This is a genomic window from Mesorhizobium helmanticense (assembly GCF_003034915.1).
GTDB lineage: Bacteria > Pseudomonadota > Alphaproteobacteria > Rhizobiales > Rhizobiaceae > Mesorhizobium > Mesorhizobium helmanticense.
In genome coordinates this window covers 1-56143 of record NZ_PZJX01000061.1, presented here as the reverse complement: position 1 = coordinate 56143, position 56143 = coordinate 1, and the positions used below count along the sequence as shown (strand labels likewise).

Below are 56143 nucleotides of genomic sequence, written 5' to 3'. Positions count from 1 at the left end.
TGATGCTCTGCATGACCGTCTCCATCCGTTGGTTGACGGCAAAGACCGGAGATAGCCCAAACGAGCCCATGCACCCGTAGGGCCGCAACGGAGAGGAGGACCGCGCCAGCGGTTGCATGGGGGAGGGGCTATCGTAGCTTGTCCGTCAAATCACCCAACGGATGGAGGCGGCCTGGCCGCATCGAACCCGCCCTGCCGGTCAACTACGGTTGCCGAGCAGCTTGAAGCCGGCGAGCGACGTTATCGTTCATGGCCATCGCTATCGCGCTCGCGAGCCCGCTGCGCCGCGATATCCGTCTCGATGGCCTTCAGCTCAGCAGGAGGCGTGTCTTGCCGGGTCGCTTCGGCGCGTTCGGCCTGCACGGGCGCCTGGATGGCCTGTGGCTCACGGCCAAGGCGGGAAAAGTCGGATCGGGCGGTGAAGGTGATTTCCGCTTCATCATCGGGCAGTCGCTCCGGGAGGTCTGCGCGATCGACGGCGATGATCCGTTCGTCCGAGACGATGCTGGCGACACGGTCGTCGTGCCCGAGCACCTGGCCGGTCACTTCTTCGCTTGGGCGGGCTGTGCGAACGTTGTGTTCTAACGCTACCTCGACGCGCACCTCGAGGTCGGACAACGCGGCGCGAAGGGCTTCGCGGCGATTCGGGTCTACCGCGTCCTCGAGCACATGTTTCATGGCCGCACTTGACGGGTCGTTCGTGGTTTCGATCGAGGCCTCGATCATGCGCGGTTTGGAGATGACGGTGAAATCGACCTCATGGCCGTAGTGACGGCCAAGCTCGGCGATGAACACCTCCTGGGTGCGTCCGTTGCCCTCGCGAAAGGGATGTACATAATTGAGCTCGGCCATGACCTGGCCCGCCCGCTCGGCGAACTGCTCTGGCGTCGAGCCGCGCAAGACATCGGGATCACGGATAGGCTTCAACGCCTCGTCGAGCCCCATCTCGATGCGGGAGCCGTGCAGGAATGCGGTGCCGCCTTTGGAGAGGCCACCGATCGGCTCCACACGCTGCCCGTCCACGATCGGGCTTTCGTCGCGTGTGTGGCCGGCCCATTCGTAGACGTCCTGAAAGATATGGCCGTGAATAGCCTTAAGATGCGCCTTGTCGAATTGACCTTGCGGGCCGTCGCCTTCGGCAATTTCCGCCATGCGGAAAGCCGTGGCGCGGTATTCTTCGATGCGGAGTTCGGAATGAGTCTCGATGCCGAACTTATTACGCAGCACATCGGTACGATCGGGATCGTCCGACGTGTTCGGATAGAAATAAGAACCTTGGGCAGGGCTGTCGGACATGGCAAGGTCAACAAAAAAACCGCCTGCGTAGGGCAGGCGGCCTTCGCCTCTAGAGGTTGGGAGTCTCGATTACGCCCGTTTCGCCGGACGCACGACGCGCAGGCGATACTCTTCGCGGGTGATGTCGCCGGCGACATAGGCCGCTGTCGCTTCCTCCAGCACCGGATCGTGCGTGTAGCCCTGCCGGATATTGGCCGCGCGAGCCTGATCCGTCGCCTTGCGACGCCGGGCAACGGCCTCCGGCGAGCGGTCGGGACGGGTCGAATGAATGTTCATCAACAGATCTCCAATGGCAAAAAACTTTAGCAGAAAAACCGCCGAAAATCGAGCGGTTTGCGGCATTTATCGACCTGTGAAGGGAAGCGCCCGGCTCAGGGCCGGGCGCTTCACGTCAATCAATCGCGGGGATCCCATTCGATGATTGCCTGCAGGGTAGGATCGTCCTGGCCGGGGTAGCGGCCGAGATTGGCGTTGAAGCCGAGACGCTTGATCGACAGCGTGTAGTAGGGCTTCTTCGCCTCGCTGGTCTTCTTCCAGATGCCGCCGACCTCGATGTCATAGCCGCGCGGGGACTTGGCATAGACGCGGTGAGTCGGGGCTTTCTCGTTGCTCGAGTCGAACGGGACAACGTGAATGTCCAGGTCGCGATCGATGGTGGAGATAAGGCCGTTGCCCTTGGCGGCGTCCAGGTCGTCGGTGTCGAACTGGATGAAGTTGGTGGTGGTCATGTCAGTCACTCCTCTTTGGTGGTTGCGACGATTGTTCACGGGCACGGCGGAAAGCGGTGCGCACCGCAGGCCGAAGCGGTAGCGGAGGAAGCCGGGGCCCGGAAAAACTTGCTGCGCGAGGAAGCCACAGGCGGGGAAATTTTTGCGGAGTCCGGATTTGCGCAAACCGCGTCGACGTGCGAACGAGCGTCAAAAGCAACCGCCACGGAGGGGTGAGTTATGAACCACATTGGCTATCTGCCTCCGGATCGGTGACGGCCTGAAGCGGCAAGAAGTGACCTTATTCTATTCACAATCCGTACTGTTACAATGGCTTTCTGCCATTTCACGCAGGAATCGAGAAGCAAATTGCTTCACCGTTTCTTTCAACTCATAGCGCCGCTTTGGGTATGTCCGGTCAAGGCGCCCGAGACTTTTTAGCGCGCCGGTAGAGATGCGGACTTTCGATCTCGGCCGACCAGAGCCCAAGCCTTCTGTCTCGGGCGCTGTTCTCGGCCTCGCCATACTCGACCAGGTTGATCGGATGGGACGACGGCAGATATCGAAGCATCGACTCGGCAAGCCCGGCGCGGACCATCGCCAGCCCGACATCGGTTTCCCTGTAGAAGCAGTGCCCCACCAGGCGGCGATACTGATCGCGGTCGATGATCCGGCAACTGATGTGTTCCCCATCGATCATTCGCCGAAGAAAGGCCCGGCCTTCAATGCCACATTGCCAGACCTTGCCATTGCGAAAGCCTGTCTGGCCGAGCTCGCAAGCGTCGATCGCCGCGATCCGGATGCGCTGCTGGCGCACGCTGATCGTGTCTCCGTCGATCACCCGGGCAGTGCCGGACCAGGTAGCTGGATCGGCCGCGGATGCGCCGACACCGACGCCGATGCAAACTATCGCGACCGTAGCCGCCAATGCCGCTCGGAACCTCAATTCAACGCCTCCGTCATGTTGCGCGCCACGAGCCCGAACACTGACCGGGCAAGATGAAGCTCGCCAGCGGCCGCGCGCTCTGTCATTGCCCGCAAATAGCCGCCCGGCGAGGTAACTTCTTGCCGGTCGAATTTCTGCAACGTTACCGCAATTGCAACGGCCGCCTGCTGCTCGCCCATTTGGGCGACAGCGCAGCGCCGTGCATCGTCGGAAATGCCGGTAATACAACACATTTGGGGCACGAGCCGCGCCAAATCGGCCCAGGTCCGGGGCAGGGTAAACCCGTAAGTTCTCAACGCCGGTATCGCCCGCAAAACGTCCTGCAACGCCACAACAACATGCGGCAGGCGCTTCGGCTGGTTGATTTGGTACGAACCTCGCCCCAGGCTCGTTTCATAAGCCCATTGGCTGGCGGAGCCAGCCTCTAGCAAACTGAGTTGTTCGGCGGTAGCCGAACGCCGATTCTCATTACTGTTTACAATAGGATCAGGGCTTGTAATCTGTTTGTGCATGTCGTTTTCGGCATTCGCGCATGCCGAATTTTCTGTCACCAACGCGGATTCCGAACGACGGCAGAGCTGCAGGGCTCGTTCAATGAGCCACTCGAACAGCGCCGTAGCGCGGCGCAAAACTGCGCTCGACGCCTTTGCGGCAATACCGACAACCGCAACGACCCGCTCAAGTCGCGCCTCAAGCCGTGATCGGGCGCGCTCTGAGAGTCCGGCGGCGGTTGCCAAAGCGTACCGGAGATTGCGCAGCGCCCCACGATAACGGCGCAGCGCAGCGCTTGCGGCTGCTTTCTCGGCTTTCGCCTGCCGTACCAGGCCATCGAGCTCGCGGTAGCGGACGATAAGAATACGCAGGTCGATACCGCAACCGTCGACAATCGAGCCACTGGCACTGCGCACCGGATAGCGCTTGTAGTTGCCACTATCCTGCATGGTGACAAGGCCGGTGTCGAAGAGGCTCGACAGCAGGCGGCTCACCCGGCCGGCCGAACGATTGATTTCGAAGGCGAGCTGCTGGTTGGACTTGAAGATGATTGGCCGCCCGGCTTTCTCGAAGGCCTCGCCCGGCGCAGTGTTGACCAACGTGACCAGAAGATGGCTTTCGCTCGCGTTAATCAAGCCCGTGCAAGGCAGGTTGTGCGCGAGCACGGCAAGCTGCCCGCGTGTCACCGATCCCATCTCGGCTGACTCTGACAGTCGCCGGTATTCGGTGCGTTGTGGCGTCACTCTGCGACCGATCGGCCGCTTCAGTGGCACAGCTTCTCCCATTCTCGTCTCCTTTTTGGTGGAGACCAGGCAAAGCAATCCCGTTCACCGAAACGGTGTTTTTCAGGTTGACAGAGGAAGGGAGGTTTGCGACAAAGTCTTGGCTAAATTGATTTATTCGCAAACCGCTTCCGAGATTCGTTTCGGGGCGGTTTTTCTTTTTCTGGTCGGTCTATTTTCTCCGTCGTAAGCGCTAAATTGGGTGGCCCGGGAATCATTGATTCCGGGTCAGTTGCAGAACCATAGCTTGAATAGCCAAATTGGCGCAACAATTGTGCTACCATCGGTAGCAGTCTGACCAGACTCCCAGTGTTTTGGCGTGCTTCATAGCTCAGAGCTCTCCGGTGGGCTCTATCGGTTATACCTTCGTGGCTATATGAACGACAGCAAAGCACCGACCTGGGTATCCAAGCCGGTGCTTTATTTGTGGGCGGGAAGGGGAGTTTGAGGGGAGGGGAACGGGCCTCCCCTCAATGCGGATCGGGGCCGGTCGATCCGACCCCGATCGCATCAGCGGCCGTCGAGTTGTGCCTCTTGGTCCCCGAACATTAAAGGGGCACGAATAGACGGTTGCGGGATCAAAGGGTGAACTGGATCGGCCGGAAGCCTTGGGCATCTAGCGGCGAGAGACTGGCGAGGAGATGATCCGGGATGCCTTCGCCGGCGGCGCGCATGGCATCGACTACGCGCGCTATGTCGAGTGTGTTCCAATAGATGGCTGTGACGGGCGACAAAAAGGCCTGATCGGCCCGAAGCTGCGAAATAGGCCAAGTCGCCGAACGGATGGAGAAGTCGGCGCGGATACCCTAGGGTGCCAGCCTCGTTCATCTTGGTCCTTCCTGATTTTCTGCAGGAAAATGCGGGCAAGAACACCCAAAATGAACAGGTTTCGAGTAATGGCCGAAATCCCAGCTTCGGGCCGACCAGGCCAACTCGGCGAGAGGACATGCATTATGAGAAGAATCGATTCCTGCCTGACGACACGAGGTTGGACGACGTTGCCTTGGCTCGCTATGGCGCGGTGATCAAACGCCATCGTCGGCCACCATATCTTCCAGAAAAGACCTGATCGGCTTTCCGTGCTTCCGCTCGAAGAATTCTTCGATCGAATCACGAAGCATCATCGCGCTAATGGCGCGGGCCTTGTCATCATCCGCCTTAATGTTGGAACGGATCTCTTCGAACTGCTGGGCCAACTCCGCTTCCGCGATGTCATTTCCTGTATCCAGCTTGTGCATGCGCCGGATAAACCTCCGCAGCGCACTCGTGGAGTTCATGGTATCAAGCTCTGCCCGAAGGAATTGGCGGGCATCTTCGCGCACGGCAGGAAGATCGGCGATGGAGGACCGGGTCTTAAATTTGTACGCAGTGTAGTTCTGCATCGATCCAAGGAGCTGGACTTCGTCGGACCTGGAGGCCTCTCCTCTGATTAGAGCGACGACTTCATCGGGCAGTTTTCCTGGCAAGGCGGACTGGAAGAGCGCTGCAACGTGATAGACAACAAAGTCTCTCATCCATTCTCTGGATCCAGAGCTTGGGCTGACAGCACGGCTCCTCTTGTAGAAGTAGTATCCGCCCGCGGCGAGAATGATAACTAGTACGATTTCCATCATGCTCTCTCTCGTCAGTGATTCATGACTAGCGGAGCACGTGTAGATAGCAAGGCTTCCGCAAGCCGATCCGGCTTTGTGGCCCCCTTTTAATGTTCAAAGGCCCTCTTGGGCGCGCTCGATGAACGTTCCCGGAAGGCCAAAGGCGTCGAGCGCCACGGCAAGCGCGTCCTGAATGTCGGCCCAATCGACATGTTCGTGGTTCTCGGCATAGGCCGCGATAAGCTTGCGGCAAGCAAGGGTGTGACGGTTATCGGGCGAATGGTCGAGTGCTGATTCGGCAGATGTCATCGGAAATTGCCTTGCGTTTGGTAGTAAAAGGGTGCCGGCCGCGCGGAGGGGGGCGCGACCGGCAAGCTGCTGACGATTATTCAGCCGCTACGGGACGCGGTGCATCTTCATTGAAACCGGCGTCGTCGCGCTCTGTATTGGCGGTACGAACGGAAATCCTCACAGGCTCCGGAAGCCAACCGCTAGCAACGACCATCCGCTCTGCAATGCCGACGGCTTCCAACTTCTTGCCCGCCGCCTTAACGGCAAGCGCGGCCTGATCACCCTTCGCCTCCCGAATGACGGCCTCGATGCTTTGGCGGTTGATATGCGAGAAATAGCTGTCGCCGGTCGGCTCGAACCATTTCGTCATGTTCACCTCAAGAGCCTGTCCAAGCCGGTCTGCGTGCTCGAAAGCGCCTTTCCGGTCATAGCAATGAAGCTTCCGCACAGCGTTGACGGAATGAGCCGCCGCAAAAGCCAGAAGCGAGAGCAGTTCATCGCGGCTCTGGTGCAAGCACCATTCCCACAGATCGGCAGGGTTGCCGGGGATATGATCGCCCCATGTCTCGCGAAGCCTTTCAAGCTCCGCGACGGCTCGGCAATCATCGCTGCGCTTCATACTGCTTTCGATACGCTCATGTGTCAGCTTGATTTGCAGCGCGCTATCTACGTTTGGGCTGTAATCATAGATCACACTCAACAGCATCGCGTGAACCACAGCTGCCAAGGCTATATCGTGATTGTTCGCGAGTTCGACGCGCAGCGCCGCCGTCTTTTGAGCGGTCAGGTCCTCGACGAGCGCCGCCGAATGCGTCACCTTCGGCTGTCCCACTTCCTGTGGTTTTTCAACGTCGTTGCCGCCCTTGTCGTCGCCATCGGCCTCGTCATCCCGGCCATCCTCGGGCAGCACAAGACCACGCTCGATTCGCACATCGCCGTAGTTCGTCAGCGTGACGATCGCGCCGCTGATCTCGAAAGCTTCCGGCGCATAAATTTCCGTGCGGTCCTGCAACGCGGTGATCCGCTTGTCGATTTCCTCGATCTTCCCGTCAGCCCCTTCATCGCCGGCCTCGGCCTCGATCAATTCGGCCAGCTCGTCATATTCTGCGGTGAGCTGGTCAAGTTCGGCTTGTTCGGCCTCGGACAGCGGCACCTGTTCGGGATAGCGCCGCCCGTAAGCTTGGAAGGTGTCATAGGATACATCGGGCATTATCTCGACCCATTTCCAGCCTTCCGCCTTCACGGCCTTGGCCGCGCTTTCAAGTTTGGCTGCGACAAGGGCATCCAGCTTCACGACATCGACCGCGAAACCGCCTTCCTTGTCATCGAACAGGTCGCGCTTGACGGTTCCGCCTGCCGCCTCGTAGGCGTCCAGCCCGCCAAGGAATTTGACCCGCTTGTCGCTTGCCCGAACGCCCTCGCCAGCAAGTGCGGAACGAATGTTTGATGCGTAGCGGTTCCACGTTGGCAGTTCATTCCATACCCGTTCCTGCGCCTCGTGATCGTCGCTGATCGTGAAGGCCGAAAGCTGGTCAAAGGTCATGTCCTCGTTGCGGTAAGCCTCCAAGAGGCGCGGTGACACGCGACCAAGGGCAAGGCGGCGGCGCACAATCGTTTCGGTCGTGCCGAACCGTGCGGCAATATCGGGGACCGACTTGCCTTCGTCCGCCAGATCGCGGAACGCCTCGTACTGGTCGACCGGATGCATGTCCTCGCGCAAGATGTTTTCGGCAAGACTGGTCGCCTTCGCGTCCTCGCCCGCGCGCTCCTTGCATTCAACCGGGAAATCCTTCGCGATCTCTCCCTTTTCGGCCAGCAGATTGAGCGCCGCGCGGCGTCGCCCGCCAGCGGTCACGAAATAGCGGCCCTTCTTATCGCCCTTCCTGACAACAAGGTTTTGCAACAGCCTGTAGCCATCCGCCCTGATGCTCCCTGCCAGCGCTGCAATGCCCTCGGCGCTATAGGTTTTGCGGACGTTCTTGGGGTCCAAATCCAGCTTGTTTAGGGGGATGGTGATTGTCTCGGTCATGGGTTTTCTCTCCTGTTTTCCCTTTTCCCGCGAAGCGGAAATCCTGCCCGAAGGGGCAGGAGCCCCGCTCCTGCTCCCGAGCTCGTGCGGAACAGCAGGGGAGAGGGGGGCAAGGGGACAAATCGGAGGGGGATCACCCGCCCGAAGGCGAAGCCGAGGGTCGGCGCCGATCCGCGCATGCGGACCTGCGTCGATCCTGCACGAAGCGCGGCCCTGGCCGCGCGGAGGAAGGACGGGGAGACCGATTTTCGCCTTGCAGGGGAGAGGGGGCAGAGCCGCCTTTCCCCCTCTTTTCAGGAATAACCCTGGCTCGGCTGTGGGCCGCGCCATGTGGAAGCAGGCGCGGCACAGGGAGTTGTGGACCGCCTGACCGAGCTGATAAGCTTCATACCCGCGATGGGTGCGCTTCGGGGATTTCGTATTCCATCAGCGGCGCGGGCCATGGGTTGATGGCGACGCAGGCTGAGCGCTACGCCCAACCCACGTGATCCGATTTTGCGAGCTTTAGAAACAGGTCGAACCAAAACCGATACTCGGCTCCACCTTGATCGCCAAGCGTCTCGAACGCACAATACGCGACCGACGTCGTCGGGCCTTTCCCGTATTTGTCGATAGCAGCGTCAATTGCCTCGTCTTCGGCCAAGAACTCCCATCCTCTAATGACGCTGTCGTGAATTCCCAAGGTGACCTCTCAAACCTGTCCCCGGAAATCTAATGCTTGGGCGGTCCTGCGTCACCCCTGCATTTCGAGCGGTCACGCCAATCGTGATGAAGGCCGACCAGTACGAACATCAAGGTCGCGATCAAACTGATCAACGCCCAAGGGTCGACGGCTGAAGCTGCAAGGCAACTGAGTCTTGGCCGCCCCACTGTTTATGGAAAAGTGAGGCGACTGGGCATTAGTCGGCCGGCGTAGAGAGCATTTCCGACGGTCTTCAAACTATCGCTCCGGGGGAAACTTCAAATGGCAAATGCGCGACCCATTGCGGAAGCTCGTTCGGCCCCGACCGAATTCACGCCCATGGCCCAAAAACGATGTTCGCGGTTCCTGCTAGACGTCGGCTTCACGCCGCATGGCTGCCGTACAACGCTCATCTGGTGTCGCCTGAGGGCGGACGCGAGCGGATATTTAACTTTTTTCGGTCGTTGCTGGTTAGGTATCCAAATATCTGGGGGCGATAGCTAGACATGGGCTTGGTGAAAGGGTCGAAGAGCATCAAGATGCACGCCGAGCTTTTGTTCCGTATGTGAGCTGATCAAAGATCTGAAGGTTGCAGCTCTCAAACGAGAAATGCATGCCTATTGATAGTTGAGGTTACTCTTGCAGAGTGGCTGAAGAAAAATTCTTGAGCTTAGTGAGCGACTGACAACAAATGGGCCAGGGGACAATCAACTCAGCGTCGTTGGAGAGGGTCGAGTTCGACCTGCTCAGGAATCCATTCGTAATCTTGCGACTTCCTTTAACAGCGCCGAAAGAAAATATCGCGGAAGCCTTCGATGAGGCGCTGGCCGACGGTCGTTTTGGCGACGAGGTCCTTCGTGATGCACGTCGTCAATTACTGGCCCCCAAGCTGAGATTGGCAGCTGCCGTTGAACTTTTGGTTGACGCCAACGTGGAACAACGACATGCCGCTATATCCAAGCTTCAGGATACTACGCCGCTTTCGGATCTGATCGCCTTTTCCAAGGAACTGCCCATGGCGTCCCGGGCAAGCTTTCTATCGGACGTCGCGCGGTTGCGCCCCAGCTCCGGCATGTTGCGTGGCTTTGCGCTCATCTTGGCGGCTGTGGATCGAAATCAACTCAGGCAAAGCATTGGGCGGATATTCGAGGAAGCCAGCCTCCCGCGTCCGACCGATGAGAACATTGCGGAAGCCTTCGAAGCCAGCACAGCACGCAATATCAAGAGACTCTTCCTTGCGTACCGGGATGCGAAAATTGCAGCTGCCGACATGCAACGCTGCCTAGATGACGGGATGGGGTCGGCGTCGTCGGATCAATTGGCAGCCTATTCGCTGCTCGTGGCCGGATACCTTGAGTACGCATCGGCGCCGATGAGTGAGTTGCGCCATCGAATAGATGTGGGGATCAATAGATTCCGCGCGGACACTGCTGATCAGGCTGCTTTGGAGGAGATCGAGACTTCACTATTGAGGTGGGATGAACTGTCGCAGCCAGCACAACTGCTTGCCCAGCAAAAGGGCCGCGACGAGCCCCAGGCGCGAGAGTTATTCCAGCACTTGCGCGGATTCATGATCGAACTGGCGAACGAGAAGAACGCTCCGGCGGCCGCTCTGCGCATCAGCAAGATATGCACCAATGTCTTCGCTGAATTGCCACGTGCAGTTGCGCAATTGAAGGACGATCTGGGCGCCCTACAGAGTCTCGTCGATCAGGAAGGCGCTAAGGACCTGATCGAGTTCGTCGAGAAGATACGGAGCAACCTCGATCCGGTGGTCGCTGACCTAAACGGCGGGTTCGGTCCGACTGCAATCGGCGACGCCAAACGTCTCTATGTGCTTTTCGACCAGTCAGTGAAGGCCACCAAGGGAACCGGTGCAATGGAGATCCCATGGGGCCTGGTTCGGATTCTTGCGCTCGACATCAATAATGATTTGGGCGAAGGCGCTGCCAGTGAAGCGCTGATCGCCGGAATGATCTCACACAGCGGTTTTGCTCAAGCGCCCGAACAGATCAAGGCGTTGATCCAAACCGATCGGCAGATACTGCGAACAAACGCCGCTCAAGCCCGGTTAACACGCGCAATCAACAAGAATGACACGGCAGCGGTAAGGCAGGCGCTGGTGGATCTGGCAGCACTGGCCACGGACGAGAGCGAACGCAAGCAAATGCTGCAGGGTATCGCCAACCTTGATGCCGCGAAGCGCAAGCGCATCGTCGGGCGGATATTCTGGGCGATTGTGATCGTGGGCGTAATCATAGCCGTCGCCAGCCAGGATGGCGGCCGCAGCAAATCATCTTATTCAACACCCACGTATCGCCCCGCAGCCACCCCAACCGTGACCCAGCCTTCGGCGACGACGGCGGAGATCAAGCCGTTGCCATACAGCAGCGCCGCCTTCTCGCGAGAGAATTTGCGGTATTGCCAGTTCGAGAGCGCTCGGATCGCCGCGATCAACACGATGATGATCAACGAGAGCGACCGGGTCATCTCGCTCTTCAATCAGGTCGTGGATGACTATAACTCGCAGTGCTCGAACTACCGATACTATGAGAACGACCTGACTGTGGTGCAGCGGGAATTGACAGCTGGCAGGGCGCAGATTTCTGCGGATGCCAGAACGATCTTACAGCGCTGGAGGATGTCGAATTGACGGATCAGATCGACGAGCGAGCGATCGACATGGCAGAACTTGCTGCCGAATTCTGGAAGCTTCTGCGCAATTACGACCGTGTCGTCGAAGCGGCGCCTGACAATCTGAAGGCTGGCCTAATTGCCCAGGCAAAATACGGCAATCGCCGCCTGTTCACCATCCTGGACAGATATGGCATGCACATCGAGACATTCGATGGCCTGCCCTACAGTGCGAACCTGCCTGTCACTGCAGTGAACGCCGAGGACTTCGTGGATGGTGATGCAGTGATCGAACAGACGCTGGAACCCGCAATTATCGTTGGAACCACCGCGGTCAAGACCGGCCGCGTCTTTCTACGTGCCGAAAAGGTTTAGGAGCACATCATGTATCTTGGCATCGATCTCGGCACATCCAACTCCGCAATTGTCGGCACCGATGGCGAAACCCTGCGGCTGTTCAAGACCGTAGAAGGCATGGACGTCATGCCAAGCGCCATCATGATCGACCGGCGCGGTGGCCTCTTTGTGGGGCGCAAGGCCTACGACCAGTCTGCGTTCTCCCCACAGAGCGTTCAGCAGAAATTTAAGCGCTTGATGGGCACGGGCAGCACGGTCGATTTTCTTGGCACCGATCGCGTGCTTACGCCCGAGGAAGCCAGTGCTGAGGTCATCAAGAGCTTGGTCGGACAGGCCCGTCGCGATCTTCCGGAAATGGAGATCGAGGGTGCAGTGATTACCATCCCAGCGGCATTCAACCAGATGCAGTCGGAGGCCACCATGCGGGCCGCAAAGATAGCGGGGCTTGAAAAGATATCGCTATTGCAGGAGCCGATTGCGGCAGCGATGGCTGCCAATACTGGCATCGGTGGCGGGTCAGCGCAGTTCCTGGTCTATGATCTAGGTGGCGGCACGTTTGACGCCGCAATCGTGCAGAGCATTTCGGGCAACATCACCATTGTCGCGCATGCTGGTGTGAACATGCTGGGTGGCGCCGATTTCGACCGGGCCATCGTGAACAATCTGGTGCGCCCGTGGTTGCTGGAGACCTTCAACCTCCCCGAGAACTTCCAGACCGACGCACGATATTCCCGTCTGATCCGAATCGCGTCGTACCGTGCTGAGCTGTGCAAGATCGCGTTGTCCTCGCAGCAGGTAGATCACGTCTCCGCCGATGAGAACCAGATTGGTACCAAGGACGAGGACGGCACGGACATCTATCTTGACGTCGAGGTGACCCGTGGAGTGCTTGAGAACCTGATCGCGGAAAACGTGGAACGCTCCATCGCGGAATGCCGCACATTGTTGTCCAACAATGGCTATTCGCCCATCGATATGGATAGGGTCGTCCTGATCGGTGGGCCAAGCAGAATGCCCTACGTTCGGGAGCGCGTAGCGTTCGAGCTTGGGATCGCATTGGATACCAACGTCGACCCCATGACCGCTGTCGCCACCGGTGCTGCCATTTTCGCCTCTGGCAGAAATTGGGCCGCCGATGGAGCCACGACATCGCGGACCCGTCGCGCCGCCACGACATCATCATCTAGCCTGCAACTGCGCTTCGAATATATCGACAATACGGCCTCCCCCACCATCAACCTAAAGGTTCGTACGCCGATCGATCCGGTTCCGGCGAATGTGTACGTCCAAATCGATGCTGCGAATGGGTGGACATCAGGAAAACTGCCCCTGTCGTCGATGGTCGACGTCAAGGGCGTTCCGTTGCCACGTGTAGGCTCGAACGAGGTGAAGGTCTCGGTATTCGGCGCGAATGGCGCGCTGGACACCGACGCCAGTGCCGTCCTCAAGGTTACTCGCCTCGCCGCCACGGCAGATGGCATGCCGCTCATGCATAATCTGGCGATCAAGATTGTTAAGGGGGGCATCGGTGCCGAGCACAACAAACTGCACGTCATCGCCAAGAAAGGCGCTCCGACGCCTGCGCGTGGGATGGAATCCTTCCGCGCGTCCAGGGATTTGCGGGCAGGAGAGAAAGCATCGCTCGCGTTCGAACTGTTCGAGCAAGCTGATGATGTCGATGATCCGACTCTGAACCTGGCAGTCGGGTCCTTCGAACTGAAGGGGGATAGCCTGATCCCTGGTCAGATCATCCGTAAAGGTGATCGTGTGAACGTCCACTGGAGCATCGACGCGAACAGCCTGCTCCATTGCCACTTCGAGATCCCGGATGCCGGGCTCTATCACAGCCTTGAGAACATGTACGTTCCAACGAGTTCGGCATCGAATTTCGATGGCCAGGATGGGACACAACTGGCGCGCGGCGGGATCGACGATGCACGAAAGGATCTAGAGTATTTGGAGCGCGCGCTGGGCAGCCGCATCGGCGCTCAATCCCAGAAGCTCCGCAGCAAACTAGAGGCCCAGGAAACCGCAGTGGCCCTGTCGCACGACGCCGACACCAAACGAATGGTGACGCAAGAAGCTCGGTTCCTGCGTCAGGAAATCCATCGTCTCAAGCATGATCCTGTGAACGTCTCGGCTGTTCAGCAGATCGAGCTGGACGACTTCGAGAACCACTATGCCCGGTATTTCGCCAAGGAAGTCGAACCAGAGACAAACACCAACATCACCCGACAGTTGGCATCGGCACGCGACGCGTTGAGGCGCGGAGATCTGCAAGAGAGCCGGCATGCCCTGGAGGAGGCAAGCGCGCTGTTGAACGGATTCATGCTCAAACAGCCTGGGTTCTGGATAGCTCAGTTCGACGGCTTGGTAGATTCCCGGTTCAACGCCATCGACAAGAAACTGCACGATCGCTTAGCGGATCGAGGTCAGCAGGCTATCGCCACGAACAACGTAGACGAGCTTAGAAATGTTGTGATCGAAATGTACCAGAACACCGTTCGTGAAGCTGGTGGCGGTGACTCTGGAATACTTTCTGGGCTCATGCTGTAAGTAGACGAGTGGATGTTTGAGGGACCGCGGCCATCGCGCTCGCCGCACTGACCCGGTAGCGGAGTGCACAATGGGACGATTTTGAACCGACGCGCTAGCGCGCTTTTCCCGATTTGTCCAGCTTACACCGACCACCGGGGACGTTTCCCAGTAGTCCAGGTGCTCCGGTTCGCTCTCTTGTCTCCAAGGCGCCGCGCCGGGCGAGCCACAAAGATCCGAGCGGCGCTATACTTGGGTATTGCCCGGTTGACTGAAATAGCCCGTCATTGACAGCAACTTGCCCGCGGTTCCTTATAATAACATGATAGGCGATTCAGAAATCTTAACTGCAAGCCGCGACACTGCCGCGCCGTCGATGGACGGCGCAGCTGCGGATTTTGCCGAAATAGCGCCGCCGCCGCCGAGCCCGACGATGCTCTCACCAACGCAGGTGCAGAGCGGGCCGCCAATCGAGCCTCTGGTCCGCATCGTCACCTACGATCCGGCGCAATGGGAGACCTTCATCGACGAGTGGGTTTCGTCCCTCAAAACCAAGTATCACAAGGTCCTGCGTTATACCGGCGCGAACGATCGCGGCATCGATGTCGCCGGGTTTGAAGACAAGAATTATCTGCAAGGCATCTGGGACAACTACCAGTGCAAACACTACCGCGACGCCATCACGCCCGGCACGGCGTGGCCCGAAATCGGCAAGATGCTCTGGTACTCGTTTCGCGGCGATTTTGCGCCGCCGCGCGCGTATTACTTCGTCGCCCCGCGCGGAACCGGAACGACGCTCACCCAGTACCTCACGAATAGTCCCGCACTAAAAGCGGCCCTGATCGAGGCTTGGCCGAAGGCCGTCGCTGACAAGATCACCGCAACGCAGCACATAAATCTCGAAGGCAAATTCGCCGAATATGTCGACGCCTTCGACTTCTCGATCTTCCAGCCCGTGTCGCCCCGCGAAGTCATCGAGCAACATCGCGCCACGCCCTATTTCATCGCACGCTTCGGCGGCGGCCTGCCGCCGCGTCCGGTCGTTGGCGCCCCGCCGACCGATCTGGCGGATCACGAGAGCGTCTATGTGGCGCGCCTCCTGGCAGCCTATGCCGACCACACGAAGGCAGAAGTTCCCGGCCTTGCCGCGCTGAAAGCATGGAAGCCGCTCGAAGATCATTTCAAGCGGCAGCGCGAGTGTTTCTATCACGCAGAAGCTTTACGCGTTTTTGTTCGGGACAAAGTGGAGCCAGGCACATTCGAGGGCTTGCAGGATGAAATCTACCATGGTGTAGCGGACACCGCCGATGGCGACCATGCTGACGGGTTTGAGCGCGTCAAGGCTGTAACACAGGCAGCGCAGGACGTTTTGCTCGACGCCCACCCGCTGGGTGCGAGCGCACTCGTGAAAGATAAGCGCGGTATCTGCCATCAGCTTGCCAATGAAGACCGTCTAAAATGGACGAAGTAGCACGCGACCAGTTTTCGCTGACTTTCAACGGCCCCCTCGAGGCGGGCGTACGCGCGGTCGCGGTTCTTGGCTTTACATTTCCGCGCGCCTATGACATCCAGCGGCTGACGGCTTTCGACTATCTGCTGGTCCGAACACATCAACTGGGCGGACCCGACGACCTCCACCCGGCGACGCCGATCCAGACGCCGGCAACGGAAGTTCGCCGCCGTGTGGTTCAGGACGCGCTGCACTTGATGATGACCCGCGATCTGGTCGTGCGCGTTGTCGACGAATACGGAATCTCCTATCGCGCCGGTGAGTCGGCCGCGATGTTCCTCGATTCCTTGAGCACACCCTACCTGACTGCCTTGAAGAGCCGCGCAGACTGGCTCGTCTATCATCTCGCCGATTACACGGACGCCGCCCTCGATGCGTTGATGCGCGAGTTTTTCGATACCTGGGTCGTGGAGTTCCAGAACGTCGAACGAAGCCTCGGTGCGCGCGCATGACGAAAGGTCTGCGCCTGCGGCATCTCAGTTTTCATGGACCGGCGCGCAAGTTCGCGACCATCGCCTTCGGCCCCGGCCTGAATGTCGTCCATGGCGCTTCGAACACCGGAAAATCCTTCATTGTCGACGCCATCGATTTTATGCTCGGCGGCAAAGGGCCGCTACGCGATATTCCGGAGCGGGTCGGCTACGACCAGATCTTGCTCGCGATGGAAACGCTGGAAGGGCACCAGTTCACGCTGGTGAGAAGCACCGAGGGCGGTGCGTTTCGTCTCTTCGACGGTCTCTACTCTGATAAGCTTCCCGAGGGCGATGGCACAACGCTTGCCGATATCCATAGCGAGCGGAATGAGGGAAACCTCTCGGCCTACCTGCTTGCAATGCTCGACCTCGCCCACAAACGGGTAAGAAGGAACAAGCGTGGCGACACGAACAGCCTGAGCTTCCGCAATCTTGCCCGTTTGGTAATCATCAACGAGGAAGAGATCATCCAGCAGCGCTCGCCGCTGTCGGACGGCAACTATACGGCCGACACGACGAACACATCCGTCTTCAAGCTTCTGCTCACCGGAGTCGACGACTCCAAACTCGCGACCACGCAGCCGCGCACCCCGGAAGAACAAAGCCGCAGCGCCCAGCTCGACTTGCTGGACCAACTGATAGAAAGCCACCGCCGCCAGGTCAAAGAACTGGCCGGTCCGCCGGATGAACTGGAAACCCAGCGCGAGCGGCTTGGTGACTCCATGCGCTCGCAAGGCGAGCTTCTTGTCGTCTCCGAATCCGAGTTCAAGGATGCCGCCGGACGCCGTAGAGATATCGCACGCCGCGTCGAAGAAGGAAGAGACCGACTCACTGAGATAACCTCCCTTTTGGACCGCTTCACCTTGCTCGACGCGCACTATCGGTCCGATACGGACCGATTGCGCGGCATTGAAGAAGCAGGCAGTCTCTTTGGGGCTCTCGGTGCCGGCATCTGTCCGTTCTGCGGTTCGGCCCCGGAACATCATCGTAAGGCCGAATGCGATTTCGATGTCGATAAGGCAGTCGCCGCCGCTCAGTCCGAGATACGCAAGATTGAAGTTCGTCAAAGTGAGCTCACCCAGACAATTGCAACATTACGCAAGGAAGCCGTGAGCTTCGAGCGTCGCCTTCCGGCTCTCGAGGAGCAGCTTGCCTCGGTGTCGGGCGAGATAGACCGGGTAGTCGCTCCCAATCTGCGTCAGCTCAGAACGGCTTACAGACAATTGGCCGACAAGGATGGTGAAGTGCGCGAAGCGCTTGCGATCTACCGCGGCCTATCGGACTTTGAGCAACGCAAGGCCGCGCTGGAGCGGGAAGGCGATGCATCCGGGGATGGCGGAAACAGCCTTAGCGAGGTCGACCTGCCCAGCGCGACTGCCGACAAATTTGCCGGTATCGTTCTCTCCACGCTGAAAGCATGGCATTTTCCCGAGATCGACCGCGTTCACTTCGAAGCCAAGACGCGGGACCTAGTCATCAACGGCAAAAATCGCACCTCGTTCGGCAAGGGGCTACGCGCCATCACGCAGGCAGCGTTCACGATCAGCCTTCTCCAGTATTGCAGGCAATCCGACACCCCGCATCCCGGTTTCGTCGTCCTTGACTCGCCGCTGCTTTCTTACCGGGAGCCGGAAGGGGACGGCGACGATCTAAGCGGCACCGACCTAAATTCACATTTTTTCGAGTTCCTTGCGAACCTGGAAGACGACAGGCAGGTGCTTGTTATTGAGAACACCGATCCCCCATCCGATATTCAGGCCTCAGATCAAGCGGTCAAATTCACGAAGATCGAAGGCGTTGGCCGCTATGGGTTCTTCCCGGTCGATTCCGCGCCGCCCGCCCCGTAATCAAGGCAGTTCCTCAGAGCTGCCAGCATAATAGTGCGATGGCTGCCAGCGCGGCGATCTTGCAGACCACCATAAGCTTTGCAAGGTCAGCCCTTCTTGCGGTAGTTTATGATGGGGCACGCTATGCAGTTCGAAGCAGCTTGGAGATTTGACTCGCCCGGAGAAATTCCGCGCGCTGTGGTGAACGAGTTTAACTCGCTCGTCGGCATCATTGCGTCACAAGGTCCTTCGCGAAAGCGGATCTTGGAGCATTTCAAGAGCTATTTTTCCAACTCGTACGGAGCAACTGCATATTCGAGCTCGGATGTAGGTTGGGCAGAATCCGACCTTTACAACAGCATGGTTTCCGCCGGGCAGAACGCACCGTTGTTCATTGATGCGTTCTACGAGGCATGCGAGGCTTTGCGCAGCAGCCCCGAAATCGCATTGCCGGACGCGGCCCGCCTGAACCGGATACTCGCCGAACACAATGCCGGATATGAAATCCATCCGCCGCGTATAGTGGCCACCGGCATTCACAAGCCGATCCCCGTTCCGGAGCGATATGAATCGCTTGACGAAAAGGCGCAGCAGATTATCAGCGAATCCTTCCGACAGTCAGAACAACTGCTTGCCGAGGGCAGACCGAGGCAAGCGGTAGGGGAAATCCTATGGCTGATGGAATCGGTGATGACAGCCTTTCGCGGGCTGAACGCAGGCGAGGCAACCGTTGAAGAAAGATACTTCAACAAAATCGCGAATGAACTCAGGCGCCACCAGAAGGGAACGATGCTGGAGCAGGTCCTGACGTGGCTGGGCGCCCTTCACGGCTACCTCTCATCGCCGACCGGCGGCGGCGTTCGTCACGGCCTCGACCTCAAATCCGGCATTACCATCGGGCCCGCCGATGGCAGGCTCTATTGCAATCTTATCCGAAGCTACGTGACCTTCCTCATGTCTGAGCATGAGCGCCTAAGCCGCCAGTCAGGAGACCAGCGTTGAGCCAAACTGCTACCAGCCGCGGCGCTCGGTCCGAGTTTATCGCTCCGGGCAAAACAAAGGATGATTGGACGAAGTTTGCCAAGCAACTCGTTCCTGGTGGCGGCGCCGACGTTTGGGCCGAGGCTTTCGACAAATTTCTGCTCGGCAGACTCCGTAGCCGCTATCTGAAGCCCATCGCGATGGTGCGGGATAAAGGTGAATGGGAAGGCGAGGGTTTCACCATCGTTTCGATCCAGTGCGCGCTGATCGAGTTTCTTGCGGCGACCCGTGCCGGCAAAAACTATCGGCACAAGAACGCGCAGTCTCCGCATGAATACCAAAACAGCCGCGAACTCTTTGTCGATTTCCTTTTTCAGACTGCACCTTTCGACAAACTATTTTCCAAGGGCGACGCGGGAGATTTTTACAGCAACGTTCGCTGTGCGCTCCTGCACGAGGCCAGAACGAAGAATGGTTGGATTATCTGGGTGACCGGCACCATCGCCATCGATTGCCAGAAGAAGATCGTTAATCGCGACAGCTTCCAGGGCGTTATCGAAGGCTACATCAACGACTACGGTATCGCATTGACGGCCGACGCATCGCTCCAAGAGGCCTTCCTCAGGAAGTTCAATGATCTAGCCGCTTGACGGCGCCTCCGCTGCCGCTGAGCGCGCTCTATCTCGCGCAGCCTTACCGAACCCGTGGGGCGGTTTCGGCCTATATCCATTCCGCATCGTCGAGCGAAGAAGAGCCTGCATGTGCTCTGCCAGGTCGAGCTCACCGCGCGCCTCGATTTTCAAGAGATAGCGGGCCTTGGCCCGGCGATCGCCTTCCCTGACCGCAGGATAGCCGCATACAGCCAGCAGCGCCCTTTCCTCAGCCCGGCTGGCTCTGTCGTGGTCGCGGTTACCGCCGTCCATTTCGTGGATTGCCTTGCCGAACGCCGCGTATGCTGCCTTGTGCGCCTTGATCAACGCCCGCAGATCGCGGGACAGTTCCCGGTCCCGGCGTCGCGGCTCTGTGGCGAGAGCCGTTGCCGCAACCGTCGAGGCGATAACGGCGCTGCCGGCGTTGAGAAGCAAGGCGCGGCGATTGATCCTGGACATGGTGAACTCTCCCCTTCACTTCATGGCAGGCTGCCAGACCGGTGTCGTACCCAGTCGGCCGCGCTTTCACGGTAGCACGACCGTCGGCGCATTCATGTCAGGATGGATGGCACCGTTAGCCGCGTTACAGCCAGGGCATGGCTAGGGCGACCGCGCGATCGGATCACCATTCTGGCCGTTGTGCTAGGACATGGTGATTGATTGCTCCGTCTTCGCCTGGATCATCGGGCGCCGCTCACGCGGCGCCCTCGGCAGTGATGGCTTTCATCACCCGTTCGGTCCCCCATCGTCCGGCCTCGTTAAGATGGCGCTGCCAAGCGCCTTGCGACGGTGACCAGCGAAAGCCGTTGGCCTTCAGCACCCGCCTTGTCGTCTCGTCGGGCTTGGCCGGGAAGATCATCTGAATGCGCGCCATGCCGACGTTCTCGATGATCTCGACGGCTCCGATTCCGGTCTTGACGGTCTGACTTTCGTTTCCCCGCTCCTGCATCCTCGCCAGTGATTTCAGTCGTGATTGCAGGCGACGGATTTCAGCCCGGTTGCCCGCCGTGTCGAAGCCGCGTTTCCATTGCCAGTCGGCCAGCACAATGCCGCGCACGGCGATCGCGGCCGACGTGCCGGTTTGCTCGACCACAGCCTTGATCATGGCGGCATCGTCCGCGCCGTCCCTCTCCATGCGACGGATGATCGCATTCGCCGCCTTGGCCTTGTCGATGGAGAGCGCCAAGGCCTCGATCTTGGCCTTGATCTTCTCGACGGCAGCGGGATCTCCCGAGCGGATCGGCTCGTCATCCGCCCCATGCGGTAAGGCTTTCCGCTTAACGGCTTTGCGGGCTGTGACTGGATGCGCGGTCAGGTCGGCACGGCGGGCGTCTGCGACCTTCCTGCGCTTTTCGTTCCGGGCGACAGGAAAGCGTGCGGGGCCGGTGATGAACCAGTTCATGCACCGTCCTTCCGCCGCCCAAAACCGCCGTGCCAAATCAATATGACGCCGCGCGAACGCCTCGACCTCGGCGACGCCATTAAACTCGGGTGCAATATCGCCCTTGCCGGCCAGGTCCTCGACATAGGCCGCAAAGTCATTGAGACGCGCTGCAAGCTCGTCGAGCTCGATATTTGCGCGCCGGTCCGGAAAATGGGTGAGGGCGTCGAACTGGTGCTCGATGGCCTTCGCCGCGATACTCGCGGCGAAGCCTCCAACGGAGACGACGAGCGTCCCGTTTTCGACAATGGCGACTGTCATCACGCCTCTCCTTCCACAATGGTGGGAGCGCGGCGCTCGATGCGAACCTGCAAGCCCATCAACACGCCTGCGATGATCAGCCCTCCCGCCGTCACTTCGTCGCCGGTCGCAAACACGGGGTCCAGTACTGGGCGGCAGCACTTGAAATAGGCTGCTGCATCTTCAACGCTGATCAGGGGAGAGGCGTAGGGCGCGCTTCCATCGCCGCCGACGAGAACGATTTTCCCGGCCAATGGCTGCGGGTAGCCTTCAAAAATGGTGAAGGCGCTCAGCCCGTCACGCAACCCCTCCTCGTCGACGAACAGGGAATGCCGTTCATCGAAGCGCACAACCTCGATCATTCGGCAGCCGATCAGGTCATACAGCGGTTTGTAGCTGTTCCCGGCCGGAAACTCGACCGCGCGAACAATCGTCGTTTCGGGGTCCAATAGGTAACCGGTCTGTTTCATGGTCTAGCCCTTCCTTTCTCCGCGAAGCGGTCCTGCTCTTGCCCGAGGGGCAGGAGCCCGCTCCTGCTGCCGAGCTCGTGCGGAACAGCGGGAGAGAGGGAGGCAAGGGAAAAAGGGGAGGGGGTTCGCCCGCCCGCAGGCGAAGCCGGAGGGTCCACGCTGATCCGCGCATGCGGATCCGCGTGGATCCTGCACGGAGCGCGGCATTGGCCGCGCGGAGGAAGGACGGGGAGACCGCTTTTTCGCTTGCGAGGGAGAGAGGGCGGAGCCCTCTTTCCCTCTCTCAGTTAATCAACCTCGGCTGCGATCGCGGCCGTCATTCTGAACTGAAAGGAGCCGTCGCCGGCTTGCGCCAGGACGGCTCCCCCGCAGTGTATGACAAGGAGGGCTAGTGACTTGCCATCACCAACTCAGAGCTATCGTGCGGGGCGCACTGTGCTGAATTTGCTCCGCGCTGTAAACGGCTGATACAGCCAATTTAGGTCACCGATAATGATGATCCGCCTGCGAAGCAGAATGCACGAGCGATCGTTACCCGAATGGGCGGAGACCGGTTGAAAACCGGGCTCCGTGCCGCTAGGCATAGAGCGCGGCCACGCAGCGGCGTGCCTGAGACTACCGCACCAGATACCAGTTGCCAGGGGTAACTGCTTATCCATTTCGGCTACATGCGGTTGAACAGATTATATTGGACAAGGGCCAATTGGCACGGGATATGCGAGACCATCATTCGACGACTGGATAGATCAGCATGGCTTGCGCGAGGTCCGGGATCCTCACTTCGACAAACCGCCCTATCGCAAAGCTCCGTTCGGCAATCTCACGCTCAGTGTAGACATCGAAAAGGAGATCAGCGCCAACCTTCGACGCGGCTGGCAACATCGGAAAGGGAAGGGTGCAGTTATGAGGGCAAGAAACAGAAGGCTCATGAAGACAAGCGAAATACCAGCGTTCGTTGATGAGGTGATCAAGGCGGGCTGCGATATCTGCGCTGTCGGCCACGATAAATACGTCTTCGGGGACGCGGACCTATCGCCGAGTGAATTGAAATTTGCATTGCCGGAGCTGGAGCGGATCGAACAGACCTACGGCGATCGAGATTTCTTGATACGAGAGATCGCCGCCTATTTGCGCTCGATTGGCCGCTATCTCGAGGTCGGTTCGTCAGCGAAGCACTGGTCGGCGAATACGAAAACTCGCCAATGATCGCGTGGGGAAATGCGCCGGATGCGGACTTCCAAACCTTTGGAAAAGCTAACTCGGCTTGGCTCTGTTGGCAGAGATCGGAAGGAGGATACTCACCAGAGTGCCTATGCCCGGTGTCGAAGTTATCCTGAATTTTCCTCGCATCGTGTTTACCAGCTGCGCACAGCCTGTCAGTCCGGCCGACGTGTGCGCTTGAGAAAATGGCACAGTCGCCTTTTCCAGGATCTCGGACAGCATGCCCCTTTCGTTATCCACGACTTCGAGCATAGGCGACTGTAACAGGCGAAATGAAGCTGACCGAAGATTATCCATTTCGGGCTGCGGCGTCTTGCCGGAACGGTTTTGGCTTTCCTCGCTACGAGCCGGCGCCGGCGCCCGCCTCCAGGCGGAGGCTCTGGCCAGGCTTGGATATTGGAACGCAAGAATCCACTGGTTGGGCTTTGGACGACGACAGGTGGGGTAGCAGCGTCATCGGCAAACACCACCCAGTGCCGCATGGATAGAAGACGGGTGCCACTTCTTCTTTCTAATCGCGCGAGAGACCCGGTGTCGGTAGCGTTTGTGAGTGAGAGCCGAAGGCATCCTATGCCGCGTTCTATTACAGAACAAACAGGCAGCGACGATGTTGCTCGCGATATCCGTGCCCCCGTCGCGGCGGGCGATAAGATGTTCGGCTGTACACTGAAATCGTTTCGCTTCTCCAACCGATATGTTGTGCTTTCTGGCAAACTCTTCGCAGTTGCGTTCCCACATTTGAAAATCGCAATACCAGCAGCAGAAGTTTTGTTTTAACGCGGCAGCTCGCCGCAAAGTTTGAATGCACATGCCTTTCCCCTCGTCGGAAATTGATCCGACCGTTAGAGAGCTGGCACAGCATGCTCTTATGTTGAGCCCCGACTAACGGGGTATGCCCGAGAACGTGGGCAGGGATATTTGAAATCAATGGGGGAAAATGTAAACCCCCTGCCCAAGCACAAACCGGCTTTCCCCATGCTTCGGCCTTCGACCTGCAGCACCCGCCGCTACCTAACGGCCGGCCCTTCGGGTGGGTGATCCCCCTTCCGGTTTTTGTGCTTGTCTCCACTCTCCCGGTCCTCGCCGGACAGGCAGAGGCGAGGCCTGCCCTGCCTTCCATTCGGAAGGAAAGATGATGGTACGGCCGCTTTTGAAGGAGCTGGTGCGGGATGATTGAAACGAGGATTAGCGGCACATCACTTCGTGTCGTGACACCTACCAGAGAATTTGCTGGTGAACTGACCGGCCAACGCCAAACTCATGTTCACCGGCCGACTCGTCAGCAGACGACAGAAACCGCTCAACGGCCGCGCCTTAGTAACCGCTTCAAGCTCAAACCGGCCAACAAAATGTAAGGCGGCATGGCGAGCGAATAGTGACCACAGTTTAATTCCAAAATATTTGGCCTTGCCCCGGCGTCCTTTAGCCTCTGCATGAACCTCTCCGACAGCTCTGGCAACACCACTTTGTCTCTCTTAGCCAACACAACCTGAAGATCGAGATCGGGCCGTGCCAAACTATGCGCGTAATTCTCCAAGTTAAATGGACCCCAGGCCCTTCTGAGATCGGTCAGCTCAATCTCAGGCTCAAGGCTGGCGCGTATCGATCGCGTCGCGCGGCCCGTCCAAACCATATCCGCTAGACTCCCCGCCGTCAGAAACAACGAGGCTTTTGACACAGCCAAGTCGTGTGCCGCGACTATGGCCGCAACCCAGGAACCTAAGCTCATTCCGAGAACCGAAATCTCTCGATAGCCTTCGCCTTTCAACCAACGTATGAGTTTTCGCCCATCCAACACTGCCTGCCTTACAGATTGGATCGTTCGACCGAGATTAGGGCTAAGCATGTAGTCGGCGTGCACGGAGCCGGGACGGCTGCGTTCGAAGTGATAAGGCATAGCAATCTCGACAACCGTGATTCCACGCTGCGAGAAAAAGTTGGCAATCTGACGATTCCGGGCGCTTGCATTCCAATGGTGAAAAATCACCATCGCCTGATCGAACGACCCGCTTTCTGTGATTTTCGCCGAGACGACATTGTTCTGTTCGATATCAGTAGAAATGTCCGATGGAAATTTGAGCCACCCATCTAGCCTTTCAAAACCCTGATCACTCACACTCGGCTCATCGAAAAAGGCTGGATCAGCCACGGCTTGGTCCGCAAGGGCACAGAACTCCTCGATACTTGTTATCTTCTTCGCACCTGGAAAGGCGCGTTCCGCGTCAAGGACGAAATCCGTTGGTTTCTTCCCTTCCTCACCGCGTCGCGCCCGCCGCTCATCCCAATGATCAAGCCAACTATGATACACTCTGATTGCTTCCTAACTTACTCGCTCGCCATCGCCCCAACCCTGGATCAAACAGGCCGTATATTGCGAGCAGCACTCCAACGCCCAGAAGGATCGAAAAGCCAGCAAATGCATCGATCAGCAAGTAGCCGGCCACGAGTAACGCTACGATCGCTGACATCCTCCACAAAGGCATACAAAACCGACGTTCGACCCCTAAACGGATGGAGCCGTACAGAAATACAACACAGGTCGAAATAGCGATAAGAAGGCTACTGTAATGGGTCGGCCTACGATAACTGATCCCGGCGCTCACATCGTTGTGCCCATAGAAGGCGGAATACATATCGCTGACCAACCAAGCCACAATATTCTCCCCACGCGATGTCAGGTAAGCACTCTGGACCTTCATGACTATGGCGATCAGAACCCCCAAAACAGTACACCGAAAAATTCCACGCATCACTCTGAGGCTGGCTTCGTGCTGGTGTTGATAATCCACTTCCGGCCGATAACTCGCTGCTTCTCCAATTCTCCAAAGATCATGGATCACCGTATAGAGCAAAATGAGACCTACGAAGAACAGATAAAAGCACAGGCACATGTATAGGTAAGCAAGCCCGGTGAATACGACCGCTTCTGGTACCGATATGACCTCAGGGCGCACAATCGCTAACGAGCCCCAATCCGTCGCATAGTTGCCACCACCTTTCATCAACGGGATCAATGACACGCCGATCCACTGAAAAAGACCGGCGAACAGCACACAAATCAAAAAAACCGCCCAATATGAATACGAAGAAGCTTCTACGCTGCGGGCCCAGGCATCGTCGCTTTCCATCTTGTCGCCCTGCGCTACAAGCTTTGGGCGGCCTTCATCTTTCCAAAAGGTCACTAGATCGGTCACGAAGGCAAAAAACAGTGGCAAAAACAGCATGAAGACGAATGTCCAATTCGCTGTCCAAAGAAACCCAACCTGCTTGACGACGCCATCCGCCCGGCCATATGTCACGCTGTGAATCCCCGTAATATACGACAAAAACCCAAGAGCGGTGACACCCGCAAACACCGACGCCGGCAAATTCAGGGGAGATCCGTGACTAAAAAACGCCTCCGATTTCCTCGCCAAACTAAAACGCCGCCTCGGCACCTTGGCGTCAGTATCCCGTTTTAGCTCTGCCGGAGACGCTGTGTCGTCATCGAAGGTCGCAGCCAGTGCTGTATCTGGAATCTCGTGTGCAACGCTGCTTCCGGCTCTCTTCCATTCTCGTCTCTTGGCCGATAACCGCGATTGCGCCGCACTAAGCTCCATCTGCCATTCGCTAGTTGCCACCGGATCATCGCACCCAAAAACCCTCGCCAGCCAACGAATATTGGCAGTGCTAATTCCCTTCTCGTTCTCTTGAAACCAAAGCTGCACCGTTCGCAGATCGACCCCAATCCGGTTGGAATCGATCTGTGAAATCGCCTCTGCGAGTAGCTCGGGCGTCCATGGGCCTGCAGGAAACCCGTCCTTGCCCAATGGCCGACCAGCACCCGCCGCGGCCAAACGCTTGAATATTTCTTTGAAATCACTTTCGTCTCCCGGCGGAGGGAGAAATATTTTTCCATTCTTAATCAATGGCTTACTGGCGCTTCTTTCGTTTCGTTTCGCTGGCCTTCGTATCCTATCGTGCTCTCGTCCTTGATCAACGTTTTTATCAACTCGATTTTGGCCGGGGTGGCAGGGGCGGAGTGTGCCCGCATGAGGAATGAAGCCATGCTGAGCCAAGGAAAATCTTCAAATGACCTATCCGGAGACAACCATTTCACTCGGCAGAATCGCACGGCGATTAATGCTGAGGCGCGGCTCGGCATCCTGGCCGACATAATCGAACGACATGTCGCAGCTCAAAGAGCGGCCAAAGCGTTGCGAGAGGCTGAGAAGGGGCCCGGGGCTGGCGACGTGATCGCGTTGGACGAGGCCGCGGCGCGGCGCGACGTGATTGCGTATCAGCCCGCCGATCACCGGGAATCCATCGGGAAGCTGGTATACATCGCGGCATATTTGATCGCGAGGCGGGAGCGTCTCGAGGAAAGGGAAATGGCGACGGTTATGGAGATTGCGGCGCCTTTTGGGTGAGGTGATCAGCCAACAATGGAGGTGAAAAAGCCCGCTGAAAATGAACTGACCCCCGAAAGTTGGACACAACCTTCGGGGTTTTGCATGTCCAAACACAGTGCGCGTTTCAAACGCTCGGTTGTCGATAGCTATTTTGTGCGGGGCTGAGAGCTACGCGAGTGCGGCGTCGAACAGTGGAGTTGACGCGGCGACTGTGCGCAAGTGGGTTGCTTTGTACCAGGCGCACGGCGATGCCGGGCTGTCGGACAAGCACGATCGTTAATTCAAGGAGCTTCCCGAGCCCCGCGCCGCGATGCGCTTCCGCGATGTGCATGTAGCCGACCTCACCCAAGTAGTCGGCAGCAGGGAGAGGTACCCCCGCCTTCTCGCAAGTCGGGAAGTCGTGGCCGTCGCAGGAGGCGGAGGAAAAGGACGTGGTGAACCTCTACGTGCGGCCGGGGACGAAGTGAACGCACTGCCCTTCCCCCATGCAACGACGCGTGTACCGGCGAATGGTGCCAACGCTAGTTGCTGGAAGGCTCGACCGGAGAAATGCTCGTGATGACGTTCTGCACCAGAGTGTTCCTCCCGTCGTTGCCTGCCTGCACGTAGTAGGGGTTGGCTGTTTGGTCGAACTTGAACTCCACATCCTTGATTTCGTGAAGCTCGTTCATGACGATCGAGGCGGCGTCCAGATCGAATATCGCGAGGTTGAAGCGGTCGGTGCCAAATGAGCTTCGGTAGGCTACGCCATCGAAGCCTTCTCTGTGAAATGCCTCAGCTATGACCTGTGTCGGTGCATAGTCCGCAGTATTGTCATCACGCATAACTGGCGCTCGGAACGCCCTTCCGATGTCTGCCCAGACGGACTCGGACTTTTTCTTAGCTGTCGGTTCGCCGTCAAGAAAAAGCAGATGCCTGTCCGTACCCATGGTGCAGTCCACGACCTTCAAATCCCTATTAATCTTGAAGGCCCCGATGGAGACCAATGATCCAATCCACGGTCGGCACTCTGCCAGCGCTGTATGCCTATCAACGGCCATATATAGGCAGGGAATGCCCTTGGGGTTAGCTCGACCCTCGGATGCTCTACCGGCCAGTGGACGCATGCGCTCGGGCAGGGCAGGCCCCGGAAAAGCGTCGTCAACGTTGGGATCGTACACGTCGTGGTGGGCGACTTGAGCTCGGTAAAAGTGCGCGCCCTTGGAGACCTTAGCCACACGCGAATGGCTCTCGCGGACCACAGTAGTCAAAAAAGCCCGCGCGGAATCCGACCATGTGTAGCGCCATTCGCGAGCGACCTCACGGCGGAAATCCCAATAGCTTCGCCACGATGCGAACTCGTCGGTGGACTTCTGCTTCCGCTTCGGCATGACCTCGTAAGCCTCCTTCAAGGTAATCTATTTGATCAAACGGGGAAGCAAAAAGCGAGCCGATCATCGCGATTAGTCCAGCCGGACATCGCTTCGCAGAATGCGATATTTAGAGCTTGCGACTCGGGCGTGAGCCGGGTCTTTCTTGCGTAGCCTGCTCTACGCTCGGTCGGCTCCAATCCAGTCGGCTATCACCATCACAATCGATCTGGATCGGAAGGGTAAAGCTACCGTGGCGCATAAACCAGAATGGGCCGATTGCGGGCTCTGCGGTGAGCACCGCCTGACAACCCGTGAGCATGTGGTCCCGAAGTCGCTCTATGCGCCGACGCGGTCGAACAGCCGATTTCAGAGGATCATAATCGCTGCATGCAAGGACTGTAACAATGGCTCCGCTGACGATGATGCTCACTTCCGCTTCGTCCTGACGCTCGCAGGCGACACAAATAGTACGGTCGATGAGTTGTGGTCTGGCAAGGTGCGCCGGGCCTTGGCCGAGAAAGACGGTCGCCGACGTGCATTGGATGTCTTCGCGCTAATGCGACCGGCTCCAGATGTTGGCCCCGATCGCCATCGCATCTATCCTGCGGATGATCCCCGCGTTCTAAGAAGCGTCCGCAAAATCATCCGTGGCCTATCACGGCATCATCGGCTTAACTACCCGATCCGAGATGATCAGGTTTTGGCCGACGTTCAACGGCTACCCCTAGCGGATGACCTATTTGCCGCCATGGAGCATAGGTCCGCAGAACCGGACGTGCTGGAGTATGCCTACCTTCATCTCGATGATCCCGAAGGTCTGTTGTCGCAATGGTGGTTGCGGTTCTTCAAGCGGACATCGTTCACGGGACTGGTTTATGCCAGCGAAGCCAAGCGCCAAGAGGTGGTACGAAGCATGGCTGGATAGCTGGTTCGACCTTCTTCGTAAGATTTTACTACAAGATAAGCGGCACACGCAATTCGACATGTACTATTCGGTCTGACTGGATCGTCTGGCGACAAACAAACCCCCGGCGAGCGGGGTTTTGCATGCCACAGGTGCTTAAAGCTCTGGTAGGCCGAAGCAGTCTTTAGAGGGACGTATCTTCGACGACAGCAACGGGTCGACTCCGGTCATTCGGGACAGTTCTGGCCAGAAAATTCATGTGCTGATTGATGGCACAACATCAAGGGAAAAGGCCCACCGCCCAGGCGGGCTCTTTTGTAGCGCAGACGTTTCCTTGATGGCCTGTCACAGCAAGTCAGGCCTTCCATGCACCAGGCGGATGAGTCCGGCCTGTACCGCGCCGGTGACGATTCCAAAAAGCAACGCAGCCACGAAGTTCCAGCCGAAGCAGAGTGAGATGACGAAGCAAACCACCGCTGTTGCAAGGACCGTCACGTAGTCGAGAAATTGATCTTCCATGACGAACACCTTTCCCGTATCGGCCTAGAAGATTGTGGCAACCCATCCGCCGGTGGCTGCCTTTGCGAAGCCCACAACACGGTTGAGAGGCTGTGCCTTGGGCGACATCTTGACCGTGGTCATGCACGAAACGCCGGGGCCGTTGTTGTTTTTGTCGCACTGGCCAAGGGCAAGCGAGATCTTCGGCAGGTCGTTGCGATCCCAGACCAACGGTGAGCTGGATCGCGCGTTCTGATAGGCAGCCAGGGCCTCACCCTCTGACGGTTTCTCCACGACTGGCAGAGGACACAGTGAGGGATCAGCGGCTATCGCCGCCGTGAGCTCGGCCTTGGTAATGGTCCTTGCCTCGACAGTCGGGTGTGGAATTGCCAGCCAGGTTCCGCCGGCGCCGGCCGCAAGGCCGACGCCGGCTGTTATGGCGAGTAGGACGGCATTGTTCATCGCTCTGACCACTAGAGATTCAGATTGAACCAGTGGCGTTGCTTGACGCCCTGATCATTCGGAATGTCGAAGTACCAGGGATCAGCGCGCCTCGGCCGCTGCGAGGAAATCTCCTTGGTGCAAGAGTTTTCTCCGTCACGGGCACGGCGGTTCAAGATCACGCCGGCTTGATGGGCGGGACCGTTTAGACCGGGGTGCGTTTGACAGGTGTTGAGGGTCTTGACGCAACGATCCGGTGCGCTGCGATTTCCGTCCCGGCCATATTGGCTATAGCCGATCTTGGTCCCTTCGGGGCAATCGGCATATTCCTCACGACCCGGTGCACCGGCCTTTGCTTCGTTGCAGATGGGCCACGAGAAGCCAGGCTTCGACATGGCAGCAATAAGTTTGATCATCGGCGGGACGCAGTATTCCACGCCATGCCAGGAAGGGTTTTGCGAGGCTGCGCAAAGCAGGACTTGGCAGCCCCAGGATGCGTCTTGTGCCTTAGTCGCTGTGGCTGGAAGGAGCGCGGCGCCGGCGATGCCGGCGGCATAAATCAGGTGTCTCATGTCAGGCGGTCCTCTGATTATTGCGGGCGTCGCCCAGGCGACAGACGGTGTGTCGTTGGGTGGAGTGGTTCGCGTTCAATCGTCTGCCACTAGACGAAGTCCGGCAGCTATCGATCTGTCCTCAACGGTCGCTTGCGGGCATCGGCAAATGGCGGGGATATTTCAGTCTCGCGTTCGGCCAGCAGATTGAAATCAGCGATCGGTCGGCGATCTGGCGTCTTGTCGACCGCCTTGCGGCGCCATTCATTCATGTCGAGCACGTAGGTTGCCCACATGCCGTAGCGCGCGGCCATGGCGTAACGCTGATAGGCGGCATATTGGCCATTGACGAGATAGGGCGAGGCAACTCGCGCCCAGCCAACACGAAGCATTTCCAGGGCAAGATCTCGAGCGCCGGTGGTGCAACGCGCGATCGCCGTACCGTCGACTCTGTAGGAGATGACGTTGCAGGTCACCGACTTGTTGCCGACCGTCCGTTTAAGCCATGCCTTGGCAAATGGTCCGCACGGAACGGGTGGAGGAGCCTTCACGCGCTCACGGTCTTCCCACTTGGGATCGAGTGCCCATTGCGGCAGCTCGCAAGCGTCGATGTCGGCCAATTGGACGCTCTGTGCGTACTGAGGGTACCAGAGCGTCCGCCCGTCCATGACCGCGACCCGCCCCCTTAGAACAGGATGCACCCGGGTCACCTGGGCGGCGGATGGTTCTACGGCTGGCCGGTAGACCTTGCGGACAGGCTCATTCCTGATGACATCCGCCGCTTCGACGGCCTCAGCGGTTAGGGCAAGCATTGCTGCCGACAGGAGGAGTCGAGCTTTCATCGCTTCGCCTCCTTCTTGGCGCGCTCTTTGGCTGTCTTGGCCAACAGGACTGCCGGGTGCACAACATCGGGGAACTGCCAGAGACCGGCCTTGCGTTCGCGGGCGTCCAGCTCGGCCACGGAGTACGGCGGATGAAGTGGCATGCCCTGATCATCGAGCGAAGCGAAGGCGTAGCCGCTCGAAATCATCATGGTGGCGAGGTCGAGGCGATCCTTGCCAACGGTGGCATAGCAGATGACGTAGGTTAGGTCCGCGGTCTTGGCGACCGGCGCGCAAACCGGCTTGGTGTCCTTGATATAGGCAGCAAACATTGCCAGGGACGCATCGCCACAATCTCGCTTTTGCCCCCTCAAGTCGGTGTAGTTGGTGCCGCGAAGGCAGGATTGAACCCCAAACAGGCGATAGCGTTGCCCCTCTGCAACCCAGGTGTCGCCGGTTTCCAGTGTTATGCCCGGCTCCAGGACAAAATAGCCGTCAGGCGCACTAAGCGCCGTTGCAACACTGGCCACGGTGAGCGTAAGGGCGAGTGAACACCTCATTGGGCCTTCACTCGCGGATCGGCCCACATGCCGTAGGACCCTTCTTTGCCGACATCTTCGGCCTGCGCGAGGTCCGGCCGGTCATAGGAGCCATCGGGCTTTTTTGTCAGACGCAACGCGCCAAGGGACAAAAGCTGCTCCTCGAACATATCAACGGAATCGAGGCTGCCGGGATAATTGTAGTAGCCATAGCAGGTGGCATTCTGCGTCGGTGACGACTGCTCGCTGACGAAGGCCCGGCAGAAGATGACCTTCGGGCTTTTCAGCATTATTTGCAGCTGCTGTTGCGCGAAGTCGGCGCAAGTGCCGGCAAAGCCTTCCTTCCGGTTGACCATTTCACCCTGGCACGGCTGGAGACCGTAAAGGTGAAGATTGGTCTTGCCATCGACCCGGAAATCCGTGGGCGATACCGCCACATATCCGGATGCTGACGCGTAGCCCTTGCGGTCCACGGCTTTGCCGCTGCCGTCATAGTATTCGACGACCAGCACCGTCTTGCCCGGTGCCGCCAGCGACTTGATGTAGTCCTTGTTGACGTTGTCCACGGACCAGGCCGGAGTTGCGATAACGCAGCCTGCGAATGCAGCAAGGATGGTCCGTTTCATTTCCAACCCTTTACCATATTGGTTCATGCCGAATCCCACTTTTGGGGTTTAAGTGTGGCGCAAAAACCTGTATCGCTACACCAAATCGGTTCATACAATGGCGAACTTAATCGGTTTTCGCGACAATCTCAACACCGCAAATGGGGCGGGGTCACGATGACGAAAAGGGCTGGAACGAGTAGCATTTTGGGCAACGGAGCTCTGATTTGCTCGACCCTACTGAATGTGCTCGTCGCTGGCGCCGCCATGGCCCAGGAAGCGCATAAATCCGCTATTTTTGTCGGTAATTTCGGGCAAGCTGGTAGCACCAATGACACTGCGATCAGTGAAATTTTCGATTCTAGATGGAGCCAAAGCGGCGGTCATTATGTCCTCACCGAGGACGGCGTTGTCGCACCAGAGAAGACAGCCAAAAAGGACCAACAGGCATCTACCCATATTGGTACACTGAAGCCGGCTTACACGACCGAGGATGCCACTGCTGAAAATACCATTGTGGGTAAGTTGCCGACAGGACAGATTACCCAAAATGGTGTGGCGAATGCGACTCAAGACAGCATGGCAAGCGTGCAGGCATGCGGTCCGTCACCGCTAAGCCCTTCGGAAATCAAGAAATTAGTCGTCGATGCGGCGCGGCGTCACAAGGTCGACGAGGTTTTCGCCACGGCGATTGCCTGGGCGGAAAGCGGCTTCGACCAAACTCGCAATTCGGACAAGGGCGCACGCGGCCCCATGCAGCTCATGCCTGCGATCGCCGAACGGTTCCAGGTCGAGGACATCTGCGATCCGCAGCAGAACATAGAAGGCGGCATGAAGTACCTGCGGGTCCTGCTCGACGAGTTCCAAAATCCTCTGCTTGTCGCCGCTGCCTACAACAGCGGCGAGCAACGGATCTACGCGTACGGCGGCATCCCGCCGTTCCGGGAAACCGTCGGCTACGTCGCCAAAGTAGTCAATTACCAGCTCGGATTGCCCATGCCGGCGGCGAAGGCAAAGCCCAAGGTCTCCGGGACCACAACAATCGCAGACGGTGGCGAGCACGGCGACGTCGGTGTCATCGCCGTGAAGAAGACCGGCAAGTTTGTCGGTGGAGTGATGCACTTTTGAAGGAGAGAACGCATGAAGTGCAATGCAATTGAGGGACCGAGGGTCGGCGCATGGAAGCTGGCAGCCGTTCTTGGATTGGCTGCGGCCGTGCACATGGCCGGCGTCGATCTAGCCTTGGCGCAAAGTGGTGGTGGTAGTGGCGCCTTCGCGCCACTGCAGACGGCCGTTCAAATGATCGTGGATTTCATCACCGGTCCGTTCGGCCGGCTGCTAGCGATCATTGCAGTGATCGGCCTTGGTTTCCTCGCCTTCGCCGGTCGGCTGTCGTGGTTCACGGCAGGCGCCGTCATCGTCGGCATTGGCCTGGTCTTCGGCGCGCCAACCATCGTCGATGAAATGATTGCGGCTGTCGGCAAATAGCGATGGCTGAGTTCGAGGACGAAAAGCCTGCGCTCACGCCGTTGGTGATCGGCTTGACCCGTTCACCGACGCTCTGGGGCGTGCCGTACATGGCCGTCGTTATGGTCGTCGGTTGTACGATCATCGGGTGGTTGGGCTCCAACTCCCTGTGGGCACTGCTGACGGCACCAGTCGCCTACCTCGTCCTTTTCACTCTGTGCACCTGGGACAGCAAGATCCTCGACGTAATGCAGGTTGCGTCGCGCAAGACGCCCCGCACGCGCAACAAGAGCTTTTGGGGCACCAATTCATACGGACCGTAGCCGATGCTGAAAGTCGTCACAGAAGAGCTTGGGTTTGGGAAGGCCGCTCAAAACGAGCGGCCTATGTCGACTCATATCCCGTATTTGCGCCATGTCTCCGATACGGTGATCGGCTTGGAAAATGGCGCCTTGATCAGCGTCATCAAGCTCGATGGCCTGTTCTTCCAAACTGAGGATCAGGCCACGCTAAACATGCGCTCCGTCGTGCAGAACACAATGATCCGTGCTCTCGGTTCCAGCCGGTTTTCGCTGTGGTCGACGGTCATTCGCCGCTCGGTTGAAACCGAGATCGGAGGCGCTTTTGATGATCCGTTCTGCGACCTGCTCAACAAGCGTTACATGGAACAGTTGCGCCACAAGCGCATGTTCACGAACGAGATCTACCTAACCATCGTAAGGTCAGGCATGAGGGGTGCGCTCGGCATCGGTGACACCCTTAAGCGGATACTCAACAACGCCAGCAGCGACGGCCGCTCTCAGCAGTCACGCGAGGATGTGACGGAACTGGAGGAGCTGGTCACCAACATCACGCGCGAGCTCGAGAAATACGGCGCGCGTGCGCTCGGCATCGTTCGCCGCGAGGGCGAGCCATATTCCGAACCCTGCGAGTTCTTCAACACAATCCTGACCTGCGGCGTGCCACGTAAGATGCGGCTTCCGCGCATGGGCATCAGCAACTACGTCGGCACGTCTCGCCTACATTTCAGCAAGCGGACCATGCAGGCACAAGCCGCTGTCGACGAGGACAGCCGTTTCGGCGCGCTTCTGTCGGTAAAGGAATATCCCCCCTTCACAGGGCCGGGAATGCTCGACGGCCTTTTGCAAGTCAATCACGAGTTCATTCTGACGCAATCGTTCACGATCGCGGACAAGCCCATTGCTCAAGAGCGAATTACGCGCCTGCAACGTCAAATCCAGGCCTCGGATGAAGCGGGTAGCTCGGTCGAACACGACATCGATTTCGCAGTTAACAGCCTGATGAACCAGGAAGCCGTTTTCGGCTTCCACCATCTGACACTGTTGTGCCTGTCGCGCGATCTGGAGGGCGTGAGCAAGGCGGTCTCCGAGCTTGGGGCATGTCTCACCGACATGAACATCAACTGGCTGCGCGAGGATATGAACCTCGAAGCAGCCTTTTGGGCGCAATTGCCGGGAAATCACAGTTACATCGCCCGCAAGGCGTTGCTGTCGAGCGGCAATTTTGCCGGTTTGTCGTCGATGCACAATTTCGCGACGGGGCAATCCGACGGCGTGCATTGGGGCCTGCCGATCACGATCCTGGAAACGACTTCGCAAACGCCGTACTGGTTCAACTTTCACCAACGCGACATTGGCCATTTTCTCGTCACCGGTCCAACCGGCTCGGGCAAAACGGTCGGCCTGACGTTCTTGCTTGCCCAGGCTATGCGTATCAATCCCGCGCCTAAGGCAGTTTTCTTTGACAAAGATCGCGGTGCGGAGATCTTCATTCGGGCGGTTGGCGGCACCTACGAGGTACTGTCCCCGGAAACACCCACCGGCTTCAACCCTCTCCAGCTCGAGAACACCGGACCGAACCGGGATTTTCTCCTGCGGCTGCTAAAGGCAATGCTTCGCGCCAACGATCGTAGCGACTTTAGCCAGGAAGACGACGACACACTCGAGAAGGCCTTGGCTCGGCTCATGCAAGAGCCCGCGGCTGAGCGCAACCTGGTGAACCTGTCGACCCTGCTCGTCGGCCGCTCTCGCGCAGACGCCAACGACCTTCATGCACGGCTGCGGCCATGGATCGACGGCGAAAAGGCATGGTTGTTCAACGCTCAGCACGACGTTCTGTCGTTCTCAGGACATCGTGTCTTTGGCTTCGACATGACCAACATCCTCGCAAATGAAGAGTTGCGCACACCGGCGCTGATGTACCTGTATCATCGGCTGGATGAGCTGCTGAACGGCGATCCTGTCATGTTCTTCATGGATGAAGGCTGGCAGCTGCTCCAGGACGAGACCTTTTCGGCGTTCATCGTCGACAAGATGAAGACCATCCGCAAGCTCAACGGCATTGTCGGTTTCGGAACGCAGTCGGCGGCCGACATCGCCAAGGCCCGCGCATCACACACGCTGATCGAGCAGTCGGCAACGAACATTCACTTCCCTAATCCGCGCGCGGACGAGGAAAGCTACATCACCCGCTTTGGCCTGACGGTCAAAGAATTCAACTTCATCAAAAACACCCCGCCTGAGAAGCGCACTTTTCTCGTCAAGCACGGGAATGACTCGGTCATTGCCCGGCTCGATCTGTCGTCGATGCCCGACATGGTCAAGGTCCTGTCGGGCCGAAAGAAGACGATCGAGGAGTGCGCTGCTCTTCGGGAACAATACGGCGACGAGCCGGAAAAGTGGCTGGCTGAATTTTGCGGATGGGAGAAGGCTCAATGAGAAATCGTCTAGCCCTTGGCTTGCTGGTGACAACACTCGCCACCCCCGTTCCGGCGACGGCGTCCGGTGTTCCCGTCATCGACGGAGCGAACCTCGGCACAAAGACGGATCGGAAGGACAAGACCGGCGAAATCGAAGAGACCGACAAGGACCGGTTTTCGATCAACAAAGGCGTGACCTGCTCCGTCTTCAGGGAAGGTCGCAAGGACGATCCGGTCGCGGCCGCGCAAGCCAACCCGGAAATCGTCGGCCTGGTCAAAAGGGTCGCGAGGGAAGAAGGCGTCGACGAGAACCTGTTTATGGCTCTCGTCTACCAGGAAAGCCGTTTCAATCCATGCGCCCAATCCGGCGCCGGCGCATACGGCCTCACCCAGCTGATGCCGGGGACCGCAAGCGATCTCGGGGTCAATCGCTACAATATCGAGTCCAATTTGCGTGGCGGCGCCCGCTATCTGAAACAGCAGCTCAGGCGGTTCGGCGGCAACATGAATCTGGCACTTGCCGCCTACAATTCTGGTCACGGCAACGTCCAGAAATACGGTGGCATCCCGCCGTTCAAGGAAACACAGGGTTACGTCAAAAAGATCACGCAACAGTGGCTGCCAGCACTCGGTGGGGCGAATGGGGCGAACATCCCGATCAACTATGGCGGCGGCAGCACATCGTACACTGGCATGCGGGATTCGACGATCAACGCCATGGCGACGTCGCAAGCCACGCAGGAGAGCGGCGCCAACGTCGCGTCATGGCTGCAGCAGCTCGGCGGCCTGACCACTGGAACCATTCAGGACAGTTGGGACCACAATTCCGGTGCGCGAAACGCCAATCTCGAAATGATGAACCAGGTCATCCTGCTCGGGTCGACAATGGCAGGCCTGTTCAATTCAAGAAACACGATGCAGCTGACCGAGACGTCCGGCTCATCGCAGTCGTCCGGATACAAAAACAAAGGCGAAATGCCGCGCGAAACCACTGGTCTGTGCGACCCGCGCGAAGGGTTCGAATGGAGCCCGGCGGACAAGGCCTGTGTCCAGAAGCGCGAGCGTGAATCCACCCTCAACCTGCAACTCAAGCTTCAATAAGGAGACCTTCCATGAAGCGCTCTATTCTCACTGCGTGCTCGGCTCTCTTTGCTTCCGCGGCATGGGCATCAGGCGTGCCGGTCATCGACGGCGCCAATCTCAAGGTGGCCAAGGAAACGGCCATGACCACCGACAAGATCCTGAACACGAACAAAGACATCCTGTCGACTGTCGAAGACACGTTGAAGGCCGTCACCGGCGATCGCGGCAGTGATGCCAACCAGATGCAGAATCTGGCTGTTGGCAACGGTTTCAGCGTGTCCTCCATGCCGTCCTTCGACAGCATCATGTCAGGCGGTGTGCCAAACTTCGGCGGCATGGGTGGCGACGTCAGCAAGATCGCGACCACCTTCATCAATGGCCTGCAGCTTGTGAAAAGTCTCTCTGGCAAGTCGAACAGCGGCTTTTCCAGCGACAAGTCCTATGAAGAGCTGATGAACACGGTCCTTGGCGTTTCGGCCCTCGTGACCGGATCGCAGCAGGCCGTGACGACACGCCGGAGCGCCCTTGAGCAAGCCGGACAGAGCATCGGCCAGGCTCAGGACATCAAGGGGTCGATCGATCAGAACACCCAGTTGCAGGTCCAGGCCGGCCTCACCATCAACGAGCTGATCGGCGTGATGAACGGTGCTGTCGGCTCCCTGCAGGCCGACAACCAGCGCCGCCTCACCGACATTTCCAACTCGAAGAAGGCGTTGACCTACGGTGGCAACTAAGCCCGCTCACATAGTCAGGGCCTTGTTCCTCGTCGTGATCGCGACCGGCGTCGCCGGCTGCGGCACGGTCAAAGAGAAAACGGCCCCCTGCAAGCGACCCGCAAATCTGACGTCCTACGCTGCCGATCCTCGCCAAGAATGCGGCCCGATGTCGTACGTCAACGGCGACCCGGCCACGGCCATGGCCGCGATAGAGGCGATGGCAGCTCAGTAAGGACGATCGGCGGCAATGGAAGATTTCTTAGGCGACCTCCTCGACCGGATTGAAGACACAGGCAGAACCTTCTCGGAAAGGGCATATGGGATTGTCGGCAGCGAAATCACGCCGCTGCTCAATGTCCTGTTCCTGGCCTATGTCGCCTATTACGGCCTGCAACTCTTCATGGGAACGTCCAGGATCAGCGTTGCCGAAGTGATCGGCCGTGTTGCCCGGATGGTGGTCATTTTACTGATCGTCAAAGAATGGAGCAATTTCGATACGCTGTTTTACAGCTGGCTGAACAACACGCCAGAGGATGTCGGGCGGGCGATCCTGACGGCCACGGGAACCGGCATAACCGAACCGACTAACGGTCTGTCGATGATCTGGAAGACCGCCAATGAAGCGGCGGCGGCGTTTGCGGAACAGTCGGGCTACTTCGCCATTCTGCCGTCGATGATCGGCTTTCTCATCATGCTTAGCGTGGCAGTGTTTATCGCCGTCGCGCTGGCGATCCTGTTGCTGGCGAAGGTGATGATGTGGGTGCTGATCGGAACGGCCCCGATCTTCATAGCCTGCATGCTGTTCGAGCAGACGCGACGCCTCGGCGTGTCGTGGTTCCAACAGGTTCTTCTCTACGCGCTGATACCGCTGTTCATCTATGTGGTTGCCGCCTTCCTCATCGCCGCCATGGACCCCGAACTAACCAAGGTGACGAATGCAGCGAACCAACGCCGGCTGCAGCTCAGCGACGTGTCGGCTTTCCTGCTGCTGTGTTGCGCAGGGGCGTTCGTTCTTTTCCATATCCAGGTGTTGGCGCAAAGCATTGTCGGCGGCGTCTCAGCGGGCATCGGCAACGTCGCCAGAGCTGTCGCGCAATACTCCGGCATGACGGCTCCAACGAAGGCTCTCGACGTTACGCGCGGTGCGGCAGGGGTGGTCGGCAATGCCGGGATGCGCGCACGCGATCGTATCCATTCCGGCATGATTGCCAACATTCGCACGGCCAATGAGCGCACTGCCATGCAGGACAGAATCTCCAACAACAGCATGCCTCGCTGAGGCGGCTCGCTGGCAGGCAAAGTAAGGGCTGGATCAATATGGCAGACAACGAAGGTGCGCTGAGGAGCTATTTTCAGGACGGCGATCGATGGGAAAACGAGATCGTCAAGAAGGCGAAGCGCTCCCGGTCGCTTGCATGGTTCGTGGCGCTGCTTTTCGGCGCGATCACGCTGCTGGCGCTCGCAGCACTCGTTCTCTTGGTCCCGCTGAAAAGCTTCGAGCCATATATCGTCGAGGTCGACAAGAACACCGGCTATATCGAGGTCAAGACAGGCCTGACCAAGCCGTTGACCCTGACAGAGACGCAAGCCATCACGCAAGCCAATGTGGTGCGCTATATCCGCCACCGCGAGGGGTATGATCCGTTCGCCATCGAAGAAACCTTCGGCATCGCCGCTCTGCTGTCGACCGGGGATGCGGCACGCGAGTTGGCAGAGCAGTACAGCGCAGCCAACCCGAACAATCCGACCAAAGTCTACGGCAAAAACAAGCGCGTGCTGGTCGACGTCAAGTCCGTGACGTTCTCGAATGCCAGCACGGCGCTGGTCAGGTTCTCGACAACGGAAAAGTCCGACACGGAGTCGATCGTCCGGCACTACATTTCGGTTGTGCGCTACCGGTATACGGAGACGCCGGAAACGAATGAATGGCGGTTTGAAAACCCCCTCGGATTCCAAGTCTACAACTACCGCCGCGACCAGGAAACGGTTACGTCGGGGGACGAGGGATGATGAAGCGCCTGCTATTTTCGGCGGCGTTTTCCGTCGCCATCCTGACTCACGCCCATGGTGCGCAAACGCCTCGTCCGGGCAACCTCGACGGGCGCGTTACCAGTGTCGTCTATCAGCCGAACAACGTGGTCACGGTCAATGCCACCTATGGCATTTCGACCATGATCATTTTCGACGAAGACGAGAAATTCGAAACGATCTCGCTCGGCGATACGGAAAGCTGGCAGGTAGCGCCTTCCGAGAAGGGCAACATCCTGTTCGTCAAACCAGTCGCCAAGAACGTCACCACCAATATGAACGTGGTGACGACGAAACGAATTTATTTCATCGAGCTGCACGACTATGCGCCAGAGGCAGGCCACAAGGTCTTTGGCGTGCGCTTCGTCTATCCAGAGAAGGATCTGAACGCCGCCTTGCGCAAGGAGGCGGAATATAGAGCGGCAAACCCCAACGTCTCGAACATCGACAAGGCCAACGTCAACATTGACTACTCGTTCTCAGGCGACGCGGCCCTGAAACCGTCGATGGTCTTCGATGACGGCAAGAAGACCTTCTTCAAATTCAACGGCCGCGTGCCGGCGATCTTTGCCGTTCAATCGGATTTTTCCGAGACGCTGCGCAATTTCCGCAAAGAGGGCGACTATCTCGTCGTCGATGGCGTCGCCACTCAATACACGCTGCGCGACGGCGATCAGTGGACGTGCATTTTCAACCTTCGAAAGCCCGACTTCGGGACCCCAGACCCCGACATCCTCGGCCCGGCTCCCGACCGCCAGGCTAAGAAGCGCTCGAGGAGCGGCAACTGATGAAGCAATCTCCAGAACTAGAGGCCATGCTTGCCGGCGACGATACGGCCATCGCCAACAAGAATGCCAAACGCAATCAGCTGCTCGGCGGTGCTGCGCTGCTAATCGGTGGCGTCGTCGCCGCCTATTTCGTCCTCTCGCCCGCCAAGGAAACCTCTCATGACATCACCCAAGGCGACGAGGAGTTTCGGACCACGACATTCCGTCCCCCGTCATTCGTGCGCGAGCAGGATAAGCCGAAGCCGCAACCCGACCCGGCGATCATCAATATTCCGCCACCGCCCGAACCGGTTGAACCCAAGGTCGATACGACGGGATTCAACGTACCACCGCCGCCTCCCCCGGTTGCTGAGCCGGCCGTCGCGCCACCCCCGGCGGACGAACCGCCACCGGAAGAATTTCCGCAACGCTACAAATCAGGGCTGATCTCGCTTGACCAGGCCAAGGCTGAGGACGGCGCCGGCGGGCTCGGCGGCGCCAGTGGCAGCGGCCCTACGGTCGCTGGCGAAGACCGCAACAGCAAGTACCTTGCTGCTACATCGAGCCTGGCCGACCGTGGTGCGAAAGCCACCCAACTCAAGCGCATTGATGCCTTGATCCCGGAAGGCACTCTCATTCCCGGCATCCTCGAAACGGCGATCAACAGCGACTTACCGGGGCAGATTCGGGCGATCACGTCTCAGGATGTTTATTCGTTCGATGGCCGGCGTATCCTCATCCCGACGGGAACGCGACTGATCGGTGAGTATCAGTCCGATGTGACCAGGGGACAAAAACGTATCTTCGTCATCTGGACGCGGCTTATCCGTGATGATGGCGTGAGTGTCCGGCTGAACTCGATCGGAAGCGACAGTCTCGGCCGTTCCGGTCTCACCGGTCATGTCGACAACAAATGGCGCGAACGTTTCGGGTCGGCCATCGTCCTTTCCATCGTCGGCGCCGGCGCCAGCTACCTGACCGGCTTCGGAAGCGACCAAGCGTCCGGCAAAAACAACGACGATGCCAAACGCGGCGAGGAGCTGGCGCGCGACACGATCGCTCAAACCTTCAGCGACATGGCCAACCAGGCTTTGAGCGAAAATCTCCGCATCCCCCCGACCATCAGCGTTGGTCAAGGCGAGCGCATCTTTGTTTATGTCCGACAGGATCTCGATTTCAGCGCCATGTACGACGATCCCGTCACCGAAGCGATGAAGGAAATTCAACGTGAACGTCGCCGTAGGTAGAGCCCCCAACCCTTATCACTTTCTCGATCGCGCGCTGGTTCCGCTGAAACCATTCCTGGAAGACCCGCGCGTTGTCGAAATTTCGATCAACAAGCCCGGCCATGTCTATGTCGAACGTCTCGGCTCCGATCATATGGAGCACCACGAGATTCATGAGCTGACGGCCGCCGAAATTCAGAACATCGGTGAGCGCGTCGCCGGCGCGACAAGTCAGTTTATTAGCCACTCCAAGCCCATTCTCAGCGCGGCGCTGCCGACAGGCGAACGCATTCAGGTCGTCCTGCCGCCGGCCGCTCCCGAAGGCGGCTCAATCTCGATCCGCAAGCAGGTGGTCAACAACTTCACGCTCGAGGAGTATCGCGACAGCGGCTCGCTAGACAGAGTATCGGTCGCCGTCGGCGGCCTAAGTGACATCGATCGCGACTTGATTGCCCATCTGCGCGGCGGCCGTATCTATGACTTCATCCATACGGCCATCACGAAACGGGTATCGATCCTGATCAGCGGCGGCACTTCCTCCGGCAAAACGACGTTTCTCAACGCGTGCTTGAAAAGCATCGATGCCAATGAGCGCATTCTGACGCTTGAAGACACACGCGAACTGTTACCGCCCCAGGCTAACAAGGTGCACCTCCTCGCCTCAAAGGGCGATCAGGGCACGGCTGACGTGACGATTCAAAGCCTGCTCGAAGCATCGCTTCGCATGCGCCCCGACCGCCTGTTTGTCGGCGAAATCCGCGGCGCCGAAGCCTTCGCGTTCCTGCGCGCGATCAACACCGGCCACCCCGGCAGCATGTCTACTGTCCATGCCGATACGCCGATGGGTGCCTACGAGCAACTTGCCATGATGATGCAGCAGGCTGGCATGTCGTCAGGTTATTCCAAGGCCGATCTGATGTCCTACATTCAGATGGTCATCCCGATCGTCATCCAGCTCCGCCGCGACGGCGGCAAGCGCGGCGTGTCGGAAATCTTCTTTGCCCGGGATGAATCATGAGCCAGGGCTATAAGGCCTTTTACCTGCTCTTCTGCACCGGAATCGTCTTTGCAGTCTGGATTCTCGGCTATGGCCTTGGCCTCCAGATTTTTTTCCGTGACGGCCGCATTCTCGAAGCGACGATCACCACCAATCCATTCGCCCCATTGCAACAATTCTGGCTCTACAAGAGCAACACCACATTGCAGATGGTCGCGATCGGGGCGCTCGTCCCTGCCCTACTTGCCGGCGGCCTGGCTGCATTGCTCGGCCTTCGGCCGCAAGGCAGCCCACTCGGTGACGCGGCATTTCAGGACATCGCTTCTCTCCGCCGCGGCAAGTGGTTTCGCAAAGCCGGCCATGTCTTCGGTCGCGTCGGCCGCAAAATCCTGCGCACCAAGGATGATCGTCACCATCTGATCATCGGGCCGACAAGATCGGGTAAAGGCGCCGGCTATGTCATCCCCAATGCTCTGATGCATGAAGGGTCGATGATTGTTACCGACCTCAAGGGAGAGATTTTCAAGGCGACGGCCGGCTATCGCCGGCGCAACGGCAGCCAGGTCTTCCTTTTCGCGCCAGGCGCGGAGCGAACCAACCGCTACAACCCTCTCGACTTCATTCGCCAGGAACGCGGAAATCGCACGACCGATATCCAGAACACGGCGAGCATTCTCGTTCCCGAAAACACCGAATCCGAAAACTCGGTGTGGCAGGCGACCGCTCAACAGGTCATGGCAGGCGCTATCAGCTATGTGCTGGAAAGTCCGTTTTACAACGGCCGGCGCAATCTCGGGGAGGTCAACTCGTTCTTCAACAGCGGCGTCGACCTGCAGGCCTTGATGAAATTCATCAAGGCAAAAGAGCCGTACCTGTCCAAATTCACGTTGGAAAGCTTCAACGCCTATCTGGCCCTTTCCGAGCGCGCGGCCGCTTCAGCCTTGCTCGATATTCAGAAGGCGATGCGGCCATTCAAGAACGAGCGTGTCGTTGCCGCGACGAACGTCACCGACATGGATCTCCGTGCGATGAAGCGTCGGCCGATCTCCGTCTACCTCGCGCCCAACATCACGGATATCACGCTGCTCAAGCCGTTCCTGACGCTGTTCGTGCAACAGACAATGGACATTCTTACCCTCGAGCACGATCCGAATTCACTGCCGGTCTACTTCCTGCTCGACGAATTTCGGCAGTTGAAGAAGATGGACGAAATCATGACCAAGCTGCCCTATGTGGCAGGGTATAACATCAAGCTCGCCATCATCATCCAGGACTTGAAGAATCTCGACGAGATTTACGGCGAAACCTCCCGGCATTCGCTGCTCGGCAATTGTGGGTATCAGCTCATTCTAGGCGCGAATGATCAGGCGACCGCCGACTATGCATCCCGTGCGCTCGGCAAGCGGACCATCCGCTACCAGTCGGAATCGCGCACGATCGAGCTCTTCGGCCTGCCAAGGCGCACGAAGGTCGAACAGATTCGCGAGCGTGACCTGATGATGCCTCAGGAAGTCCGGCAGATGCCGGAGAGAAAGATGATACTGCTTGTTGAAGGCCAGCGCCCGATCTTCGGCGACAAGCTGCGATTTTTCGAGACACAGCCATTCAAGTCCGCCGAAGCCTTTTCTCAGGCGCACACTCCGGACGTGCCGCCGATCGAATATCTTCCGGTACAGCCGGTTCCGGCTTTGACCGACAACCGGGCAGACCAGCCCGCCGAAGATGTCGGTGCTCCGACTACCGGGATGGCTGGTTTCGAAAAGAGAAAGTCATCACCAGTTAATGGCGCTGAGGCGATGCCAACTATCGCTGCGGCCGTGAAACCGGCGCCGGCAACAAAGGAGTCCGCAGCTCGCACCGTGAATCGCAAAGTTAGCCTGCTGAAACCGAAACGCGCTAAAGCGGCGTCGAGTGGCAGATCTGGAAACGAAGCGGAGGTGACAGCGGACGTAGCGACTATCGACGCGCGGATTAAGGTCGTCGAAGAAAGCCTGAAACCTAGCGCCGAACGTCTCAAGGAGACGGTTTCTCAGAAAGTCGAAAAGCTCGGCCAAGCAGCGCCCACGAAACGGCGAAATTATCTCGATATTTTTGCAGCGACGGTCGCCGACCCCGTCGAACTCGGCCTGGAGGGGGCCGAAGCCCAAGCGTAAAGAGCCACCAAATGCGATGCGCTGCTGTCAATTTCACAAGTGAAGTGTGCGCTCAGAACAGAATGCTGTGAAGTCGGCCATAAGCCGATAGGGCGTAAAGGTGGGGAAGCGCCTACCGCGTCGTCCCGTTCTCCGAACAATGCGAGGCCGACGAGCCGGGGTCAATGTACCGCCCGATGGTTCGCAAGTAGGCGACGATCTCAGTTAGCAGAAAATCGCGATCGCCAAATTCTTCGCCTATGCGTTGGAGTTCATCCCCCGCCGCCACCATTTCCTCGATGTCGCCCTAGTCTAGGCAATAGTTGAAATGGCCGATGGCACAGATGTCGCAGCCCGACTTGATCACTCTGTCCACGAAGGCAGGGATGTCGCTTGCCTTCATGAGACGCTTGTCTGCCATTTTGAGATCTTTCGTCACGGGCCTTTGCCATACTATGCAATCACCGCGCGCACTGACAACCTGTGTGATTGCACAGGTTGTGAACCGCATCCAGCAGCAAAATTCTCGCCAGGAACCTCGATTGCACCTGCCGAATTCTCGCGTATCCTGCGGCTGCGCATGTGAGCACAAGGTGGCGCCTGGCGCTTCGACGAGCCACCCTTCAAGAACCAGCGTCGGCATGGCGACCGAAAATGCTGAGGCAAGAGACCGCCATTCCAAAAAGGAAACATTCGTCATGGATTCCCATGCCGTCATTGCGTCCCTGCCAGTCACCGGGACCGACCGAGCTGTGCTTATTGGACCGCGAACGCCGCGTTCGAAAGGGTTATTGAACGGATTGAGCCAGCCAACGAAGAGCTAACTCGCACCCTTTGGGATGCCGAGGATTATATCGACAATGAAATCACCGCAGACATGTTGCCGATTTCACGGGACGAGGCTGCGTACCTCGTCGACGTGTTCCTGGTGCATCATGTCATTGGATTAGCTGTCGCAGCAGACAAGGAGGCCGCTGAATCCCGGCCTTGAATCTCGCCGGCGGCAGCTGGGTCGGCCTGCTGCGACCTGGCGGGCAGCGCGATCAATGCCGTGACCTTTGCCGCCACCTCTTCAAGGGTGGCGGTGAGGCGGTTTATCTGCGAGGCGGTCGCCGCCAGTTCCGGGCCGTAACGGGTGACGAGATATTCCCGGTTCTGGCTTAGCGACTGGAGATGCCTGGCCGTCTTCGCGCGAAGGCGCAGGCCCGCCTCCAGGGCGTGCTCCGTGCGTCTCGACAGGTCGTGCTGCAGTTTCCGGATCTGATTGGGATTGTGCCCACGGTGGAGCAAAAGCGCGGTGAGGTAGAGTTCGATCGCATGGATCGCCGCCAATCTGAACGGCGCTCTGGTAAGCGGCTTGCCGGGTCGGCCGAGCGGAAGGAGGTGGTTTGCCGCCTTGCGGTATTCTTCCGCCAGCTCGTGAACCTGCTGCGGGGATGCCAGCTCACCGGGGTATTTGCGTTCTTCGATCACCATCCAGCGCGTCCCATTTTCCTAAGAGCTATAGCCGCAAGTTGATCAGTATCAACAGCAAGAGGCCGACAATGACCCATGCTGCAATCCGTATGGAGGACAGGAGGCCAACCGTTTGAGGGTCAGCGGCTGGCGGCCGGTGATCGGGTTGAGCCTGGACAATCGGGGCAGCCAAGTCTTCCGGACTTGCATCGCTATCAGTCCACTCCTCCGTGTCTTCCGCAGCCGCGGCGTGGCCACGGTCGGCCTGCTCCTCAGCGCTCTGCTTGTCGTGTATTTCGCCGACCGCCCCCTCTGACGCCTTCGGTGCCGCCTTCGAAAGTTCGGCCGCATGGCGAATGTTGAGCTGTGCGTATTGCGCTCGACCGAGGCGCGGAGGATCGATCTCGCAATCGGGTGGAATCTCGATCTTCTGGACGTTTTTGTCGGCCAGTATCTTGATCTGGTTTGTGGAGGTCGATGGCGACCAATCGGAATAGAAGCCGGGCACCCGGCCCACAAAGAGTGACACATCCTCGACGGCAGAGGTGGCGACCATCTCCGCATACCGTGCAAATCTATCTGGGCGCACGAACAGGTAGAAGCCAATGCAGTCGGACGTGGTTTCTTCGCGGAAATCAACCTCCGAGGTGTAGCTTACGACCGCCCCAAGCACGCATTGTTCCTGCTCGTCGTCGACGGCGGATGGAATTATCGAAAGACTAAAGTCAGTAATTGTCCGGTCGGTTCCGAACATCGAGTAGGAGGGAGGCCACGCCGTGCCGAAAGGATGCAGTTTCGCGGATATGCTCTGCTTCGCGGTCACAGTGTTGATCTCGTCCTGGGACGCACCTGGGAGGAGCGACCCGACGGTCAACGTGTCATGCAGAGTCAGTTCGGTTGCCTTGAAATAGAGTGTCCATTCCCAAGGTATTTGATCGCGGTCAATTTTATTGCCATTTGCGCCGACCTCTTGGAGTGACCACTCGTAGAGGTTCTTGTACTCGGACTCAGGACAAAGAATGACCCGTCGATCGATATGGTTTTCCAAGGAAGCCTCCTTCCGCTGGGGCAAAGAGCAGAGTACGACTTCCTCGTTTCAGGAAAGCTAATGTAGCGGCCTCTCGAGGGGTACGGAATGGAAGATATCATTGCACGGGTTCGCCGCACGTCGAAACTTGGCATCCTGGGTGAGGTCCTGGCTGCGGAGGCTCTCGTCCGGAACGGGTTTCAGGGCGTTCGCAATCTGAACGACGACGTGCACAACCAGCCGTTTGCAGACCTCCTCGCCGAGAAGGACGGCATCCGCTATTTCATCGGCGTGAAAGCCCGAAACGAGGAACGCGACGTTGGGGGGCTGAACGAGTCCTACAACTGCCTCCTCGTGCCCGATGCCGTCAACAGGCGAATGAAGGAGCAGGGCGCGACCATCAACGACATAACTGCCCGGGCGCTCCGCCAGGTTCATCTGCTCGCCGAGCACTTCGCTGCCATCCCAGCTTGGGTCACGGTTCCGCTGCGCCCGATTCAAGGGACGTACGCTGCCTATTTTGGGCTCCTGAAGGAGCTTGGCAACAAGCGCTCCATCCCGATGACGGGAGCGGCGCGAGCCAGCTACACGCGCCTAGCCGACTGGGCGGTGGACGCGCGGATTACGCCCGACCTCTGCAATGCCGTTGGTCGGCGCCCGTCCAGATCTGCCCCGGGACCTACGCTGCTCTGATCCCCAGGCTCGATTGTTTTGTGTGGATAAGCCGTGCATGGCCTATTGGTCCTGCGCAGCATGCGCGCACTCTCACGCGATGAATGCGGAGTATGTTGAACTGGTTTTGTTCGAGCAGTCCCTAGCCCGAATGAATCGGCCGTTTTCCGATCGAGTGGGTGACGTCGCGGAAAAAACTGGTGGCTCTGTTTTGTTCGATATTCGCGTCGAGGCCGACTCCCGCATTCAGAGGATGGCAGCTATCGGCTATAGCGCAAACGGCACCGTAGCAATCATGATGGACAAGAACGGAGAACTTGGCTCCGCGCCGGTAAACGGTGACGAGGACGTTCTCGTTGCCGAACTTACCGCGTGGTTTTCGCTACCGATGGCCGAACAGGTCTGCGTTAGCTACCGTGGCGCCGCCGCGAGCTTACTTGCGTAAGCTTCTTTAAATCGAATCGTTTCGGCGCATGTTGATAATAAAGCCGCCTCGATGGGCGGGCCTTCCCTATGAAAGGATCGAATGTCGCTACTGCTGGGCAGCAGAGGTGAACAAAGATTTCTAGATTGGGCTCCATCGTACATGGCTGCGAACCAAGGGGGTGCGGGGGCGTTTGCCGATGGCGGCGATCCCGTTGCACGAACGTCTGCTTGGCCATCGGCTGTAACCGGACGAGTGGCAGACGGCCCATCCCGTTACACAGTTTGTGCAATCCAGTGCAGCACTCCAAGTGCCACACGAAAGGTGCGTTCGTCCCGGCAGTAGATCAGCGGAGGGCGCCCGTCGAGTTTGCCATCTACTGATTGCCTCACGATACGCGCGGCGCGATCTCCGAAGAGCTGGCTTCACTATCCAACTTTGACCGCCATACCGTCGCGACGTGTTCCGCATGCCGCGATTGTGCGAACTTGCTCAGGGCCTCTTCAGCCAGCCCAAGGCCGGTAGCGTTTCCCTCGGCGAGGTCGAGCGGAAGGATTCCACCCTGATCGGCAAGCGGCGTGCGGAGGAAATCGGCAAGACCCGTCCCATCCAGGGTCTGTTCCGCGCGCCTGATCATCGATTGCCGGCGACCGTCTGCCTCTTCGGCCGAGCGTTTGGCATTGGCCTTCGCCTCGGCCTCGGTTTTCCGGGAGATCGCTTCCTCGATGGCGCGAGCCGCAGGCAGGCCGTGCAGATTACGTGGTGCTTCGCTGCTTCGCAGAAGCAAGACATTAAGGATCTTCGCCAAGTCGTTGTCGATTGATGTGTCAGTGTCGAACGTCTGCTCGGGCGGCCTTCCGCTCCCCGTCTCGGTCATCTGCCACCAGGATTCGACCGTCATCGACGCGCGATCTTCTGTTGGAATCCGGTCCAGTATGTGGGAGACAACGCTAGAAATGCTGTTCCGACGCTCAGTTTTCTTCTGGTGGGTTCCTTCCCACTCGCGCCATCGATCTGCCAGCCTGGTATTCAGCGCGAAGGAGAGGTGTTGCTGTTCGGTCAGGCCGGCGTTGGTCAGGGCCTGAAGGAACCGGTGGATGGCCTCCCAGGGTGTGAGGAACTCCGGGTCGAGATGGCGCATCGCATCGGCGAGGTCTTTCGTAAGCTTGACAAAGTCGCTGTGGACATACCCGTCCTCGACAAGGCGGGACACAATATGGTCCGTGGCAAGGAAGCGATGATGATACAGCCTTGGCCGCAGGATCGTCGCAAGGACGACCGACCGCCAGGTCTCGGACCGGACCGTAAAGCAGCCTGTTCCTCCGAACTCGAGTGAGAGATGCTCGCGCACGCCGAGGGCGCGTAGCGCGGCAAGATCCTTGATGCGGAGTTTCTGTTCGCCGGCGCTCCGGCGGGTTCGATCATACATCTCGATCTTGCGCCTCGCGATGGAAGCCAATCGTTTTGCCGCAGCGTCGGCGTCCTGTCTTTCGCGGAGACGCATTTCCTCCACTGTGCGTTCGATCCTCGCATTGAACAGCCAGGTCCGCGGCGCGGCCGAAAGGACGGCCTGTCGCACGGCTTCGGGTGGCGCGTTGCGGGGGACTGAGGACATGTCGATCTCGATGGCCGCCGTTCCCAGCCTCTTCAAACGGGAAATCTTTTCCTCTCCGCAGGGGTGGGTCACGGCGATCTCGACGAAGAGACCCAGATCTCCGACCTGGAGATGGAGGTCCGGAATCACCTCGACATGGTCGCGGAATTCCAGCGTCGCACGATCGACGATGATCTCGTGCTCTTCGGCAATCAGGACTTCATACCCGGCATGCGCGGCGAACTGGCGAGGGATGGTGAGTCGCAACTCGGATTGGATAATCTCCTTGCAAAGAAGATGAAGCGCGGTCTCTGGGCCGCCGCCGCAAGCAGGGCCGTGGTGAGCGAAGTGCGCCGCCTTCAGATCATCCTTGAGGTTTGCGACGAGCGCCGCCTTGCAGTGCGGGCAGATTAGGCCGCAGGCAAGCCCGCGGCTCGCCATCGAGATGTGGAAGAGCTTGCCGTTTTCGGGATCCCGACCATAGACGAGGCGCGCGCTATCGCTGCCGAACTGCCGGCGGATCTCGGCGTCATCGTGGCCCTGATTAATCGACATTGGCGGACAATAGCCGCCAGCATATGACGGCCGCTAGTCCTTCAGCAGGGGCGCTCGTTTGTCGGTCACAATAGCCCACGTGGCGGGCTGCGATCACGCTTGGCGGATCGGTAACAGAAGTGGCACCGCCAAACCCTCTTGCGGCGGCCATGCAGAGATTCTGGAGCCGGCCTGACCATCACCAAGAAGTTGCTAATATTCTGCTGGTGGCCAATTCGCGCGTTTCCGCTGAACCTGACCAGCGGCTTCCGAGGCGCCGCCAATTTAGAACAGCGGGCCGGCGTCGCATCGAGGGGAACTGGCGCCGAGCCTAACCGGCTTGCGGGGGGTAGTTTTACCGGCTGAGGTGAATATAGGCCCTTCCATACATCAGTGCTTGCTAATTTAATAAAATGATCATGTTCCGTTCCCCTAGCCGCCAGATCATGCGGGCCTAGACTCGATCACGTGCCTAAACAAGTGCGTGCCGGCACCGGCCGGCTGGCGTTCATTCCACCGATGTTGCCGACCCTGGTTGCGAAGCCTCCCGAGGGGGATGACTGGATTCACGAGGTCAAGCTCGACGGCTATCGCTCGCAGATCGTCATCAACGGCCCGGATGTTCGCATCTACACCAGGCGGGGCCTCGACTGGTCTGAAAAATATCGCGACCTCGTCGAAGCCGCGAAGGCGCTCGATGTCGAGACGGCGATCGTCGATGGTGAAACGATCGTCACCAACGAGGCCGGCCTCCCGGATTTCGCCGGGCTTCGGCGAGCAATCACGCGACGACAGCATGACCTCTACTTCGTCGCCTTCGATCTGCTGCACCTCAACGGGCACGATCTGCGCGACCTCGGCGTCGAGGAGCGGCGCGAGATTCTGCTCGATCTGATCCAGCCCGACAGCCGCATCCAGTTCAGCGAGACGATGCCGGGCGGCGACGCCAATGCGATCTTCTATCTGGTCGACCAGGCGGGGCTTGAGGGCATAGTGTCGAAGCGACTTGGCAGCAAATATCGCAGCGGCAGCACGACGGCATGGCTGAAGACCAAAAGCTATACCGTGAGCGACCTCGAATTGCTCGGCGTCGAGCGGGAGAGGGGCAAGCCCGCCTTCGCCCTCATGGGAGAGCCAGGCACCCGCAAATATGTCGGCTCCGCTTTCATCACGCTGAACCGTGAGATGCGGGAACGGCTGTGGAAGCGCGTTCAGGAGCACGCCGGGCCGGCACCTAAGGGGGTGAAGCGGCAGGCGACAACATGGGTCAAGCCGGGCCTGAAGGGCCACGTCAAGCACCTGCGGGGCGAGGACAAGTTGCGCCACGCATCACTGCAGGATTTCCGCGATGAGGATTAGGACGGTCGAGCGGCGCGCATCATCGCTCGCATGAACGCAGACCGCGAGCTTGGCGTTCTCTTTTTGCGCCATGTTGTCGGCCGCGATCAGGCGCCGAAGCGAGCGCATGATCTCTCCGCGCGTCCACCCGGCTTCCAACATGCGGTCGACAATGGCCTGGAACCCCGGCTCCATTGCTTCCTGGCACTCGACTGGCCAGCTCGCGTGCGCCGTCGGCCGCATTTCGGACAACCGGGGCAAATTGGTTGGGATAGATATCGATTGACGGTTCAAGATTGCCGATGATGTCCCGCAAGGCGCGAGCCCACTGGCGAATGGCCTCCTGGCTGGTGGTAATGTTGTAGAGATTGCACATGCCGTTGCCTCAGGTGCGCAGGATCTCGGGGACGCTCAGCGGCCCGAGATCGAGAATTCTCTTGTACTCGCCCGACCGGCGCCAGACACCACGTGCCTTGCCGTTTTCCCGGTTCGCGCCTTGGATCGAACATCACGCCTGCGAAGTGGTCAAGGAACGCTTGCGCGGACGCCTGGTCGGCGAAGCAGTAGAGGCGCCAGTTTTCATACTTCTGGTCCGGCCATATCGCCTGCACCTGTCTCACCAGTGGGCTCAGCCCCCGCTCCTGGCAAAAGGTGCGGATCAACGCGAAGCTATGTCCTGTGCACAGGTCATCGGGCAAAGCCACCTGATAAGGCCATTCCCGGTCGATTCTGGCAGGCGAGGGACCTCGGCTGCGCATAGGTGTCAGCGTGGTGTCGGCTCATCGGTCGCCTTCTCAAGCGCGTCGATGGCATCGTGACCGGTCTTCCGCTTCGGCTCAATCGGCTCCTTGGGATGAAACCTGGAAAGGATGAGGGCGGTAAAGGCTATGGTCACGTCGCCGACCAGATCCCGCTCCACGCCATTGTTGTCTTCGAGATCGGCGGCAACCCTCCAAGCCAGAGTGCCGACATCGGAATCCAGAAATTCACCGTTGCCATCTGCCGCGTCGGTAAGCAGGCGAAGCTTTGCCAGCGCGTCTCCCTGTCGGCGAGTTGCGTCTCTGGGTCCTCCAGCAGTTCCATCACCGACGTCACGGGCTTCTTGTCGTCCGTCCAACCAGCGCAGCACGCCTCTACGGCGGCGTCTTCGGCGTCCGACCAGATTTGAGCCGCCATGTGCGCTGCATCCGAGGGCGCGTCGTCCTCCGGGAAGCCGCGGATATCCCAGCCCTCGATTGCGAACACGCTGGCCGCTGCCTGGCGAGCGGTGATTCCAGCTCAATACGCCTTCAGCGGCGGCGACCCCACGCGAAATCTCCTCAGGTGAAGCATCCTTGATGCGCAAAAGCAGATCCATCTGTGCCTCCTGTTGCTATCCGGCCAACAGCGAACAAAATGGGAACAAAAATGTCAAGGGAGGCCTTGACGACGGAGGAATATGTTCCTCATTGACAGGTGCATGCCTGAACAACCAGAAAAATGGCCACGAGGTGCCCCATGGACGTTGATGCATGCTCACAACGCCGGGCAGGTGGCCCGTGTTTCCTGCGGCCACTGCAACATCAAGCGCTTCTATAAGCCGCTAGAGCTTCGGGAAGTCATTGGCAATGTCACCATTGAGCGGGTGCGGGCAAAGGTCCGCTGCGAAAAATGCGGTCGCAAAGAATCAATGAGCGCGGAACTGTTCCATCCCGTCGGTCAGGAATTGGTGGCGATCCGTTTCCGACGCTTGGTCGAAATCAGATGGGAACGGCGAGTTATCTGGAGAGACGAAAGCTAAGCGCTCCCGTCCGTTTCGCTGTCCTCGTCTATTTCGCGCACCGGCAGATAGGCGTTGGTTTCGAGCCACTCGCGCAAGATGACTTGAATTAGGTATGATCTGCCGACTTTCATTTCGGCAGCAATCGAGTTGAGCGCATCCTCAGTTGCCGGTTCCAGCGGCACGCCTGTCGTGTTTCTGAGCATCAATGCAGCTCGACGCAATATAATCTGCAGATCCGCACGTGACACGTCCCCGATGCGATCGGCCGCGCTTTCAAGCTCTACGGCAATAGATTGACGCGTCATCGCATCGAGCCCGCTTGCCTGAGGCAGGGTCTTCTTAGGCCTTCACCCGCTTGGCTGGTGCCTTCTTGGCTGGCGCCTTCTTGGTGGGCATTTTTGCGCTCGCCTTGCGACCAAGTCCGATAGACTTCGCCAGCTCTGACCGTTGTGCAGCGTAGCTTGGTGCCACCATAGGGTAGTCCCGCGCCAATCCCCACTTGGCCCGATACTCGTCAGGCGTCATGCCAAGCAAGCCCAAGTGCCGTTTCATCGACTTGAACTTGCGCCCATCTTCCAAGGAAATGATATGGTCGGGAAACACGGATTTTTTCGGATTGACCGCCGGGGTCTGTGTTGGCTGCTCAACTACAGCTGGCTTGACTAGGCTAACGAGAGCGGAATTCACCGAAGAAATAAGGTCGGGCAGGCCTGCTACGGGTACTGCGTTATTTTGGACAAACGCCGCGACAATATCCGCGGTCAATTCCATCAATTCCGCGTTCTGGCGATTGTTCTCTTCGGTCATTCATCAACTCCTATTGCTATTCCGCTTTCGTATGGCGGAAAGTCGGATCGCGCAAGAAGCAGGTCCACAGAACGGAATACTCGGGAGCATCGGCCGGCCGCTGCGGTTTAAGGCAGAGCCTTGAAAACTTCCGCACCT

The 56143-nt window shown here is 58.7% G+C and carries 61 protein-coding genes and 2 pseudogenes (1 of these 63 cut by a window edge); 29 read left to right on the top strand and 34 right to left on the bottom strand.

What is annotated here, in order from left to right:
- From C9427_RS30840 to C9427_RS30790, 11 genes are all read right to left on the bottom strand, one after another.
- Positions 1-13 carry the beginning of an ArdC family protein gene (locus C9427_RS30840; protein WP_107652810.1) on the bottom strand. The gene continues 875 nt to the left of window position 1, outside the view, so 13 of the gene's 888 nt are visible here — the first part of the coding sequence; the start codon lies at positions 11-13; its stop codon lies beyond the left edge, outside the window.
- A 227-nt stretch (positions 14-240) separates the two neighbouring features.
- On the bottom strand, positions 241-1296 hold the full coding sequence (locus C9427_RS30835) for a Fic/DOC family protein (protein WP_107652791.1): 1056 nt from the start codon (positions 1294-1296) through the stop codon (positions 241-243).
- 69 nt (positions 1297-1365) lie between these two features.
- Positions 1366-1572: an antitoxin VbhA family protein gene (locus tag C9427_RS30830; RefSeq protein ID WP_107652809.1), complete on the bottom strand. Its 207-nt coding sequence runs from the start codon at positions 1570-1572 to the stop codon at positions 1366-1368.
- Positions 1573-1691: 119 nt separating this feature from the next.
- Complete coding sequence (locus tag C9427_RS30825; RefSeq protein ID WP_107652808.1) at positions 1692-2024, bottom strand: DUF736 family protein; 333 nt, start codon at positions 2022-2024, stop codon at positions 1692-1694.
- Between the two features lie 397 nt (positions 2025-2421).
- Positions 2422-2931 carry a thermonuclease family protein gene (locus C9427_RS30820; RefSeq protein WP_245437232.1) on the bottom strand — a complete coding sequence of 170 codons (510 nt, stop codon included), beginning with the start codon at positions 2929-2931 and terminating at the stop codon, positions 2422-2424.
- Between the two features lie 14 nt (positions 2932-2945).
- Positions 2946-4226, bottom strand: coding sequence for a plasmid replication protein RepC (repC, locus tag C9427_RS30815; protein ID WP_107652790.1), 1281 nt, complete (start codon positions 4224-4226; stop codon positions 2946-2948).
- A 575-nt stretch (positions 4227-4801) separates the two neighbouring features.
- Positions 4802-4957 carry a Tn3 family transposase gene (locus tag C9427_RS30810; protein WP_167434552.1) on the bottom strand — a complete coding sequence of 52 codons (156 nt, stop codon included), beginning with the start codon at positions 4955-4957 and terminating at the stop codon, positions 4802-4804.
- 291 nt (positions 4958-5248) lie between these two features.
- On the bottom strand, positions 5249-5836 hold the full coding sequence (locus tag C9427_RS30805; protein ID WP_107652788.1) for a hypothetical protein: 588 nt from the start codon (positions 5834-5836) through the stop codon (positions 5249-5251).
- Between the two features lie 93 nt (positions 5837-5929).
- On the bottom strand, positions 5930-6124 hold the full coding sequence (locus tag C9427_RS30800) for a hypothetical protein (RefSeq protein WP_107652787.1): 195 nt from the start codon (positions 6122-6124) through the stop codon (positions 5930-5932).
- Between the two features lie 76 nt (positions 6125-6200).
- Positions 6201-8135 carry a ParB/RepB/Spo0J family partition protein gene (locus C9427_RS30795; RefSeq protein WP_107652786.1) on the bottom strand — a complete coding sequence of 645 codons (1935 nt, stop codon included), beginning with the start codon at positions 8133-8135 and terminating at the stop codon, positions 6201-6203.
- Between the two features lie 469 nt (positions 8136-8604).
- Positions 8605-8778: a hypothetical protein gene (locus C9427_RS30790; protein ID WP_167434551.1), complete on the bottom strand. Its 174-nt coding sequence runs from the start codon at positions 8776-8778 to the stop codon at positions 8605-8607.
- A 730-nt stretch (positions 8779-9508) separates the two neighbouring features.
- Between C9427_RS30790 and C9427_RS30780 the strand changes: the two genes are divergently transcribed.
- The 8 genes from C9427_RS30780 (at position 9509) to C9427_RS30745 (ending at position 19783) form a co-directional block, all read left to right on the top strand.
- On the top strand, positions 9509-11470 hold the full coding sequence (locus C9427_RS30780; RefSeq protein ID WP_107652785.1) for a hypothetical protein: 1962 nt from the start codon (positions 9509-9511) through the stop codon (positions 11468-11470).
- Entirely contained in the window at positions 11467-11826 is a 360-nt protein-coding gene (locus tag C9427_RS30775) for a hypothetical protein (RefSeq protein WP_107652784.1), read from the top strand. Before C9427_RS30780 ends, C9427_RS30775 begins: the two co-directional genes overlap by 4 nt.
- 9 nt (positions 11827-11835) lie before the next feature.
- The gene (locus tag C9427_RS30770; protein WP_107652783.1) at positions 11836-14364 is read left to right on the top strand and encodes an Hsp70 family protein; all 2529 of its coding nucleotides are present in this window, start codon (positions 11836-11838) and stop codon (positions 14362-14364) included.
- 301 nt (positions 14365-14665) lie between these two features.
- Complete coding sequence (locus C9427_RS30765) at positions 14666-15814, top strand: ABC-three component system protein (RefSeq protein WP_245437231.1); 1149 nt, start codon at positions 14666-14668, stop codon at positions 15812-15814.
- Positions 15802-16305 (top strand): ABC-three component system middle component 2, encoded by a 504-nt coding sequence (locus C9427_RS30760; protein ID WP_107652782.1) that lies wholly within the window; start codon positions 15802-15804, stop codon positions 16303-16305. The genes C9427_RS30765 and C9427_RS30760 overlap by 13 nt, the downstream gene beginning before the upstream one ends.
- Positions 16302-18173, top strand: a complete 1872-nt coding sequence (locus C9427_RS30755; protein ID WP_107652781.1) for an AAA family ATPase — start codon at positions 16302-16304, stop codon at positions 18171-18173. The genes C9427_RS30760 and C9427_RS30755 overlap by 4 nt, the downstream gene beginning before the upstream one ends.
- 123 nt (positions 18174-18296) lie before the next feature.
- Positions 18297-19154 carry a hypothetical protein gene (locus C9427_RS30750; protein ID WP_107652803.1) on the top strand — a complete coding sequence of 286 codons (858 nt, stop codon included), beginning with the start codon at positions 18297-18299 and terminating at the stop codon, positions 19152-19154.
- Positions 19151-19783, top strand: coding sequence for a hypothetical protein (locus C9427_RS30745; protein WP_107652780.1), 633 nt, complete (start codon positions 19151-19153; stop codon positions 19781-19783). The genes C9427_RS30750 and C9427_RS30745 overlap by 4 nt, the downstream gene beginning before the upstream one ends.
- On the opposite strand, the gene C9427_RS30740 is transcribed toward C9427_RS30745, so the two are convergent.
- From C9427_RS30740 to C9427_RS30730, 3 genes are all read right to left on the bottom strand, one after another.
- Complete coding sequence (locus tag C9427_RS30740; RefSeq protein ID WP_245437230.1) at positions 19772-20242, bottom strand: hypothetical protein; 471 nt, start codon at positions 20240-20242, stop codon at positions 19772-19774. The genes C9427_RS30745 and C9427_RS30740 overlap by 12 nt on opposite strands.
- A 235-nt stretch (positions 20243-20477) precedes the next feature.
- Positions 20478-21485, bottom strand: a complete 1008-nt coding sequence (locus C9427_RS30735) for a hypothetical protein (RefSeq protein WP_245437229.1) — start codon at positions 21483-21485, stop codon at positions 20478-20480.
- Positions 21485-21934, bottom strand: coding sequence for a DUF3846 domain-containing protein (locus C9427_RS30730; protein ID WP_107652778.1), 450 nt, complete (start codon positions 21932-21934; stop codon positions 21485-21487). The genes C9427_RS30735 and C9427_RS30730 overlap by 1 nt, the downstream gene beginning before the upstream one ends.
- 927 nt (positions 21935-22861) lie before the next feature.
- On the opposite strand from C9427_RS30730, the gene C9427_RS30725 reads away from it, so the two are divergent.
- Positions 22862-23140 (top strand): hypothetical protein, encoded by a 279-nt coding sequence (locus C9427_RS30725; protein ID WP_107652777.1) that lies wholly within the window; start codon positions 22862-22864, stop codon positions 23138-23140.
- Between the two features lie 48 nt (positions 23141-23188).
- Here C9427_RS30725 and C9427_RS35475 read toward each other — a convergent pair whose 3' ends face one another.
- The 4 genes from C9427_RS35475 to C9427_RS30705 all read right to left on the bottom strand — a co-directional run bounded on the left by C9427_RS35475 (position 23189) and on the right by C9427_RS30705 (position 27063).
- Complete coding sequence (locus C9427_RS35475; protein WP_425351693.1) at positions 23189-23407, bottom strand: ATP-binding protein; 219 nt, start codon at positions 23405-23407, stop codon at positions 23189-23191.
- A gap of 201 nt (positions 23408-23608) precedes the next feature.
- On the bottom strand, positions 23609-23893 hold the full coding sequence (locus tag C9427_RS35470; protein WP_353622457.1) for an HNH endonuclease: 285 nt from the start codon (positions 23891-23893) through the stop codon (positions 23609-23611).
- 562 nt (positions 23894-24455) lie between these two features.
- The gene (locus tag C9427_RS30710; protein ID WP_107652774.1) at positions 24456-25463 is read right to left on the bottom strand and encodes an RcgR family putative quorum lactone hydrolase; all 1008 of its coding nucleotides are present in this window, start codon (positions 25461-25463) and stop codon (positions 24456-24458) included.
- A complete protein-coding gene (locus C9427_RS30705) occupies positions 25453-27063 on the bottom strand; it encodes an RcgA family putative transporter (RefSeq protein ID WP_107652773.1) in 1611 nt (536 codons plus the stop codon). Before C9427_RS30705 ends, C9427_RS30710 begins: the two co-directional genes overlap by 11 nt.
- A gap of 123 nt (positions 27064-27186) precedes the next feature.
- Here C9427_RS30705 and C9427_RS30700 point away from each other — a divergent pair, with 123 nt between their 5' ends.
- Complete coding sequence (locus tag C9427_RS30700; RefSeq protein WP_107652772.1) at positions 27187-27564, top strand: hypothetical protein; 378 nt, start codon at positions 27187-27189, stop codon at positions 27562-27564.
- A gap of 97 nt (positions 27565-27661) precedes the next feature.
- Complete coding sequence (locus tag C9427_RS35465; RefSeq protein ID WP_107652771.1) at positions 27662-27826, top strand: helix-turn-helix domain-containing protein; 165 nt, start codon at positions 27662-27664, stop codon at positions 27824-27826.
- A gap of 241 nt (positions 27827-28067) precedes the next feature.
- Here the strand turns inward: C9427_RS35465 and C9427_RS30690 are convergent, their stop codons facing one another.
- Positions 28068-28916 carry an RES family NAD+ phosphorylase gene (locus tag C9427_RS30690; RefSeq protein ID WP_146172620.1) on the bottom strand — a complete coding sequence of 283 codons (849 nt, stop codon included), beginning with the start codon at positions 28914-28916 and terminating at the stop codon, positions 28068-28070.
- 145 nt (positions 28917-29061) lie between these two features.
- Here C9427_RS30690 and C9427_RS30685 point away from each other — a divergent pair, with 145 nt between their 5' ends.
- The gene (locus tag C9427_RS30685) at positions 29062-29823 is read left to right on the top strand and encodes a hypothetical protein (RefSeq protein ID WP_107652769.1); all 762 of its coding nucleotides are present in this window, start codon (positions 29062-29064) and stop codon (positions 29821-29823) included.
- A 324-nt stretch (positions 29824-30147) separates the two neighbouring features.
- Here the strand turns inward: C9427_RS30685 and C9427_RS34280 are convergent, their stop codons facing one another.
- From C9427_RS34280 to C9427_RS30660, 6 genes are all read right to left on the bottom strand, one after another.
- Positions 30148-30321 carry a hypothetical protein gene (locus tag C9427_RS34280; protein WP_167434549.1) on the bottom strand — a complete coding sequence of 58 codons (174 nt, stop codon included), beginning with the start codon at positions 30319-30321 and terminating at the stop codon, positions 30148-30150.
- Positions 30322-30345: 24 nt separating this feature from the next.
- Positions 30346-30762, bottom strand: a complete 417-nt coding sequence (locus C9427_RS30680; protein ID WP_107652768.1) for a hypothetical protein — start codon at positions 30760-30762, stop codon at positions 30346-30348.
- 11 nt (positions 30763-30773) lie between these two features.
- On the bottom strand, positions 30774-31313 hold the full coding sequence (locus C9427_RS30675; protein ID WP_107652767.1) for a hypothetical protein: 540 nt from the start codon (positions 31311-31313) through the stop codon (positions 30774-30776).
- A 107-nt stretch (positions 31314-31420) separates the two neighbouring features.
- Positions 31421-31960, bottom strand: coding sequence for a thermonuclease family protein (locus tag C9427_RS30670; RefSeq protein WP_425351692.1), 540 nt, complete (start codon positions 31958-31960; stop codon positions 31421-31423).
- Positions 31961-32130: 170 nt separating this feature from the next.
- The gene (locus C9427_RS30665) at positions 32131-32673 is read right to left on the bottom strand and encodes a thermonuclease family protein (RefSeq protein ID WP_107652765.1); all 543 of its coding nucleotides are present in this window, start codon (positions 32671-32673) and stop codon (positions 32131-32133) included.
- Positions 32670-33278, bottom strand: coding sequence for a hypothetical protein (locus tag C9427_RS30660; protein WP_107652764.1), 609 nt, complete (start codon positions 33276-33278; stop codon positions 32670-32672). Before C9427_RS30660 ends, C9427_RS30665 begins: the two co-directional genes overlap by 4 nt.
- A gap of 246 nt (positions 33279-33524) precedes the next feature.
- Between C9427_RS30660 and C9427_RS34275 the strand changes: the two genes are divergently transcribed.
- From C9427_RS34275 to C9427_RS30590, 13 genes are read left to right on the top strand one after another with little or no spacing between them, the layout of a single operon-like run.
- Positions 33525-34385, top strand: coding sequence for a lytic transglycosylase domain-containing protein (locus C9427_RS34275; RefSeq protein WP_245437228.1), 861 nt, complete (start codon positions 33525-33527; stop codon positions 34383-34385).
- Between the two features lie 12 nt (positions 34386-34397).
- Positions 34398-34745 (top strand): TrbC/VirB2 family type IV secretion system protein, encoded by a 348-nt coding sequence (locus C9427_RS30645; protein ID WP_107652761.1) that lies wholly within the window; start codon positions 34398-34400, stop codon positions 34743-34745.
- Positions 34746-34747: 2 nt separating this feature from the next.
- On the top strand, positions 34748-35047 hold the full coding sequence (locus tag C9427_RS30640) for a VirB3 family type IV secretion system protein (protein ID WP_107652760.1): 300 nt from the start codon (positions 34748-34750) through the stop codon (positions 35045-35047).
- Between the two features lie 3 nt (positions 35048-35050).
- A complete protein-coding gene (locus C9427_RS30635) occupies positions 35051-37462 on the top strand; it encodes a VirB4 family type IV secretion/conjugal transfer ATPase (RefSeq protein ID WP_107652759.1) in 2412 nt (803 codons plus the stop codon).
- On the top strand, positions 37459-38544 hold the full coding sequence (locus C9427_RS30630) for a lytic transglycosylase domain-containing protein (RefSeq protein WP_107652758.1): 1086 nt from the start codon (positions 37459-37461) through the stop codon (positions 38542-38544). Before C9427_RS30635 ends, C9427_RS30630 begins: the two co-directional genes overlap by 4 nt.
- Before the next feature lie 11 nt (positions 38545-38555).
- Positions 38556-39260, top strand: a complete 705-nt coding sequence (locus C9427_RS30625) for a type IV secretion system protein (RefSeq protein WP_107652757.1) — start codon at positions 38556-38558, stop codon at positions 39258-39260.
- Positions 39250-39474, top strand: a complete 225-nt coding sequence (locus C9427_RS35005) for a hypothetical protein (protein WP_107652756.1) — start codon at positions 39250-39252, stop codon at positions 39472-39474. Before C9427_RS30625 ends, C9427_RS35005 begins: the two co-directional genes overlap by 11 nt.
- 15 nt (positions 39475-39489) lie before the next feature.
- A complete protein-coding gene (locus tag C9427_RS30615) occupies positions 39490-40521 on the top strand; it encodes a TrbL/VirB6 family protein (RefSeq protein ID WP_107652755.1) in 1032 nt (343 codons plus the stop codon).
- A gap of 38 nt (positions 40522-40559) precedes the next feature.
- Positions 40560-41252, top strand: coding sequence for a VirB8 family type IV secretion system protein (locus C9427_RS30610; protein ID WP_107652754.1), 693 nt, complete (start codon positions 40560-40562; stop codon positions 41250-41252).
- On the top strand, positions 41249-42058 hold the full coding sequence (locus C9427_RS30605) for a TrbG/VirB9 family P-type conjugative transfer protein (protein ID WP_107652753.1): 810 nt from the start codon (positions 41249-41251) through the stop codon (positions 42056-42058). Before C9427_RS30610 ends, C9427_RS30605 begins: the two co-directional genes overlap by 4 nt.
- Positions 42058-43284 carry a type IV secretion system protein VirB10 gene (gene virB10, locus C9427_RS30600; protein ID WP_107652752.1) on the top strand — a complete coding sequence of 409 codons (1227 nt, stop codon included), beginning with the start codon at positions 42058-42060 and terminating at the stop codon, positions 43282-43284. Before C9427_RS30605 ends, virB10 begins: the two co-directional genes overlap by 1 nt.
- Positions 43265-44281 carry a P-type DNA transfer ATPase VirB11 gene (virB11, locus tag C9427_RS30595; protein WP_107652751.1) on the top strand — a complete coding sequence of 339 codons (1017 nt, stop codon included), beginning with the start codon at positions 43265-43267 and terminating at the stop codon, positions 44279-44281. The genes virB10 and virB11 overlap by 20 nt, the downstream gene beginning before the upstream one ends.
- The gene (locus tag C9427_RS30590; protein WP_107652750.1) at positions 44278-46413 is read left to right on the top strand and encodes a type IV secretory system conjugative DNA transfer family protein; all 2136 of its coding nucleotides are present in this window, start codon (positions 44278-44280) and stop codon (positions 46411-46413) included. Before virB11 ends, C9427_RS30590 begins: the two co-directional genes overlap by 4 nt.
- Before the next feature lie 112 nt (positions 46414-46525).
- Here the strand turns inward: C9427_RS30590 and C9427_RS35460 are convergent.
- The 3 genes and pseudogenes from C9427_RS35460 to C9427_RS30575 form a co-directional block, all read right to left on the bottom strand.
- Positions 46526-46795 (bottom strand): annotated as a pseudogene (locus C9427_RS35460) (hypothetical protein).
- A gap of 530 nt (positions 46796-47325) precedes the next feature.
- Complete coding sequence (locus tag C9427_RS30580) at positions 47326-47868, bottom strand: HEPN domain-containing protein (RefSeq protein WP_245437227.1); 543 nt, start codon at positions 47866-47868, stop codon at positions 47326-47328.
- Between the two features lie 25 nt (positions 47869-47893).
- Positions 47894-48895: a hypothetical protein gene (locus tag C9427_RS30575; RefSeq protein WP_146172619.1), complete on the bottom strand. Its 1002-nt coding sequence runs from the start codon at positions 48893-48895 to the stop codon at positions 47894-47896.
- Between the two features lie 87 nt (positions 48896-48982).
- Here C9427_RS30575 and C9427_RS30570 point away from each other — a divergent pair, with 87 nt between their 5' ends.
- Positions 48983-49567: a hypothetical protein gene (locus C9427_RS30570; RefSeq protein ID WP_107652748.1), complete on the top strand. Its 585-nt coding sequence runs from the start codon at positions 48983-48985 to the stop codon at positions 49565-49567.
- A 79-nt stretch (positions 49568-49646) separates the two neighbouring features.
- The gene (locus C9427_RS30565) at positions 49647-49991 is read left to right on the top strand and encodes a hypothetical protein (protein ID WP_107652747.1); all 345 of its coding nucleotides are present in this window, start codon (positions 49647-49649) and stop codon (positions 49989-49991) included.
- A 367-nt stretch (positions 49992-50358) separates the two neighbouring features.
- On the opposite strand, the gene C9427_RS30560 is transcribed toward C9427_RS30565, so the two are convergent.
- Positions 50359-52119 carry a competence protein CoiA family protein gene (locus C9427_RS30560; RefSeq protein ID WP_107652746.1) on the bottom strand — a complete coding sequence of 587 codons (1761 nt, stop codon included), beginning with the start codon at positions 52117-52119 and terminating at the stop codon, positions 50359-50361.
- A 498-nt stretch (positions 52120-52617) separates the two neighbouring features.
- Here C9427_RS30560 and C9427_RS30555 point away from each other — a divergent pair, with 498 nt between their 5' ends.
- Complete coding sequence (locus tag C9427_RS30555) at positions 52618-53457, top strand: ATP-dependent DNA ligase (protein ID WP_107652802.1); 840 nt, start codon at positions 52618-52620, stop codon at positions 53455-53457.
- Here the strand turns inward: C9427_RS30555 and C9427_RS30550 are convergent.
- The 3 genes and pseudogenes from C9427_RS30550 to C9427_RS33935 all read right to left on the bottom strand — a co-directional run bounded on the left by C9427_RS30550 (position 53428) and on the right by C9427_RS33935 (position 54793).
- A complete protein-coding gene (locus C9427_RS30550) occupies positions 53428-53631 on the bottom strand; it encodes a hypothetical protein (RefSeq protein ID WP_245437234.1) in 204 nt (67 codons plus the stop codon). The genes C9427_RS30555 and C9427_RS30550 overlap by 30 nt on opposite strands.
- A gap of 4 nt (positions 53632-53635) precedes the next feature.
- Positions 53636-53812 (bottom strand): annotated as a pseudogene (locus tag C9427_RS35000) (SOS response-associated peptidase); the annotation flags it as partial.
- A gap of 387 nt (positions 53813-54199) precedes the next feature.
- Positions 54200-54793 (bottom strand): hypothetical protein, encoded by a 594-nt coding sequence (locus C9427_RS33935; protein ID WP_146172618.1) that lies wholly within the window; start codon positions 54791-54793, stop codon positions 54200-54202.
- A gap of 102 nt (positions 54794-54895) precedes the next feature.
- Here C9427_RS33935 and C9427_RS30535 point away from each other — a divergent pair, with 102 nt between their 5' ends.
- A complete protein-coding gene (locus C9427_RS30535; protein WP_146172617.1) occupies positions 54896-55216 on the top strand; it encodes a hypothetical protein in 321 nt (106 codons plus the stop codon).
- Here C9427_RS30535 and C9427_RS30530 read toward each other — a convergent pair.
- Both C9427_RS30530 and C9427_RS30525 read right to left on the bottom strand, forming a co-directional pair.
- Complete coding sequence (locus C9427_RS30530) at positions 55213-55503, bottom strand: hypothetical protein (protein ID WP_107652743.1); 291 nt, start codon at positions 55501-55503, stop codon at positions 55213-55215. The genes C9427_RS30535 and C9427_RS30530 overlap by 4 nt on opposite strands.
- Before the next feature lie 34 nt (positions 55504-55537).
- Positions 55538-56005: a Ros/MucR family transcriptional regulator gene (locus tag C9427_RS30525; RefSeq protein WP_107652742.1), complete on the bottom strand. Its 468-nt coding sequence runs from the start codon at positions 56003-56005 to the stop codon at positions 55538-55540.
- Between the last annotated feature and the right edge of the window lie 138 nt (positions 56006-56143).

Coding starts and splice junctions, on each gene's coding strand:
- C9427_RS30835 (WP_107652791.1), bottom strand. CDS start 1,296: ATGTCCGACAGCCCTGCCCAAGGTTCTTATTTCTATCCGAACACGTCG.
- C9427_RS30830 (WP_107652809.1), bottom strand. CDS start 1,572: ATGAACATTCATTCGACCCGTCCCGACCGCTCGCCGGAGGCCGTTGCC.
- C9427_RS30825 (WP_107652808.1), bottom strand. CDS start 2,024: ATGACCACCACCAACTTCATCCAGTTCGACACCGACGACCTGGACGCC.
- repC (WP_107652790.1), bottom strand. CDS start 4,226: ATGGGAGAAGCTGTGCCACTGAAGCGGCCGATCGGTCGCAGAGTGACG.
- C9427_RS30805 (WP_107652788.1), bottom strand. CDS start 5,836: ATGATGGAAATCGTACTAGTTATCATTCTCGCCGCGGGCGGATACTAC.
- C9427_RS30800 (WP_107652787.1), bottom strand. CDS start 6,124: ATGACATCTGCCGAATCAGCACTCGACCATTCGCCCGATAACCGTCAC.
- C9427_RS30795 (WP_107652786.1), bottom strand. CDS start 8,135: ATGACCGAGACAATCACCATCCCCCTAAACAAGCTGGATTTGGACCCC.
- C9427_RS30780 (WP_107652785.1), top strand. CDS start 9,509: ATGGGCCAGGGGACAATCAACTCAGCGTCGTTGGAGAGGGTCGAGTTC.
- C9427_RS30770 (WP_107652783.1), top strand. CDS start 11,836: ATGTATCTTGGCATCGATCTCGGCACATCCAACTCCGCAATTGTCGGC.
- C9427_RS30765 (WP_245437231.1), top strand. CDS start 14,666: ATGATAGGCGATTCAGAAATCTTAACTGCAAGCCGCGACACTGCCGCG.
- C9427_RS30760 (WP_107652782.1), top strand. CDS start 15,802: ATGGACGAAGTAGCACGCGACCAGTTTTCGCTGACTTTCAACGGCCCC.
- C9427_RS30755 (WP_107652781.1), top strand. CDS start 16,302: ATGACGAAAGGTCTGCGCCTGCGGCATCTCAGTTTTCATGGACCGGCG.
- C9427_RS30750 (WP_107652803.1), top strand. CDS start 18,297: ATGCAGTTCGAAGCAGCTTGGAGATTTGACTCGCCCGGAGAAATTCCG.
- C9427_RS30740 (WP_245437230.1), bottom strand. CDS start 20,242: ATGTCCAGGATCAATCGCCGCGCCTTGCTTCTCAACGCCGGCAGCGCC.
- C9427_RS30735 (WP_245437229.1), bottom strand. CDS start 21,485: ATGACAGTCGCCATTGTCGAAAACGGGACGCTCGTCGTCTCCGTTGGA.
- C9427_RS30730 (WP_107652778.1), bottom strand. CDS start 21,934: ATGAAACAGACCGGTTACCTATTGGACCCCGAAACGACGATTGTTCGC.
- C9427_RS30725 (WP_107652777.1), top strand. CDS start 22,862: ATGAAGACAAGCGAAATACCAGCGTTCGTTGATGAGGTGATCAAGGCG.
- C9427_RS35475 (WP_425351693.1), bottom strand. CDS start 23,407: ATGCTCGAAGTCGTGGATAACGAAAGGGGCATGCTGTCCGAGATCCTG.
- C9427_RS35470 (WP_353622457.1), bottom strand. CDS start 23,893: ATGTGGGAACGCAACTGCGAAGAGTTTGCCAGAAAGCACAACATATCG.
- C9427_RS30700 (WP_107652772.1), top strand. CDS start 27,187: ATGAGGAATGAAGCCATGCTGAGCCAAGGAAAATCTTCAAATGACCTA.
- C9427_RS30690 (WP_146172620.1), bottom strand. CDS start 28,916: ATGCCGAAGCGGAAGCAGAAGTCCACCGACGAGTTCGCATCGTGGCGA.
- C9427_RS34280 (WP_167434549.1), bottom strand. CDS start 30,321: ATGGAAGATCAATTTCTCGACTACGTGACGGTCCTTGCAACAGCGGTG.
- C9427_RS30680 (WP_107652768.1), bottom strand. CDS start 30,762: ATGAACAATGCCGTCCTACTCGCCATAACAGCCGGCGTCGGCCTTGCG.
- C9427_RS30675 (WP_107652767.1), bottom strand. CDS start 31,313: ATGAGACACCTGATTTATGCCGCCGGCATCGCCGGCGCCGCGCTCCTT.
- C9427_RS30670 (WP_425351692.1), bottom strand. CDS start 31,960: ATGGACGGGCGGACGCTCTGGTACCCTCAGTACGCACAGAGCGTCCAA.
- C9427_RS30665 (WP_107652765.1), bottom strand. CDS start 32,673: ATGAGGTGTTCACTCGCCCTTACGCTCACCGTGGCCAGTGTTGCAACG.
- C9427_RS30660 (WP_107652764.1), bottom strand. CDS start 33,278: ATGAAACGGACCATCCTTGCTGCATTCGCAGGCTGCGTTATCGCAACT.
- C9427_RS34275 (WP_245437228.1), top strand. CDS start 33,525: ATGGCCCAGGAAGCGCATAAATCCGCTATTTTTGTCGGTAATTTCGGG.
- C9427_RS30645 (WP_107652761.1), top strand. CDS start 34,398: ATGAAGTGCAATGCAATTGAGGGACCGAGGGTCGGCGCATGGAAGCTG.
- C9427_RS30640 (WP_107652760.1), top strand. CDS start 34,748: ATGGCTGAGTTCGAGGACGAAAAGCCTGCGCTCACGCCGTTGGTGATC.
- C9427_RS30635 (WP_107652759.1), top strand. CDS start 35,051: ATGCTGAAAGTCGTCACAGAAGAGCTTGGGTTTGGGAAGGCCGCTCAA.
- C9427_RS30630 (WP_107652758.1), top strand. CDS start 37,459: ATGAGAAATCGTCTAGCCCTTGGCTTGCTGGTGACAACACTCGCCACC.
- C9427_RS30625 (WP_107652757.1), top strand. CDS start 38,556: ATGAAGCGCTCTATTCTCACTGCGTGCTCGGCTCTCTTTGCTTCCGCG.
- C9427_RS30615 (WP_107652755.1), top strand. CDS start 39,490: ATGGAAGATTTCTTAGGCGACCTCCTCGACCGGATTGAAGACACAGGC.
- C9427_RS30610 (WP_107652754.1), top strand. CDS start 40,560: ATGGCAGACAACGAAGGTGCGCTGAGGAGCTATTTTCAGGACGGCGAT.
- C9427_RS30605 (WP_107652753.1), top strand. CDS start 41,249: ATGATGAAGCGCCTGCTATTTTCGGCGGCGTTTTCCGTCGCCATCCTG.
- virB10 (WP_107652752.1), top strand. CDS start 42,058: ATGAAGCAATCTCCAGAACTAGAGGCCATGCTTGCCGGCGACGATACG.
- C9427_RS30590 (WP_107652750.1), top strand. CDS start 44,278: ATGAGCCAGGGCTATAAGGCCTTTTACCTGCTCTTCTGCACCGGAATC.
- C9427_RS30580 (WP_245437227.1), bottom strand. CDS start 47,868: ATGGTGATCGAAGAACGCAAATACCCCGGTGAGCTGGCATCCCCGCAG.
- C9427_RS30570 (WP_107652748.1), top strand. CDS start 48,983: ATGGAAGATATCATTGCACGGGTTCGCCGCACGTCGAAACTTGGCATC.
- C9427_RS30565 (WP_107652747.1), top strand. CDS start 49,647: ATGAATGCGGAGTATGTTGAACTGGTTTTGTTCGAGCAGTCCCTAGCC.
- C9427_RS30560 (WP_107652746.1), bottom strand. CDS start 52,119: ATGTCGATTAATCAGGGCCACGATGACGCCGAGATCCGCCGGCAGTTC.
- C9427_RS30555 (WP_107652802.1), top strand. CDS start 52,618: ATGTTGCCGACCCTGGTTGCGAAGCCTCCCGAGGGGGATGACTGGATT.
- C9427_RS30550 (WP_245437234.1), bottom strand. CDS start 53,631: ATGGAGCCGGGGTTCCAGGCCATTGTCGACCGCATGTTGGAAGCCGGG.
- C9427_RS33935 (WP_146172618.1), bottom strand. CDS start 54,793: ATGGATCTGCTTTTGCGCATCAAGGATGCTTCACCTGAGGAGATTTCG.
- C9427_RS30535 (WP_146172617.1), top strand. CDS start 54,896: ATGCCTGAACAACCAGAAAAATGGCCACGAGGTGCCCCATGGACGTTG.
- C9427_RS30530 (WP_107652743.1), bottom strand. CDS start 55,503: ATGACGCGTCAATCTATTGCCGTAGAGCTTGAAAGCGCGGCCGATCGC.
- C9427_RS30525 (WP_107652742.1), bottom strand. CDS start 56,005: ATGACCGAAGAGAACAATCGCCAGAACGCGGAATTGATGGAATTGACC.